This is a genomic window from Candidatus Enterococcus ikei (assembly GCF_017316105.1).
Taxonomy (GTDB): domain Bacteria; phylum Bacillota; class Bacilli; order Lactobacillales; family Enterococcaceae; genus Enterococcus_L; species Enterococcus_L ikei.
The window spans coordinates 57,672-115,342 of the sequence record NZ_JAFLWD010000009.1 but is presented as its reverse complement, the minus strand read 5'-3'; the positions used below and the strand labels follow the sequence as shown (position 1 = coordinate 115,342).

The following is a 57,671-nucleotide window of genomic DNA, read 5'->3' as shown; positions in this document are numbered from 1 at the left end:
TTCCTGTGCTCTTTTATACGATTTCACCATTCGATGAAATAACATTCTTATACCAATCAAAAGAAGCTTTTTTGTATCTCTTTAAGGAACCTTTCCCATCATCATCTAAGTCTACGTAAATGAATCCATACCTTTTAGACATCTCGTTTCCACTAGCACTGACTAGATCGATACAGCCCCACGGCGTATAACCAATAATATCGACGCCGTCCGAAATTGCTTCAGCGATTTGTTCAATATGTGCTCGTAAATAATTGATTCGATACTCATCATTCACTTGATGATCAATAGTCAATGTATCTTTAGCACCTAGACCATTTTCCACAATAAATATCGGTTTTTGATAACGATCATATATCTTATTTAAGCTAATCCGCAGTCCAACTGGATCAATTTGCCAACCCCATTCGCTTTTATCCAGATACGGATTTTCTTTACTTGCTAAGATATTACCCGCTGTTTCCTCCCCTTCATTTTCTGCAATAATCCCACTCATATAATAACTGAAAGAGAAAAAATCAGCAGTATTAGCAGCAAGTAATTCTTTATCCTCTTGCGTACTATTAATTGAAACACCTTTTTCTTTAAACAAACGTTTAGAAAAGCTTGGATAATAGCCCTTCATTAATACATCTGTGAACAAAAAGTTTTCCTGATCTGATTTTAAACTGGATAAGACAGTCTCCGGATTGGTAGTTTCTGGGTAATTCTCAAATCTGACAATCATACAGCCCATTTTTGCTTCTGGATCGATTTTGTGTAAAAGTGCAGTCGCTTTGGCTGCAGCCACCATTTGATGATGTGCCGCTTGAAAATTTACTTGATTGCTATCTTGAGTTTCAGTTAGTTTATCCGCTAAAATTCCGCCAGATAAGTAGCCTGTCATACTAATAACATTCATTTCGTTGAAGGATATCCAGTATTTTACTTTGCCTTTAAAACGAGTGAATACCGTCTCTGCATATTTTTCAAAAGCAGCTATTGTTTTTCGACTACTCCAGCCATTTTGCTTAAATGATAGTACTAGCGGAAAATCATAATGACTGAGTGTCACTAATGGTTCAATATGATATTTTAGCAGCTCATCAATAACAGCCTCGTAAAACTGAAGTCCTGCTTCATTTGGTTGCTCATTGTCACCCTCGGGGAAAATTCTTGCCCATGAAATGGAAAAACGAAAGGTCTTAAAGCCCATTTCAGCTAATAGAGCAATATCTTCTTTATAGCGATGATAGAAGTCAATTCCCGTTCTTTTAGGATAAAATCCATCCGTATCTTCTAATGCTTCCTGAACTTTCTGAGTGGTCATCGGAGCCAGCATTTGCTGCATCCTTTTTTTTGGATCTTCAATATATTTTGACGTATCAGAAGTTGTCCAGCCTTTCCCATCTTCTCTTGTAGCACCTTCTATTTGATTCGCAGCTGTCGCTCCTCCCCATAGAAAACCTTGTGGGAATTTTTTTTCATCCATCTCTTATTTCCTCCTAGCTTACTACTACTGATAATTCATCACTAAAATTGATAGCATCTTCTGAATGTATTGGTAGCACCTTCAAATAATCGTTACTATTCGTAATGATTGTTAATACGACCGGATCATAACCGGATTCTTTAATAAACTTGATATCCATAGACATAATAGAATCGCCTACCGAAACGTGGTCTCCAACCTTCACCTGAGGTTCAAAACCTTTGCCTTGAAGCTCTACTGTATCGATACCTAAATGAAGCAAGATCTCCAACCCGTCTACACTTTTTAAACCAATCGCATGTTTTGTTTCAGCTATCATGATCACTTCACCTTCAACGGGAGACTTAATCTTGTTACTATTTGGGTTTATTGCTACTGTGTATCCCATGATTTGTTCTGAAAATGTAGCATCAGAAACGGTTTCAATTGGTACAAGTTCGCCAGATACAGGAGAACTGATATTCAGCTGTTTGCCTGACGCCACACTTCCTTCCGTTTTTGATTGAGAAGTGTCTTCAGTTTCTTCAGTGAAACCTAATACCCAAGTCAAGCCAGCAGCGATAAGAAAAGCCGCCAGAGACCCAACGATAGTAATAATGATATTTTGACCATTACTCGCATCAACATACCCTGGAATTGCAATCAAGCCCGGCATTGCCATACCAAATGTTTTTACATTAAATAAATTGAAAAATATCCCTACGATCCCACCACTAACGATCGCTGCATACAAAGGACGTTTTAGCTTTAGCACAACTCCGTACAATGCCGGTTCAGTGATTCCTAAAATTGCTGACATTCCAGCAGATAAAGAAAGTTGTTTCATATCCTTATTTTTAGTTTTAAGAAATACACCAAAAGTTGCCCCAGCCATAGCAAAGGTTGCTGCTAACATCGCTGGCATTAGTGTATTATCAAAGCCAAATTTTGCAAATGTATCAATCATAATCGGTGAAATTGCCCAGTGCATTCCCGTCATAACTAATAATGGATAAAAGGCACCTATAATTGCACCACCAATGAATCCTGCTGAATTGAATAACCAAGTGATAACACTTGCCAACGCGCCGCCAATGTATGTCCCTATTGGTCCTAAAACGATTAATGTTACAGGAATAACAATTAGTAACGTCAACATAGGGGTAAACATTGTAGTCAATGTAGCTGGCATCCATTTTTTCACAAAGTCATAAACATATTTTAAAAGATAGGTAGCTAAAATGATTGGAATTACAGATGAGCTATAAGTCAAGTAAGGAATTGGCAGAATACCAAACAAACTTAACTGATTAACTGTTTCCCCCGCCATTAATGCAGCAGCTCCCGCTGTCATTGAGGGGTAAAGTAACGATCCTGCAATACAAAGCGCTAAATACTCATTCGTTTTAAACTTTTTAGCACTGGAAACGGCTAGTATAAACGGCAAGAAATAAAAAGCACAATCCGCAATAATATTTAATACTTGGTAACCTGTACTTTCGAGCTGCAGCCAATTAAAAGCAGTGCATAATGCAAGAACACCTTTTAATAACCCTGTCCCAACTAATGCAGGCAAAGCAGGGGTAAATATCCCGGAAATCGTATCCATTAACTGATTTACAATATTTCCATTTTTACCTTTGCCATCTCCTGCTTCACCTGATAATGTTCCTAATTGTTCCTCAACCTCATCAAAGACGTTGGAAACATCATTACCAATGATTATTTGAAATTGATCTCCAGAAAATTGAGCGCCCATAACCCCTTTAGTGTTCTTAATCGCATCAATTCTAATTTTACTATCATCTTTCACATTAAAACGTAAGCGTGTTACACAATGCCACGCAGCTGTAACATTCTTTTTTCCACCGATCAATTCAACCAATGTCGATGCTAATTCTGTATATTTTGCCATTTTCAACACTCCTTATAAATAATAAAAGACCAAACATTACAAAAGAATTATTCCTTTTGCAATATCTGGTCATGCCTGATCGAATCAGTAACAGTCCATTTTTCTATTTTTGTCTTTCAGTGACTCTTTCAATGTGTAACGTAAGATAAAACAACTCATCCGCATTGACTTCACACTTTTGATTGTTTTCAATCATTTTTCCAACCTTCTCAGCGGCTTGAAAGGATTTTCGATAATTCTTCTTTACGATATCAATTAATTGAGTATCAATTTTATCTGAGCTTTCATGATTGATCTGTCTCAAAATAAAATATCTTAAATGTGTAACAAAACGGATATAATTCACAGAGTTTTGATCTAAGATTATTTGGTAATGATATTGAATAATTTCGATGGCTCTATTGATTAATTCCGCTAGTTGCATTGATTGAAGATTCACCCGAGAATCATATTGAGCATTCACAAAATGATAGGTTAAAAAGGTCTGCTCACTTTTAGGTAATCGAATTCCTGTTTTCTTTTCAATATAATATAAACTATCAACCGCTATTTCATGCTCCTTAGGATATAAATTTTTCACTTCCCAGCGCAGATTCTCTGGATAATCAAATGTATCGCTAGCACTTCTTTTCAGTGCATGACTTAGATGATCAGCCAATGCTAGATAATGACTATCATCAAATTTAGGAATTCCAAGTGCAACAGCAGCTTGCTCACTAATCTCTTCTGTTAAAAGCAAAGTATCTGCGGTGATATTTTCAATTGCTTTGTAAAGAACATTTTGTTCCTTTTTGTCCTCATCATTCGAATGAAAGACACGCTCTATTTCCTCATGCTTCACTTCCTGCCCCGCTTGCTTTCCAAACGAGATTCCTTTTCCCATAGCAATAACTTTATCTCCATTATCATCTATCACCCAAGCAACACTATTATTGATTTTCTTGTGAAACTGCACAACAATAACCTCCTCTCCAAAAAAAATACGCCAAAACACGCATTAATTACTTAATGTGTTTCAAACGTAGGTTATGCCTGATCGAATCAGTAACAGTCCGTATTCTTATATACGTATAATAGCAGTTGTTGTAAACGTTGTCAACACACTTTTTTTAGTAACATATCGCTTATACAAAAAATGGAAAATGCTTTGGTGCTTAGTAAGAGGTGCCGTATATAGAAAATTTATTCGTAAAGGTGTTCTTTATTTTTTCTAACAATATATTGCTTCATCTCTTCTACATCATCCTTTTTAGGTTTCCAGCCTTCAATTATATTTGTACTCAAAGTTTACCAGGCGCTTTTAAAGTCTTTTTAAGAATCAAGTTATACACCCATGATTGTTAATTTTGATTTATCTATATTTAATGTCCTAGCACGCACATCCTTTGATTCGTAGTTAACTACTATTATACTAGATTTTGAGTGAACTTTTAGTAAATGAATCTTGTTATTTCATGCTAACGTAGTTTTTTAATCTTCAGGACTATTTAAAAATTAATGGCAGCGTAAAATAAATCCGAATTTTTGTTCGTTTTTTCTCTGTTCGCCTTGATTCTCGTTATCAAGTTATTTATACTTAGTGTATAGAATGGAAATAAAAAAGCTGAGTAAGTCCTGATTCAGAACATCACTCAACTTTATGACAATTTAATCTTTGGCACCTTTTTGTTTGGCTGGAACCGAGCAGAAATGGTCTTGAAAACATCAGAAATGTCTACGCAAGTTTGTCAATAATAAACGGATCATTAGCTTTTGTATTGTGTCTTTCTGTCAATTTTAATCAGTTGTTGCCTTATGAGAAACATATAATTTACACAAATAAAAGGTACAAGAAAACAAGCAATAAGATCTCAAAAAAGAAATCTTATCGATTGTATGAGCAAATTACTTTTATTCAGCCTATGTTCCAAAAAATGAAACAATTCCACTTCAACAGAATAACTATAAAAAAAGAAAGGTAACAAGCACTATGAAAATTTATTCAGATAGTATTATAGTTAATAGTCCACTTTTAATTATTTCTGGTCAAACTCCTCAAGAAGAAGATACTACTCCAACTTTAATCGAAGATCAACTAGACATTGTAATTAAAAAAATTGAAAAAATTATTCAAGAAAATAATACCACTAAAGAAAAGATTGCTAAAATGAATGTATATATTACTGATTCTTCCTTTCTTGGTGCAGTCCGAAAAAAATTAAGCAATTATTATGGAAAAAACAAACCTGCTATGACACTGGTTGTAGTCTCTGAATTGGTTAACCCAAAATTCAAAGTGGAAATTGATGCATTGGTATCTCTTTAAATATTGTATTATTAGTTTGAGAACTAAACATACAGTGAATACAATCGAGAATAGAGCCCATATTAAAAAAAGAAAATTTATTATTTTTTATGTTTAATTTACTAAAATATAGATGTGGCTTAAATTCAAAAAAATATATCTTATTCCTTTCAGATTTTGGCAACTAAACTATTAAAGTTATTTAATTGAATTTTTTTCACAATAAATGTTTTTAGCTACTCACTCTTCAGAGAACGATATGTTTTTTTATCTAAAAATGAACATGGGACTGAGAAAAGTATTCCTACTTTCATCAGTCCCATTTATCATAGAGCCTTAATTATGCTGTTGATTGCGCTCGTTGATATATCTGGTATCTAATGATTATATGCATACATAGAGAACTAATATTCTGAAATAAAAGAATGAACATTTGACGCAATAGCCAATTTTTCGATATATGAATAGACATCAGTTTCTGAATATCCATCCCTGACGAGAGAAGCTGCTAACATCGAATACTCATTGACAAGATTCGTTAAAAAGATTGAACTATCGTCTGTATTGATAGACATTGGAATTTCAAGACTATTCAATTTACCCAAAATTGGTCCACTAATATTTAAAGCTGGTAGTTCAGAATACTTTTGAACATAAGAAATTTTTTTATTAGACGATGGATTCGCTTCAATAAAAATATTCATTCGTAAAACCTTTTCCTGTAAAAGTCGCTGAACTCTTGCTACACACTGAACATATAATTCACTGGTTTCTATGTGAAAAACTTGTTCCGCTTGATTTCGATAAGAATCATCAAACGAGTAACGTAGATAGAGGGCTCTTGCATCGTAATTTAAAAAAGCTGCTTTATGCCTATTTGAATGAACATTTAATTTATATGCATATTTTTTACACAAAAACTCATAATCTATTTCTGTCGATGCTTGGTCACTTAACTCCAAATGAAGATCAGGACAGTCTCCTCTTAAATAGTAGGCTGCTAAATATACGTTAAAATCTGGAATCTCTTTCAAAGGCATGATTGATTCAAAAAGTTCTAATTTATATTTTTCAAACTCATCTCTTAAAAAAAGTTTCAATGAGGCATCTTGATTTGACTCCAGCAACACAGAATACATCCAAACTAAATCATCTAGATAATCACCAATTGAACACAAAATATTACTTCTTTTCTTCCCGTAATAATCATCAGGTTCTATGCCTAAAGCCAGTGCATGTCCTAAGCGATCATTAGATCGATAATCTAAAAAATTAAGCACTTCATCTATTGCACGTAATCCATTTGCTAATGTAGGAAACTCCTCTCCAACATGATAAGTTGCTTTCAAAACAAATCCTGACGTTCCACCTTGTCGTATTCTTCTATAGATAGGACCAAATAGTTCAGGACGATTATCTTTTTCATAATTTGCGGTATCTATCCCCACTATTGTATGAGTCAATTGTCCCTTAAACCAGCCTATATTTTTAGGATTTTCTGCATATTTTTTGATTGCATCCAAGGTTTCCAAAAGAGCAGTCGTTTGTTTAAAAAGCTTCTTCCTTTTTTCTATCCAGTCTTCTGTTATAGATAAACTTTTTGATTTTAAAGGCTTAATAAAGTGGATGATCAAACCAAAGTTGATTTTTTTTAAGTTCAAGATACTATTTTTCTTTTTTAATTCCCGTTTCGCCTTTCGATATTCTAGATCGTTAAAAGTATGCATATCCTCAATAGTTTTAATATACTCTTTTATTGAACCTTCGGGCGTAATTCGTATCTCTACATTATTTATATAGCATTCACGATAATACTTATGGAAAACACTTCGCTTTACGGCATTATTTTCAGCAAAGGAAGCTCCTTTCAAAAAATAGGTTTTCATCTCTTCCTTATCTTTAAATTTAGAAAACCCCATTCCTAAGTTATCTTGAATAAATTGAAATTTCAGATGTGTTGTTCCAGAAATATAAAGATTAAACAAAAGTGTAACAAAAATGGAAGCATTCTTTTCTTCGTAAATATACTTCATGATCTTTTGATAAAAAAGTAATTCATGTGAAGCATACTTTGTTAGATCATATTCATCTTTTAGCTCTTTTTCCCAATACTTCGTTTGCATCTCCTCACAATAAATCATATCAAATAAGATATTAAGGCTATCTAAACAATTTAAAACATCATCTGATTGAAAGATTAAATTGAAATTATTAGATAACGTCTTTAATAACTTCTCTTTTTTAGTGGTCTCAAATAATATATTTTCTTGAATAATGTACAGATTTAAAACGATTCGTATGACTTTAATTTTTAGTATTGATTGAACTAAATAGTTCGCATTCTCTTGTCCTTTATCCATTTCTTTAAATACTTCTTGCTGATTAATAAAATCAGTAAAGCGATTCATTTCTTGTAATCCTAACTGTAAAAAATGATACCAATTAATATCATCTGTATAGCCAGAAGCTTTTAAATGCATATGATTTTCTGATATTCCTTGACGTTTGATAATTTCGTAAAGCCTTTTATTATTGTGCTTAACGATACTATTTTCATAATAATTCGTTACTTCTGGTAAACGTTCAACTTTATATGCGGCAACAAAAAGTTTTGCATCTATTTTATTTCTAAACCCATCCCATTCGATTAACTTGTCAAATTCTACATACAATTTATCTCGATCTAGTTTAAAAAGATGCTTTGCTGTATAGAAAATTAAAAAAATAGCATCCGTTTGACCATATTCTTCTTCTAATAATTTCGTTATTGAATGTAGTAGAAACTTTAATTCATCATAATTATAATTATTAGGATACACTTGCAAGTATTTTCCAAAAATTCGTTGCTGAAAATTTTCATTCCTTAGATCAAATAAGTTTTTATAGTAATAAATATCACGCTCTATATTATATGTCTGATAGTATTCATGCGTTAACTCTCTATAAATAAGCCGAATCATTCGATCTAAATCATTATAGAGTTGATTATAATGTGCCATGTCAAACCTCTTCTTGCTGCTTTTGAATATAAGCCGAACGGTAGCCATTTATTGTTGCATTCATTAATTTTAAATTTTCATCTAGTTCTGTAAAATTTTGCGAGCGTTCTTTTTTTATAAAATTATTCATGCGTTTTGTTTGATCTAGCGACATATTTTTAGGCCACTTACCAAATGCTGAATAGTAATCTCTAGCAAAATCTCTTTTCTCTCTTACATGTGACGAATTAATAGCTGAAATAGCTGTAGCTGCCAGTTCATCATAATCATCTAGCTCTAAACTTACTTTTTTACTCGTCTCTTCATCTATATTTTCACGTGCTTCGAACTCTTCAAATACTTCTTTTAAAATTTCAATTTCATTGTTCTCAAACAAAGGTAAAAATAACTCTTCTTTTTCACTAGCATTACTTTCTACAGGTCTGAGTAATGGTAAAACCATGTTGCGACGAAGCTTTCTTTCATCTATATTAGTTAGATGTTCCTTATTAAAACAATCATTAACTCTTTTTAATGAATATTCTAATCTTTCACTTTTTTTAGAAAGAGAACGTCTCGTATAATTTTTATTGATGAAAAAATCAAGATCAAATAAAGAATAAAAAAGGTAATACACTTTTTTCTCTTTTACAATTCCTAATAATTTTGCTTTAATTATTTCAATATCTGTCAATTGCGCAAACAGATCAATGTAATAGCTTGTTCTTTTGATAAAATCACCTTTTTTATATTGATTTCGAGAGCGATAAATTTGTGCTTGCCAATAATCCTCAAAAAAATTATCTTTTTTCGGTAATGTACGAATATCACCATATGCTGCTACTGAGCTATAGAGAATTTTATTTAAAACTACTTTCTTATTTTCCTTTTCCTCTACACCATAAGGATAAGATACATTAGTTGCTCCTGAAATAAACGACTCATTATATGGAAACCAATCTGGCATTACTTTTCCACGAGCTAAACATAAATATTGTTGTAAAAAGATCTGATTAATTTCATTCCCTCGATTCTCTGATAAAGTGATACTTTTAAGCAATAATTCTAACATTTCCAAAGAATATAACATTTTAATCGCATATAGAAGGTATTGAGTTTCATTAGAGTCATGATGTTGTTCCCGCAAAAAACTAAGAACCGTATAGACGTCACCCAAAGCAACGTTAGTAGGTATCTTTTTTATTATTGTATCAAAAATACTAACTTCATTTTCTTTAGCAAGGGTATAAACTAATTTATTACATAGATAACTATTTCGAACTTCAACTTCATGTCCATACCAATCAGAAATAATGCTATATAATTCCATAGATAAATTGTCCTTAAACGTTCCTAGAAGATATTGACGATAACGTGTCACATTTTTTTCCAATAAATCAAGACACTCTAATATATCTTTCCCTCTATCAATATCTTGTTGATAATTTTCAAATTGATATATAAATTCTAAAAATCGTAGGGCACTTCTTAGATTGGTCGGATAATTATAACGAGTAACTTCTATTTTTTCTACTGGTTCCATTTGAATTCTCGTTTGCTCCATGATCATTTTTTGAATAAACGATTGGAAGGTTAATTCTTTTTCCTCACTTTCTCTATAGCGATCAAAAAGCTGCAAACATTTTTCTTTTTCCTCACTCTCAATAAATGGAAGAAGCAAATCTTGTATTCTATTTTGTAAATTAAAATCCAGATTAACCTGTTGAGGTAATGGCAAAATCTTATCAATTAAATTTAGTGCTTGATTTCTTAATTCTTCAATACTAATTTCTGGATGAGATAATAATTTTTTATTTAATACGTTCTCATTTTCAGAAATCAACTCACTAAAAACTGAGTTCACTAATTGTTCTCTTCGTAAAGCTACTAAAATATATAAATTAGGTTGATAATTCAAAAATTTTTCAAGTAGCTGTAATGTTTCATAAGCAAACTCGTTAGGAACTAAATCTAAGTCATCTATTGATAAGCAAATGAAACTATATTTCGTCTCATTTGTACTTTTTAATTCTAAAAAAAGTTTAAGTAATCTAGTTATGGTTTTAGAGAAATATTGTTGTTTTTGAATATTTTCAAGTACTTCAATACTCGAATTTTTTTCAGCAAATGAAGAATCTTTTATTCTCATATTTTTTAAAGTTTCAACACTTTCTTTCACAGTCTTATTAAATTTAGTTAATAAGTTAAAGTGCTCATTGTCTTGATTGTTAACAGGATTGCAATCAATATCTTTTTTTAACATAGCAATAAATAATTCTAATATATTAAGCTTCCCATTAAAAATTGTTGGATCGATGATTGGCAATGTATAAATCGAACAATTAGTTTTTTGCTTATTGTTTTTAAATAAATCCACTGCTGATTTCACAAATGAGCTTTTACCAGTCCCTCTCTCACCAACAATACTAAAAATATTGTTCACTTTTGAATTTGTACATTGAAGATTGTTATAATAATCTACCCATGAAACTAACTGCTTTAATTGATCTTTGTATAAATAGCCACTATTATCTAGCTCAGTTAAATCATCAAACTCTACAAATAAAAATTCTTTAGCGGCCTTACTCCAATCGATTTTTAAATCTTGAAAATATACAGTTTCCATATTCCACCTCATAATAGTTATTTTCTCCTACATAAATTATATAACAAACGTTTTCAAAAAGAAATGTATTTTGTATAAATAGTTTAAAATTAAATAAAAGAAAATCTATCCGTTGCTTTTTTTATAAAATAATACTTATCTCTTCCCTCATAAACTCAAATGGATGTTAAGAACTATCGCAACATTTAAGGAACAAAAATAAATCACTGGAAAGTGAAAAAGACCTAGATAAGATTGCTAGGTTTCTTTAAAGTACTATTGACTTATTCAGGTATTGGACATTGCGCCAATGCCTTTTTAATAGAGAGTATAGAAAACAAGGCGTTTTTCTTTACTCTCTATATATTATCTATCTCTTAAAATTTGGAATTTTTTGTTAAATAGATGACATCAAAGTTAGCTTCCAATCCAAGATAGGTGTACATGATTTTAAACAAATTCCCCAATTTTTCTCGTTCAAATCCAATGTGTTGGTCCATTGCAAACTCAAACTCTTTTAGTGCATCTAATACTTCTTTTGATTCAGAAAAAATCAAAGGAATTGAATTTAACGCTTTTTGAAACTCTACTAATCGAGGAAAATCTCGATGTTCAACCAATCTTTCTAATAGTTGATTCTGTTTTTTTTTCTTTTCAGCACACTTCTTACTATAGTTGCTCCATACGTATAGGGCAATAGGACAAACAACAACACTTATATTTACTAACTGTTCCATAATTTTTCCTCCTTTATCGTTTACCTTCCAAAATTTTATAATAATTTTTAATTTGTTGTTCAATACGAATAATTTCACTATCTACTTTAGAAATTTCATCTTCTAATTTTTTCAGATTCAATTCCTTGGATTCCTCAAAACGATCAACATATCTAGACAAACTCAAATCATAGTCTTTAGAAGCAATTTCCTCAAGTGTTGCTAAATAACTAAATTTATTTTCTGACTTCCTATCACGATATGTTTCAATTATATGTTCTACGTGTTGTTTATTTAAAAGGTTTCTACTTCTGCCTTTTTCGAACTCATTAGAAGCATCAATAAATAAGACATTCTCTTCCCTCTTACGATTTTTTCTCGCAATTAATATACATGTCGAAATAGCTGTACTAAAAAATAGATTTTCTGGTAATTGGATGACTGCATCTAAATAATTTAATTCATCAACTAATTCTTTTCTAATTCGTTGTTCGTTTCCACTTCTAAACAAAGCACCTAGAGGTAACATAATTGCCATTGTTCCACTTTCTTTTAAATGATAGAGCATTTGTTGAACAAAAGCGTAATCAGCTTTACTTTTTGGTGATAATGTGTGAAATGGTTCAAATTGTTTCATCCATTCTCCAGACCAACTTGTACTATACGGTGGATTTGCGATACTAATATCAAACTGTTCTTGAGAAAAAATGTCTTCCTCAAGTGCATCTCCTAATCTCAGATCAAAATTAGTTACATCATTAATTATCAAATTCATCATAGATAAACGGTATTGAGTAAGATTTTTTTCTTGACCATATACCTTTATTTCTGGATATTTTTGAGCAACTGAAACCAAAAAATTGCCAGAACCGCATGAAGGATCATAAACATTCTCCGGCTGTTGTTTATCTTTTATAACTATTTGAGTAAGCAATGCTGTGATTTCACTTGGGGCATAAGTATCTGTCTTAACAACATCATTCTCTATATAAAAATTTAGTAATTGATTAAAAACTTGCTGAATTTCTTCTAACCCACCATTACTATAGATATCCTCTATTAGTAATGCTGCATGTACAACTATATTTTCTCGATCTATATATTTTAAATTCGTTTTAAATAACGATAAATACTGTTCGTTTAACTTATTTGAACTAAAATTTGTAAAAGCTTCATCAAATTGTTCTGACAAGTTAGTCCTCTTTGTTTCCCAACCATTAACTAATGTGTTAAAAAGATATTCTTGTTCTATATAATAATCAATTTGTTCAGTAAATTTTTGATCTACATTATCGAAATTATTCTTATTCAAAATCTGTACCTTATCTGACATTACACAATAACAAAATAGCTCCAAAATAAATTCAGTATATGCACGTTTATCATTACTATCATTTATTAATTCAACAAATCTTTCATAGGTATGTTTCATATCAAAGCTCCTCTCTTTCAAATCTTTTTATTTTTTCTTTTGTTAAAAGTTCAGTAAGACGGATCTTTTTTTTGTGTAAGTTACTTGCTGTCTTTTGAGAATGGTACAACTGACCAATAATCTCTTGCTTTTCTCTACTTGGCAATGAAATATCCATTTTTTTTAATTTTGCAATACTTATTTTTTTCATAACAGAACCTTGAACGGATTGTAATAATTGCTTTTTACTTTCTTCACTTTCGTTAAACCAATAAAGAAAAAAATCTGGGTTTAATTGTTCGTTGTTTTTAGGACTAACTTTAACAAAATTGGCATTGATTACATAACCACTAAATTCATCTCTAACTTTTGTACAATCACCTTTAAACAAATTAATAATGATATCATTAGTTTCTATTTGTTGAATTTTTTTCATCGTTTGAATATATTTTATCTTAATTTCATCAAGTGTAACTGAATCATCCATATAAAATTGCTCATTTTCATAAATTGAATATAGGTTTCCCTGTGGTTCATTCTCAATACGAGTTAATAATGTACCTGATTCAAACTTCATAATTTCTTCTAGTAGCATTCAACAACCTCCTGTAATATTTCTATATTACAAATACTACTATAAGACAAAAGAGCTGTCAACAGATTTTTGTAATATTTAAATATTACAAAAAAAAGAACGAACTTCTGTCAAAAGACAATCGTTCGTTCTTTAATAAAATTAACATACATCTATCTCTTTTCAACAAATAAATATTCAATAGAATTGTTATTTCAATTCAGCCATTCAACCTGGAAAATTTTCCCTATTATTATGAGATGTTTTAATTTATTCTCTACAGTTTACTTTTCGTATTTATTTAAATTACCAAAATTTTTGATAGATTAGATTTTGAATGAATTTTTAATAGTTACACTAAAAAACTTAAACACTTCCAACATACCCTCTACCTGACACAGCTCTATTCAAGATAAATTGGAAGATGGTTTCTGTCTTATTTTGAAAAACTTCTTTATCGTATGAATCTGGTAATGCTTTATCAAGCACTGTTTCTATTTTATTTTTCACTCGTTGTTTTGGTTGTTCATCTTTAAACCAGTCAACACTCAAAAATTTTCCGTTTTCTTTCATCAACGAATGATACAATTGAGTGGCTGCTGATTTCACTTGCTTTTCTTCTTCTTTTGTTAGTTTTTCTTTCAAGAGTAAATCATATAGAACCAATTCTTCTTCGGAAAGATGTTCTGTTGATGCACGAGCATCTTCCTTTTTTAAATCTTTTACAAATTTCTTTAACTCTTCAAAATAATTCTCATTTGCGGTGGCACCAGCGTTATATCCTTGAACTAATTTTTCGTATCTTTGAGCAAAAGAAACTCTTGTTTCATTTTTATTTAGCATTGCTTCTAATTTTTGTTCGATAAAATTTCTCAACTCAACCAATTCAATATTTACATATTCTGACTTTTGAATTTTTGCAATCATGGATTCCACATCTATTTCTGAAAGTGAGATTGTCTTATTATAGTCAGCATCTAAATCTTCTTTGATATAAAATAAATTCTCCGAATCCACGCTCACATCCAATAACTCTTCAACTTTCACTTGTGCATCTTCAATTCGTTCATTTTGAATCAAGTTTCCCATCATTTTTGACATGTATTGAACCAACTTATAGATACGATTATCCCAATCATATTGGAAAATTTCAGGACAAGAAGCATCATAAATATTCTTTAATAAATTCGTATAAATAATAAATTGCGCTTTTTGCTCATCGGTTGCTACAACAGTATTAACTGCTGCTTTCGCCTTACAAGTTTTTGAAAATGTCTCTTTAGCATTTACTATTTCCATTAAATCAATGTTTAAGGATGCACAAAAATGAATCATTTCTTCCTGAGTTAAGATAAGCATCTCGATCAACTCATCTACTTGTTTTACTGGCAAGTCTAATTCAGCCTCATGATGAGAACCGCCGTAGTCTTTCAGGGCTTTTTTCATATAATGGAAAATATTCACATGATCTACAATCAAGCCATTGATCTTAATCCCACGTTTATCATCTGAATAAACACGATTCGCACGGGCAATGGCTTGCATTAATGTATGACTCTTCATTGGTTTATCTAGATAAAGAGTTGAAACCGAAGGCGCATCAAAGCCTGTTAGCCACATAGCGGTTACAAATACTAACTGTAACGGATGCTCCGGATCTTTAAATTGTTCTTCAATATCACGCCCTTCGTCATCAACTTGATGGTATCTTTTTCTATGTTGCGTAATATCTAAGCCAAACCGCTCGAACTTTTCTTCTTCTCCGCTTTCTTCACTTACCACAACAGCCATTTCAACACTATTCATGAATGTTTTCTCTTTTAATAAAGCTTCTTTCTCTTCCTGAGAATGTGTTTGTTGCAACTCAGAATTAATGGCTCGTATTCTTTTTTTCCAATGCTCTTGCACTTTGTTATACATCATAACTGTCGCATATTTATCGACAGAAATAACCATGCCTTTTCCTAAAAAACCTCTTTTTGGAAAGTGTTTAACAATGTATTGGGCAACTTCGTCTAATCGATCGTCTCGCTTCATTACATTTAAAGAACTACGGTATTTATTCTCTAATTTCTTTCGTTCTTCGTCTGTCAATTCTTCCTTATCAATAATATCCAAAAATTCATCATTTAATAGATCATTATTCAAGTTAACTGTAGGCACTTTTTTTGTATAGAATAAAGGAACTGTTGCACCGTCATTAATGGAATCATTAAATGTATACTCACTCACTGGATTCCCAAAATAATCATACGTTAACTGTTTACTACCTAACAATGGCGTTCCTGTAAAAGCAATATATTGTGCATTTGGTATGCCCTTACGCATGTTTTCAGCTAAATTTTTATATTGGGTTCGATGGGCTTCATCTACAATCACAATAATATCTTTTCGTTCAGAAAGCAGAGGAAAATCTTTGTATTTATCGTATCTAAATTTTTGTATCGTAGTGAAAATCATTGAGATATTACTTTTTAGTAATGCTCTAAGTTGCAACCCACTTTTTGGTTTAACCATGTTGGTATCTTCAACCACACCTGTTCGGACAAAATTTTTGATTAACTGCGAATCTAAATCATTTCGGTCTGTCACAAGTAAAAAAGTATAGTTCCCTGCAAATTTTCGTCTGATCTTCCGAACATACATCACCATAGAAAAGCTTTTGCCACTGCCTTGTGTATGCCAAAATACCCCTAATTTTCCATTTCTAGCTTCTCGATTCTCAAAAGCTTCAATCGCATGATTGACACCTAAAAACTGATGATTTTTCGCAACGATTTTCGTATCTTTATTTAGATACAAAATAAAGTTTTCAATATAATCTAAAACTTTCGCTTTTGGCATAAGTCCTTTCAGTAAATATTGGATGGAGAGCTCTTCATCATGAATTTTCGTTCGATCAATTACTTCTTTTTCATCTTCTATTTTAAGCCATTCAAAATAATGAGAGAAAGTCGAATTATAGCTACCTGCTTTGGTGATATGTCCATTTGAAATAATACATAATTGATTGAAGAAAAATAATTGTGGGATATCCTTTTTCTGATCCATCAGATTTTTTGAATACCCTAATTGGACATTTTCACTTGGTTTCTTTAACTCAATCCAAACTAAAGGAAGTCCATTGATATACACGATAATATCCGGTCGACGGTACCCAATCTCACCAGCAATCCAAACTTGTCGAGCGGCAATAAAAGAATTATTTTCAGGATGCTCAAAATCAATTAGCTTTAATGTTTCAATCTGTTCATCATCATTGAGAGAGAATTTTATATTGATCCCATTAATTAAAGACTGATAATACTCATAATTTTTATCTTTTAATAACCTAGAGTTTAAAGAATCATCCTTGATAATTGCTTGTATTTCCTCAACAATGAGTGCATCTGGAATTGATGGATTCAGTTTACGAGCGTATTCTAAAAGAACATCAGGTAAAACGACTTGTTTTTTTGTCTGTCGATGTGTTCCGTCCTTAAGAGAAGAATTTGTTTTTGTGTAAGCATTCAAAAGTGAATAACCTAAATCTTCAAATTCTTCCATAATACGCAATTCCAAATCATCTTCCGTGATAAAATCAACCATTTTTAGACCTCCTTTAGTTCAAGTTTCGTTTTTCTTACTCTAGTTCAATTTCTCCAGAAAGAAGTTTTGGGAGTAGAGTGTCTCTAAGTTCTTTTAAAGTTTCGTTTTCTTTCTTCAAACTATTTATATTCTTTAATAAAGAGTCATTGATAGCATTAAACTCTAGCATTATTTTTTCTGCTGGAAAAATCACTTTATTTTGATAGGCTACATTTCTATTTAACCCTGGTACAGCTGAATCTGAAATGAGATTGCTAAAATCCTGATTTTTTAAAATTAGTAATGTAAAACCCATTGATAAATTTTCAAGCTTAGGTTTAATCCAAAAAGTTGTATCAATTGGAAAGCTATTTTCTTCGGAATAGTAAATAGAACCAACTGTTCCTTTTCGTCCAACAATAATAGATGGACCTTTTATTAAATATTCATTGTGATAACCAACTACTCCACCAGAACCATATACAGGATACTTTCCATTTAAACGATTTTCTTTCTTTAAAGCTTTCCCATATTCGAAGGTGACTAAATCTCCAAGATTTTTTACTTCCCATCCTCCTGGAATTTCACCTAGTTCACTCTCTATCATTTTTCCACCATTTGATTTGTAAGGATTTCCCTTTTTATCTGGAAATTCAAAATTAATGAACCAATGGTTGAAAAGAGTTTCTACTATTTCTTCTAGAGTAATAATTATTTTTTGATTAATATCTATTCTTTTGGATAACGGATTCAATATATTTACAATTTTTTTTTGATTTTCTACTGAGGGCAAAAATAAAGGTAACTCTCCATAAATCTTAGCATTTATATTTTTCCGAGTACTACCAGAGCTAAATCCCCCAACCCATCCCCAGTATTCACTTGACATACAATAATATTTAACATATTCAGGGAATACTTTTTCAGGGTTTAACGAGAACTTAATAAGGAAACCCGCATATACTAATTCACCATCTGCAGGATTATAAAAGTAATTTTTTCCAGTACTATTCCCTGTTCTAGCAAAAACAATATCATTTTCTTTCAGAATATATTTTTGATAATTCTTATCATCTACACTTTTTAATTCTAAAAAATTGATACTGCCATCGTCATTAATATCTGTAATTCTAAGGTATTTTGGGAGTTTTTCATTAAAATCAACTGCTGATGCTCCAATCCCATACGCCCCTCTATTTTTAATAGAAATATCTTTAAGAAAAACTTTTTTAAATTTCATACCCTATTCCTCCTAGGGCCTTTTTCACTTCTTCTTCTAATTTGTGTGATTCACTCAATTGGTTTGAAAGCATAGTTGTTAAACGTTTCATTCTTACCTCAAAGGGTTCCTCGTCTTCTTCTATTTGCTCAAAACCTACATACACACCTGGAGATAAGCTCCAGTCTTTTGATTCAATGCTGTTTTCTCCATGAACTGGAACAACGCTACATAATCCTGCTATATCCTGATACATTCCTTCTGGGAATTGTTCATTGACCCAATTTAGTTGTTTTTGCCAATATTCCTTTTGGTCATCATTTAAGTCAATATTTTCTTGATACCAGTTTTTGAGTTCTTCATATTCTTGGGCATTTTCTTCATACAACCTTGTAATCAAAGAAAGATTTTTGATATGTGCTTCATCAAATTTACGGTGTGCACGATCTACCTGTGTATATAATTCTTTTTTATCTGCATTAATAAACAAAATTTCTTCATGTTTCTTTGATTTATCAAAAAACCATAGAGTTGCTGGTAAAGTTACTGTATTAAACATATTCGAAGGTAACACAACAATTTGTGAAACATGGCCACTTTCTAACAATCTTCTTCGTATTTCTTTTTGTTCCCCATCTCCAACTGTAGATGCACCATTTGGCATAACTAATGCTGCTTTTCCATCTTTTTTTAAAGCAGTGGCAAATTGATTAATCCATAAATAATTGGCATTAGGTACTTTCTCTATATCATCTTTTTTACTAGAATTTCTTGGAATGCCATATTCATTGAATCTTTTTTGATTACATACCCGTTCATACTCAACACCTCTTACATTAAATGGGGGATTGGCAAAAACATAATCAAACCTTTCATAGCTATTATAGGGATCTTCATAAAATGAATTGGCTTGAGTAATATCTCCATTCATGTTATGAAGTAATAAATTCAATTGAGCTAATTTTACAGTCGCCGGTTCTTTTTCAACACCATAAGCTCTTAAAGCATTGGGACCATAGCCATGCTTTTTCGCGTAAAGAGCTGATTGAACAAACATTCCTCCTGAGCCACATGCAGGATCTAATATTCTACCTTTTTTTGGTTGAACAACTTCTACCATATACTGAACTACTGATGCTGGAGTATAAAAGACACCGCCACCTTGTCCTTCAGCCATAGCAAATTTCCCAAGAAAATACTCATAGATTTCTCCAAAAATATCGACTGAGCCCTCTGTTGGAATATCTTTGAAATTCTTAAGTAGATTTTTCAAATTACTTGCAGGTATTTCTTTGTATTTTTCTTTAGGTAATGTTCCTTCTTCTACGGAAGATGCGTATCTTTCCATTTCATTCATTGCATTTACAATTGCTGGTGCGATAACATCTTCTTTTTCTGGAAGATTTAATAAATAATCATACCTTGCGTCATCTGGCACATAAATTCCTGCTAATTCAAGAGCAATTTCACTTTTATTTGCTGAAATACGTGTACTTTTTTGTCTTTTTTCAAATTCTTCTTCAATAGCTTTTTCAAATTTTTTATATTTAGCGTCAGCAAAACGCAAAAAAATTAGCCCTAAAATGGGTTCAGCATAATCATGGGCACTTAAATTAGAGTTGGCACGCATATCAATCGCTGTCGTCCAAAGATCGTCTTTCAGTTTTTTTAATTCTTTATCATTCAATTTCTGTTGCTCCTTCATCTATAAAACATGTTTAATTATTTATATACGTAGTCAAGTAAATTATATATGAAAGCAATGTAAAAGTATACTTTTCAGTGTATTTATAGTTAATCATTACCTGTCTTGATGGAATCTATTGTATATACATCATTATCCCAATCTGAACTCAGTAAATAAGCCATTCTTAATATCTTAAAGAATGACTTTTTTCAATATTTTTTATCTGTTATTTCAACACCTAGCTTTATTCCTAAAAAGATTTCAACATTAACAAAATATGTTCTAGTTGTTCACTTTCATACCCCATCAATCTTTTATTAATTTCTTTTAAATAATACTCTTTTGAACGAGTTTCTCGAAGAAATTCTTCAACGGTGACATCTAAATAGTCGCAAATAACATATAACATTTGAATGGAAGGTGTAACACGCTCATTTTCAATAGAATTGATATAATTATCACTTTGTCCAATTGCCAAACTCATTTCTCTAGCACTAACGTTTTTCCTAGAGCGAAAGTAGCTTAGCTTTTTAGATATAAAACGTTTAAGTTCTGATTCATGCATTTTATCACTCCTCTTTCACACACAATTTTACAACATAAAAACCAAAATTTACGAGTTATAAAAACCAATTTCTATTGAAATTCATTTTTATAAAGTGTATAATGTTCATAAGGCATATTTAAAAAGGGTAATCGCCTTTTATCTCAATCATACTAAAAAATAGGAGGATACAAAACATTGGAAAAAGAAAAGATTACAGTAATAACCCAAAACAAGCAACCCATCAAACAAATTTCTTACCAAGACATGTATGCTATGAAAGATACTCTGGAACAACTTGAATCATGGACGGATATTTTAATGGTCGTAGATAAACACTTTGCCAACAGAAAACTACCCCTAGACAAGAAAAAAATTGCCAGAGATTACTACTCTTTATCTCAAATTTTTGGTTCATTTATGGATGATTTTTCAACCTGTATTGACCGATTAGAAACACAACTGGATCAATTAATGAAAAAAGAAAAAGTGAAAATCTCTCAATAATTCAATTATTATTTTATGAGTTCTTCGAACATTGAAAGATCTAGCTAATAAACGAAGCCAACAGCTATGTTAAAACTACATAATAGCTGTTGACTTCTTTTATTGCATTAATACATGTAAAATATCATTTTATTCGTTTCACACAATTAGGTAAGATAATCCTTTGTTTTATCCATATCGCTTCATGTCGAACCTTCCAACACTGCTTTAACCCAACGATTCAAGAGTCAGCTTACAAATTTCAACTTTAATCAATAGCTCTTTTCAACTCGTCAATCTCTAATGGTGAAAGAACCGTTGAAAGATTTGCATGACCTGCAAGTCTTTTCTTTGATTCCAAAGGTAATTGTTGCATGACACTTAATAAAGTACGACTGCCAAAATAACTTTTTTCAATTTTTGCATTTTCTAGCAATAAAAAGAACAGTTTAATCAATAAATCTTTTTTCTCGCTGTTTTTTTGTTCTTTAAGACTATCAGGAAGGGAATGAATGTTCACTTTCCCTGTATAATCAGAAATATTTTCTTCAAATACCTGTAAAACCTTTTCTCCTTTAGATAATACAGTGCTGTCTTCCTCTAAATAATAAAGAATGTCTCTTCCAAAGTCACCTTCCTTATCATGCAGCATTATTTCTCGAAGCCACTCCTCTTCATACTCAAACTCAAATTTGCTTTGAAGAATAAAAGAGAGCATCCAAGAAAAATTGATGTTATTCCAATTTATCTCTATTTCTTCATCACTAGGATTTATCTTAGATAGAGCAAGCAAGAACAGATTATTTTGATTCGCATTATTCACATAGCCTTTTTTCAGTAATTCTTGACCTATAAGCTTAAATTTATCTAAATCCCCTTGCTTGAATCCGCTTATTGAAAAAGAATAGCCTTGGAAAGTATTGATCGTAACATTTTCTAAATCTACTGAATTGTCAGTTGTTGTCAAAGCTCCCAGCGTAAATTCTCTAAATTGATTAAAATTAACATTAGCTACAATCTCATTAATTACACCACGTTTAGACTTGTCCTTTTTGTTTAGTAATATCAGTATATCCAAATACCTTCCTAACTCAGTATTCATAAAATCATCACGTTCAATCAATTCAGGTCTTTCTTTATTTGTATACACATAGTTATAACTAAGCTTATTAACCTCAACTTGAAATAGCTTTTCAAACGCTTTATGTTCAAATTCTTTTTTAGAAATCAACTCTTGAAAGAAGAATTTTTCTTCCCAACTAAAGCTATCTAAATTGAATTTTTCTAAAAATATATTTAAAGCCTTATCTTTTAGATCAGAATTATAATCATCCGTTAAAATTTTGAGAAAAAGTCTGTCAAATTTTGGATATAGAAGTGACCCCTTATCAATAATTAGCTTTTCTATTTTTTGCGAAACTACATCATCTTTTTTCAATACATTTAACAAATAATTAGAAGTTTCTTTATTGGTTTTTTCAGAATAAAAGTCTTCTCTCTGTGAAAATGACTCATCTTGACTACCTAATAAAATCTCCAAGATTGATTCTTCATTTTCCTTAAGAATCTGACTACTGTCTATAAATGAACGAGGATGAACAATGCTAGCAGGTCCTGATTCAATCGCATTTTCATAAACTTCAAGAACGTCCTCTCCTATTTCTGTTCTATGATTTCTTGCAAATTCATTTAGCTCAGTTCCAAAAGCAGTGTCATTAAAATCAATTGTAGCTATTAACTTGTTAACAATAGGGCTAGGCAATTGCTTTTCATTATCAAAATTAACTAGCATTCGTTGAAATAGGCGAGTTTCCAATAAGAGTTCGGGGAAATTCTCTAAAATAAACGTTTCTTCGAACAATAATTTTTCGTCTAGAAGGGAATTATATATAATTTTTATTAACCCATCCATTGAAACAATTTCATTAAATGACCAATAGAGATATATTCCTTCTTCTTTTAGTGACTCGATAATTGGCATAATCAATTCACTTCTAAGATTAATTTTAAGACTTTGTTCACCGTAAAAAATATTTCTATGATGTGAGTTTTCTTGCTGAAATTGCTCACTTAACCAATATCCCATCAAATCTGAATCTTCAGAAAAAGATGTATTAACTAACGATTGGTTTTGTGCCAGATGTCTTCTTACTTCATTCATATCTTCTTTTGAGATATTATCTGAGGTCGGAAGTTGTTTATATACTTCAAAAAGATCTTGGCAGTAAATGTTTAGTTTTTCATCCTTAAAAATTCCAATAATTATTTTGAGTTGTTCAGTGTCCATCTCATTAAAATTTTTACTAACCATATTCCAAAAACTACTGATATTACTAATTTTCTTCAATATAATCTGACTACGTAATGTAATTTTTAAAATCTTTTTTTGTAAATCAATATCATCAGTTTTAAAAATATCGGATAAATATCGTTCATCTTCTGAATATTTTTCAAGTGTTTTCTGATAAATTTCATTATCGGTTGATATACTATGAAGTATCGACCAATCCTCACTAGACTTAGACACTTCTAATTTTTTCTGAACGGCACTTACCATTTTCTCTACTTCTTTTGGTAAATCATCATAATTATCACCATACCAAAAAATGGTTGTATGATTATTTTTTTGATAAGTTTGATTATAAAGATTTCTAAACTCTGGAGATTCATTCGGCTCTGCTTTCATCATAGCAAAATTTTTAGATGTTGCTGGTAGTAAGGATAAAATCTCTTCTTCTTCCATACTACTTCCAAGAAATAAGACAATAGGTTGTTTTGTTTCAAACCATGTTCTGAAATTCTGAAATTCCTGTGTCTCTTTTAAATATTGCCGAGAATAATCCAAGGATGAATTAACAAAATAATTTCCTTCTGTAGTTCCATGTAAATGCAACACATCACCAGATATTAGCCTGCTACTCCAACCAGTAAATTCATGTAGATTATTTATAGTTTTAAATGCATCTTTCTGCTTGATACGTTTCAAATGTTTCTCAATTTCGAAATCATAATTTGACGTTATAAAGATTGGATCTAATTTTATCAATTCAACCAACACACTATTTTCTAAATAATTTGGTACAACCTCTTTAAAAAAATATTTTTCAAAATTAAGCTTTACATCATCAAAGTCTTCTCCTAAAATACCATGCAACAAAGTATGTAATAAATCAATCTTTCTTTTGGGGCCATTATTCGATTTCAAGATTTCATCAAATTGCGAGAGTAATTTACTTGAAACTTTTACCTTTTCCCCCATAACATGTTGTATATTGAATTGCCAAAAATGAATTAATTTTTCAATGTACCCATTCCAATTAGGGTAGCCTTGCGAAAGTGAAATACCTGCTCCTATAAAAACAACTAGATTAAAGTTTTTTACTGCTCCTGCTAATGAATCAACTAACTCATTAAATTCGTTTTCTGTATAATAGTTGCTCATAATAATCTCCTGTCTTACTGCAATCATTTAGTTATCAACATCTTTGGATGTGATTGCTAAATATTATTTATCAATTTTCTTCAATAACTCTAACACTTTTTTGCAGTACATATAATTATCTCTATTATACCAAACTTTTTATTTATCAACATATATTCACCCAAGGACAATTTACAAGTTCATTAGGATAGAAAAATATTTATTCTAAAAAATGCCCATTGGTGCTAGTTTTCGAATATTAAAAAAACTAGGAATACCTAAGTAACAGCATTCCTAATTTCTATTTTATTGTTATCTTACACTGCCTTCCATTTATTAATTAACTTGATTTGATTAGGAATGACAAAACTTACAACAATAATTTACAACTACTTTAATTTCTTTAGCTTATTATTTGATACTTTAGATGTCGACTATTTTGATTTATATCTATTACATCGAGAACTAAATCCTTTAGAATCAACTTTTTCAGCTAAATCCTTTAATTCGTTAAATTTTGTATCGGAGAGATCATTTAAATATATAGAGCTATAACTAATTTTTAGCAACGACATATTATCAATAAATTGTTGACAAATCTTACATGGGGAGTATCTAATAAATAATCTGATAGGTTTATTTTGGTTGATGGCAAATGATAACAATTTTGTTTCACAACAACTAAACATTCTTTTTTTTCGAGTTAGCTCAATTTTATATTCTCTTTTTCCAGTTGTTATAACTGAATTTTTTTTGCAAAATTTAAAACACTCATCTCGTCTGAATCTGTCAAAACCTCTAGGATCTCTCTCAAGAAAATTAGTTAAAAACATTTCTTCTCGAATAAATTTTATATGATTTACATATTTTTTGCCTTCAATATAAAATCTAGTAGAGTCTTCAATTTCTATTCTCTCGTATCCTCCGAAATATTGTCTCATTATATATTCGAATTCTTTCATAAAATCATTATCAAAATAACCACTAATTGAATATCTTTTTGTCTTATCAATTAACATTGTTGCAAAGCACTTATTATAATCTTTTAAACTATACTCAGAATTACTTTTATCATAAATAATCTTTTCAATAAACTTAGGAATATCAAATTCTGTTTTCTCTGCAGCTGTTGTAAAAGTCCCCAGTGATAAAGCAGATACATTTTTAAGAAGCATTACAGATTGTATATCACTTTGCCTATCCCTGTATATATCATCAATTAATGTTAACGTTTCATTTGAATTAAATTTTTCTATTTGATTAAATCTATCAGTTTCAATTGCAGTTTCAATTTGTAGAAGCTTAACTACGTTTTTATATTTTTCTGAATCTATAGCAAAAAATAATCTGTACACTAGATGTTGAATCCATAGTTCTTTTAATATTTCTAAAGGTAATTCATTTAATATTTCATTTGTGTAAATAGTTGCAGTTTTATATCTGGATTTTATTTCTGCCTGTCTATATTTATTAAACTCTAAAAGTTTATTGATAAGTTCCATTTTTTTATATTCATATTTGAAATTATCGTCTATTTCTAAAGTACTATTTATTTCCTCAAAAGCAAATCTCTTAAACAATACTAAATTTCTATGATTATTATCCAATTTTTCCATTTTAGATAATACTTCTTTTTCAATTTTTTTATTATATTCATTATTATAGAATTCCAGTAATGATATTGGATAAAATAATTCTTGTAAAATAATATCTTGATTATATTGATTTTTATATTCTTCCGTATTCAATCTCTTTTTTAAAATATAAAAATTGATAGGATACATTATAACACTCCTTTTTTTACAAGTTCAATTCAATTATATTAAAAAAACATAGCCTATTAAGAGTATGTTTGAAATATACTTGCACAAACTAACTAAATCCACCACGCCATTATTTTTATAAAAGTATTTGCACTTTAATTCTTTTATCATTATAAATAATCAACATATCTAGATTTTCATCATATTCTATAACGTTGTAATCAGTTGAAAAAACACTATATAGATCATATTCTGACTTAAAAAATCCCTGTCTTTTTTATCTTCACCAGCGCCAAAATCGATAAAAACATTATACCAATTAGTTTCCATTTCAACTCTTAACCATAATTGCCTCTAAATAATGAATTAAATCCCTATTTATTTTGAACAATAACAGTCTTTACTTGTATTTGCTTCGATAATTTTCCTTCATCTACTAACTTATTTAATACAACAATATTTCCAGACATTTTTTCACTCCTTTTTTATTAGCTAACTTATAGCAAAAAGAAATAGCATATAACAATATGTTATAAATAAATTTTATTAGAATAATTGACCATCACTATCAGTTTATTTTTACAGTTATATTTCGAAATATTCTGGATAGAGTTTTAAAAACGTTTCTCTAACTTTCTTACCTAACTCACAGTATTTAGTATATAATTCAGCCTCTTCTTCTTGAGATAAACTTTCCTCGACAATATAGATAAGATAAGTTGCTTGCAGAATATCGGGCTCATAAGTAACTAATTTCTGTACCTTTAAATCAGAATCTGATTTTCTTAATTTTTCCATAAAATTTGTCACATTAGTTTTTGCATGCATAAAAGAGTCATCCAATATAGTCACATAACCTTTTTCAATAAGTAAATTATAACGTTCTTCATCAGTTAATCCTTTTATATCCATAATTAATCCAGCTCCTTTTACTTCTAGTATACCAAAAAAATACTAATTAAAGTGAGCTTTTAAGAGAGGACACTATACAAATATGATATATCCTCAAAATACATATATAATAAGACTTCTGAGTGATTTAAGCAGTATTAAAAGATCTGTATCTGTTAGATTTTGGCGATGTTTAAGATTTAGTATTTCATTCTTTTTAGAGACTCCAAAACCTCTAATTACTTCTCTTCTTGGAAGCTATTTAGATTCTAAAAAGTATGATATAGTAAAGTCAAAAAGAATTGAAATTATAGCTTTACGCTATACGAGTGACATTACCTAGAACAATTGGAATTTAATTGTTCGGAGTTGAACAATTAAAAAAGCAAACGAACCGCGAACCTTAGACTTGTATGATTGCTTCTCTGCTGTCCTATTCATTGCAGTCTTTTGTTTAAATCTGGTGCCACCATTGACCAAGTGCAAGAAGGTTGGTCCATAAAGATATTAAAACTACTATGAACATTTATACTCATGTCACAGAAAAAGTCAAAGTAGAAACTGAGCAAAAATCCAACCAATATGTTAACTTTTAGACAAGGGGATATGAATGAATAAATCAATAATACTTAATGATATTGAACAAATGATAAAAACAAAATATATTGATCCACTAGCAAAGATTAAGTTTTCCAAACTAAATGATCACTTTAATAACAAGAAAGTTCTCGGAGTTTACTTTGTTTTTAATGAAAAAAATGAATTAATATACGTGGGACAATCTGGAGCAAATAAAAACTCTGACTCATCATGGGGATTAAAGAACAGAATAAATCAGCACTAATCTCAAAGTGATCGTGGGGCTAAAAATTTTGGAGTTAATCCCGATTATGTGAGAGATAATTATTTTTTCTCATATATTTCTTTAACTGAAAAAAAATGATAAAAGAACTAGAAATTTTTTTCATTGGCATCTTTTCAAGAGTTTTAAGGTTTAATAAGAACCATATAATCAAAATTTTTAGTTAATGGCTACAAACTCACATTTTAAGCAAAATAAAAAGCTAGAATCCTTATATATCAAGGATTCTAGCTAATATAACAGGTTTAACCTACACTGCCTTCCATCTCATAACTAATCAATCGATTCAACTCAACCGCATACTCCATCGGCAATTCCTTCGTAAACGGCTCCACAAATCCCATAACGATCATCTCAGTCGCTTCAACCTCAGTCAATCCACGACTCATCAAGTAATAAAGCTGTTCTTCCGAAATTTTCGAAACTTTCGCTTCATGCTCCAACGCTACTTGACTGTTATGAATCTCATTAAACGGAATCGTATCCGACTTCGATTTATCATCCATAATGATCGTGTCACACTCAATATGTGAAATCGAACCAGCACTATCTTTCCCAAACGTTACTTGACCACGGTAATTCACTTCTCCGCCGTCTTTAGCAATTGATTTAGAAACAATCGAACTTGAAGTGTTTGGCGCATTATGAATCATTTTCGCCCCTGTATCTTGGATTTGGTTTTCCCCAGCAAATGCAATCGAAAGCATTGTGCCGCGAGCACCTTTTCCGTCTAGATAAACACTTGGGTATTTCATCGTTGTTTTGGCACCTAAGTTACCATCGATCCACTCAACGGTTGCACCTTCGTATGCTTTGGCACGTTTTGTTACCAAGTTATAGACGTTATCTGACCAGTTTTGGATCGTTGTATAACGTGTATAGGCATCTTTATGTGTAAAGATCTCAACGATTGCTGCGTGTAAGCTATTGCTTGTATACGTAGGTGCTGTACAGCCTTCTACGTAGTGAACACTTGCACCTTCATCCACAATAATCAGTGTACGCTCAAATTGTCCTGTGTTTTCCGCATTGATTCGGAAGTATGTTTGTAATGGTACATCCACACGAACCCCTTTTGGCACATAGATAAACGTTCCACCAGACCAAACCGCTGAGTTTAGTGCAGCCAATTTGTTATCTGTTGGTGGGACTAATTTTGCAAAGTATTTTTTGAATATATCTGGGTATTCTTTCAACGCTGAATCAGTATCTGTAAAGATGATTCCTAATTTTTGGAATTCTTCTTTCATATTGTGGTAAACCACTTCTGATTCATATTGCGCTGAAGCTCCAGCTAGATACGCACGTTCTGCTTCTGGAATTCCGATTCTTTCAAAGGTTTCTTTGATTTTATCTGGTACATCGTCCCAATCACGAGCGGGTTTGTCACTGGCTCTTTGGAAATATTTAATTTTTTCAAAATCGATATCAGATAAATCAGGTCCCCATTCTTGCATAGCCATTTTATTGAATTGTTCCAATGACTTTAAACGGAACTCTAACATCCATTCTGGTTCTTCTTTCTTACGTGAAATTTCTCTAACGACTTCCTCTGTTAGTCCATTTCCCGTACTGAAAATTGGTTTCACATCATCATGAAAACCAAATTGATATTCTTCTAACTCAGGTACAGTACTCAAATTATCTCACGCTCACTTTCTTAGGTTGAGAATCAAACGATTAGTTTCGAGTTATTTGATTTCTCACTAATTTTCTATTCTTCGCAGTGTAATTGTCCTGCGGTTCCTTGTCCGTCATTTTCAACTGCTTGTTCTAATGCTTTCCAAGCCAATGTTGCGCATTTGATCCGAGCGGGGAATTTTGCCACGCCACTAAGCATCGCTGCATCGCCTAATTTTTCTTCTTCTGGTACGTCATTTCCTTGCACCAATTGAGAAAAATCTTCTGCCAACTGTTCTGCTTCGGCTAATGTCTTCCCAATCACCGCATCGGTCATCATACTGGCACTCGCTGTACTAATTGAACAACCACTTCCGCTAAAGGCAATATCTTTAATAACATTGTCTTGAATAGCCACTTGCAATTCGATCACATCGCCACAAGTTGGGTTATTCATTTCGATTTTCTTGCTTGATTCGGCCAACGTTCCATGATGATGAGGATGGCTGGAATGATCTAAAATCACTTGACGGTATAAATTATCTAATCTAGATAGAGCCATGTTGGAAAAACTCCTTTGTCGCTAAAATTGCTTCGATCAATCGATCCGCATCTGCTTTGGTGTTATAGAGATAGAAACTCGCACGAGCTGTCGCTGGAACATCTAAATACTTCAGTAATGGCTGCGCACAATGATGTCCTGCACGAACTGCCACGCCTTCCATATCTAACGCTGTTGCGGTGTCATGTGGGTGTAAGCCATCTAAATTAAATGCCAACACACCTGTATGATGGGCTGGATCTTGCGGTCCGTAAACCGTCAAACCTTCAATCGCCAATAGTTTTGGCAACACGTAAGCAACTAACTCTGCTTCATGTTGATGAATTTCTTCTAAACCAATCTCTGTTAGAAAATCGATTGCCGCACCTAAAGCGATCGCTCCTGCAATATTTGGCGTTCCTGCCTCGAATTTCCAAGGCAGTTCTTTCCACGTACTATCATACAAATTCACGAAATCGATCATTTCCCCACCGTATTCCACGGGTTCCATTTGATCTAGTAATTTACGTTTTCCATATAATACACCAATTCCAGTTGGACCACACATTTTATGCCCACTGAATGCGTAAAAATCAGCATCGATTGCTTGAACATCTACTGGCATATGAGGGACAGCTTGAGCGCCATCGACAACTAAGACAGCACCATGACTATGAGCAAGTTCTGCCAACTCTGTTACTGGATTGATTACACCTAAAACATTCGATACATGGGCGATAGAAACAATCTTGGTTTTATCCGTGATTTGTTTTTTTGCACTTTCCATATCTAAAAAGCCATCTGCTGTGATCTCGATATATTTTAAGGTTGCGCCTTTACGTCCTGCTAGTTGTTGCCAAGGAATGATATTAGAGTGATGCTCCATATAAGAAATCACGATTTCATCCCCTGCTTCGACCGCTAAATCACCGTAGCTTTTGGCAACCCAGTTTAAACTCGTCGTTGTGCCTCGAGTAAAGAGCGTTTCCGCTGTTTCTTTGGCATTAATAAAGGCTCTAACTTTTTCACGAGCTTCTTCATAATCTTTCGTCGCACGTTCTGCCAACGTATGCACACCACGGTGGACATTGGCGTTATCGTGTTCGTAATAATAAGTCAGTCTATCTAAAACTGCTTTAGGCTTTTGAGTTGTTGCTGCATTATCCAGATAAACAAGCGGCTCGTCATTTACTTCTTGAAACAAGATGGGAAACTGCTGCCGAATCTTATCTGCGTTTATCATGCATTCAACTTCCCTTCAATTACATCTACAAATTCTTTTTGAACATCCTTAACAGGAATCGCTGTGATCACTGAACCTAAGAAGCCACGGATAACCAAACGTTCCGCATCATCTTTACGTAAACCACGGCTCATTAAATAGTACATTTCCTCTGGATCAACACGACCAACGCTGGCTGCATGTCCTGCGGTTACTTCATTTTCATCGATCAATAGAATCGGGTTAGCATCACCACGAGCTTTGTCCGAAAGTATTAAGACACGACTTTCTTGTTGGGCATCTGCCCCTTTAGCTCCTTTTAAGATGTGACCAATTCCGTTAAATGTTAAAGTACCTCGTTCACGAATAACTCCGTGTTGTAAAATGTGTCCCACAGAATGAGAGGCTTTATTGGTTACACGAGTGTCAATTCCTTGTGTTTGTTTGCCAGCACTGATTGCCACAACTTTCACTTCTGAATGAGCGCCTTCGCCTACTAAATCAGAATCAAAATCAGCAACCACGTCACCGTCATTCATCACGCCTAACGCCCAATCAACAGAGGCATCACGCATGATATGTCCACGACGGTTCATATAGGTTGAAACATTTTCACCCAATTGATCTACAGCTGAATATTTCACTTTTGAACCAGCTTTAGCAATCACTTCAACCACGATATTCGCAGACACTTTGACTTTTTGATCGCCAATTGTTTGGAATCGTTCTAAATAGCTGAACTCACTATGTTCGTCCGCTACAATCAAGACATGTTTGAAGAACGATTCTTCACTCGCTGAATCTTGAATAAAGATCGCTTCGATTGGTTCTTCGATGACAACATTTTTCGGTACATATAAAAATACACCGCTATTCATAAAGGCTGTATGGAAAGCCGTTAATTTATCTTCATTCATTTCAACCGCTTTGTTCATATAATATTCTTTGACTAAATCACCATGTTCTTGTAATGCAGTGAACATATCCGTGAAAATTACGCCTTGATCGGCTAATTTTGCTGAAAGTTGTTCAAACGCTGTAATCGATCCTTGTTGCACGATTACTGGATTGTCTTTCATTGCATCAAAGCTTGGGATGTTCATTGTCTCAGGTGCATACTCTTCAGTATTCACATTAAACAAAGGCCAACGGTGAAATTTCACACGTTCGATCTTTGGTAATTCTAAGTTTTCAGCTTTTTCTAAAGCCGCTACACGTAAGTCCGTCATCCAAGTAGGTTCTTCGTTACGTGCTGAAAAAGCTTTAACGTCGTCAAGATAATTCGCTGTTGTTATTTCCTTCATTTATCTTGTCCTCCTTATGCTTCTTCTTTGTATTCGATACCTAATTCTTGGCTGATGCCAGCATAGCCTTCTGCTTCTAAACGTTTCGCAAGTTCCGCACCGCCAGTTTTAACCACACGGCCTTCCATCATGATATGCACCACATCTGGTGTGATGTAGTTCAATAGACGTTGGTAGTGAGTGATGATCAACGCACCAAAGTTTTCGCCACGCATTTCGTTTACGCCTTTTGATACAACTTTCAAGGCATCGATATCTAGACCAGAATCAATTTCATCTAGAATCGCAAATGTTGGTTCCAACATCAATAATTGTAAGATTTCGTTCCGTTTCTTTTCTCCACCAGAGAAGCCTTCGTTTAGGTAACGTTCAGCCATTTCTTCTGGCATATTTAGTAAATCCATTTTTTTATCTAATTTTTTGATGAATTCCATGACTGAGATTTTATCATCTTCATCACGTTTGGCATTGATCGCCGCACGCATGAATTCAGCATTCGTAATTCCTGGAATTTCACTTGGGTATTGCATGGCAAGGAATAGACCTAAACGGGCACGTTCGTCCACTTCAAGTTCTAATACATTTTCTCCGTCAAACAAGATTTCGCCTTCTGTGACTTCGTAATTAGGATTTCCCATGATCGCAGCAGATAAGGTAGATTTACCTGTTCCGTTAGGCCCCATGATTGCGTGGATTTCACCTGTTTTCATCGTCAGGTTAACCCCTTTTAAAATCTTTTTATCTTCGATTGATACGTGTAAATTTTTAATTTCTAAAACGGACATGTACAATTCCCTCCAACTTAAAATAATTATTTTATCGTTCTCATTCATTTTATCCTAATTGAGAATGATAAGCAATCTCTTTACTAGAATAATTCTTATTTAATCTAGGTTTTGTTTGTGAAAAAACGGACTTAATTAGAATCTTTCTAAAATGGCTATTATTATTGATATCACTATACACGGAGTTTTTTGAAGAAAATAAATTACCAACCACCAGAAAAGCCACCGCCTCCTGATGAACCGCCACCACCAGAAGAATCACCACTAGAACTTGAACTATTATGATAAGAATCTGAGCCACCACTGAATGATATATTACTGAAATCAATGTATGAAATGATACTTAAGTGCTTAATGTATTTATAGTTTGATAAATCAATACCTGGAAGAGTTGTGATAAAAAGCATATCGTGAATATCTTTGTTTGCTTCTCTATAGTATGAAGCGTCAATATTTTTAATTTTCTTTTTTGCTTTCTTGTAAGCTTTAGGAATTCTATCTGACAATTTTTCCGTTAATCTATCTGAAAAATCTAGTGCTAATGTGTTCTCATTTAATAGTAAAAAATAAGTCGTCAGCATGATTAATAGCGATTCCTGTTTAGGTTTTTTAAGTGTCTGTGTCTTAAAAAATGTTTGAACAAGAGTTTTAGTTTTAAAAAAATTCTTACGCGCCAACAAAAAGCTATCCAATACTTGTTGCATCTGTTCATAATTTTCCATCAATCGACTTTTAAGATGCTCATTTGCCTGTTCTAAATGCGTTTGGTCAACTAAAATATCCTTAGTTTTCAGATAATAGTCTGGCCAAAATGGAGTCGCAAGTTCTATACACATTTCACAATAGGTTTGTCTATTTTTTTGTGGCATTTGCTCTAGTTTTCTTTTGCCAATACTTCTTGCCAAATCGATTATAACGTCTTCAAACAAGCATTCGGATATTTTCTTTTGCACGCGTTCATATTTATTAAAATGAGCAAAAAGCATTGGGACTAAATAACTCCCGTCTATCTTCTCAAATATTGACACTTTTTTTGTTTTGCTCACAATAAAAATCTTTTTATTGCGCATTGGAGCCATTAGTGAGCTATCTTTAGCATCACTTTTTATCAAATAAACTGATCCTACATAAATCACAACGACTAGTATGATTAAAATAATTAGGTAAAATCCCCATTTTACGACTAAAGTAACATAATCAAACAGGCTTTTCTTTGGTTCTTGATAAGTATTGATGTATTCATTTGCTTTTGTTACTTCTTGTCTGGAAATATCATAACTTCCATATCTTTGTTTCACTGTAATAATTACATTTTGACTAATTTTTCGGATTCCTTCATCATACTTTTCTGCTCTGAAAAGTTCTTCTATCTCGAAAGGAATTATTTCTCTTTTCATACTATCGGTTATAATTTCCTCTACGCCATATCCTACTTCCAATCGATATTTTCGATCATCAAGTGCAATGACAAATAAAAAACCGTTATCCAGTTCCTTAGTACCTATACCTAACGCTTCAAACGTATCGACTGCGTATAACTCAATCGACTGATTTTTCGGTAGATGTTTAATTGTTTTTACAACAAATTGCGGACTACCGGTCAGTTGTTGAAAATCTTGCTCATTGGCACGGATAATCAACTCTTTTGTTTGTTCAGATAAAAGCTGTGCCTCATCATCGACATAAAAACTTTCCGCCACAGCATCTTCCCCAAAATATAATGCAACAATCCCTAATGAAATCAGTAAAAATATAAATCTTTTGATCATTTTTATTTGTTTATACTTATAGTTATTTTTCATCCCTTAAACCCCAATATCTTTTTTAGACTCCCTATCATTCAATTATTCCATACGCTTTTATAAACTTCAATATGAATCGACAGTCTTAAAATAATTCGTCTTTTGATTTTCCTCAATCTTTGTGAGATAATTTACAACGATTTCAGAAAATTTTTGACTAGAACAAAAATCATTTTGTCCCAGCCATCCGAAAAGAGGTTTTTTAATGTCTAAAAAAGGAATCATCATTGTTAATTTAGGTACTCCGGATAAACCGGAAACGAAAGAAGTTCGTGCTTACTTAAAGCGTTTTTTAGGTGATAAACGGGTAATTGATACTAACCGTTTGATCTGGTTACCTGTTTTACATGGAATTATTTTACGAACTAGACCGAAAAAATCAGCTGCTTTGTACCAAAAAGTTTGGCAAGAAGCTGGTTCACCGTTACTTATTTATACTCAATCACAAACTGAACAGTTGCAAGAACGTTTTCCAGATCACATCGTTCGCTACGCTATGTCTTACAGTAAACCTTTGATTCCAGAAGTTTTAAAGGAAATGCATGATCTAGGTGTTACCGATTTAACGATTATTCCATTGTATCCGCAATACTCAACAACGACCACTGCGCCGATATTTGATGAAGTAGCCAAATTTTATTTGAAAGCTGAAGCGATTCCTAGTTTACATTTTATTCAATCATTTTACGATGAGCCATTATATATTGAAGCTTTAGCCAATCAAATCAAACAAGCATTAGCTGAAAAAGAGTTCGATAAGATTGTTTTCTCTTATCACGGTATCCCGGTTTCTTACGTGGAAAAAGGCGATCATTATTTAGAGCACTGCGAGCAAACAACGAAAGCTGTAATGAAACAAGTGGGTGATGTTCCTTTCATTAGTACGTTTCAATCAAAATTTGGCCCAGCTGAATGGCTCACTCCAGCAACTGATCAAACGTTAAAAGAGCTACCTAAACAAGGGGATAAAAATATTTTGATCATCACTCCTGGGTTCGTTTCTGATTGTTTAGAAACAGTTGAAGAAATTGAAAAAGAAAATTACGGCTATTTTATGGAAAACGGTGGCGAACATTTCCACTATATTCATCCGTTTAATGCTGACCCGATCTTTGTTGATATTTTAGAGAAAATCATACAAAAATAGTAAAAAAGACAGAAAAATCAATTAAGATTTTTTCTGTCTTTTTTTATTATTTATCTACAGGTTTTACAGATCCATCCCATTTTTCAAGGATCCAATCTTGGATTTCTTTACTGTGTAATGCATCAACCAATTTTTTGATTTTATCGCTATCTTTGTCTTCTGAACGAACAGCCACAATATTTACGTATGGTGAGTTATCTTTCTCAAGTAAAATTGAATCTTTCAACGGATTCAAGCCAGCACTGTAAGCAAAGTTAGCATTGATTGCGACAAGATCTGCTTCATCATTGTTGTAAGTTGTTGTTAAAACTTCTGGATTGATGTTATGGATAAATTTCAAGTTTTTAGGATTTTTATCGATATCTTCAAATGTTGCAGTTTCTAAATCTACCCCTTTTTTAACGGTAACTAAATCAGCATCTTGTAAAATCGTAATAATGCGACCCCAGTCAGATTCAGAGTTTGATGTAATGATCGTTGCGCCATCTTTTAACTCTTTGATATCTTTGATTCGTTTTGAGTAAAGACCCATTGGCTCGATATGAATCCCGCCAGCATTTGCGAAATCATAATTGTTTTCTTTGACTTGTAAATTGAAGTATGGAATATGTTGGAAGTAATTCGCATCGATATCGCCTTCTGCCAAGTTTTTATTTGGTAAAATGTAATCATCAAATTGAACGATTTCTAGATCAATGCCTTCTTTTTTAAGAATTGGTTTTACTTGTTCTAAGATCTCCGCATGAGGTGAAGCGGATGCGCCAACTTTTAAAACGGAAGAATTTTTATCTGATCCTGCCGATTTACTATCATCTGTTTTATCCTTTGCTCCACCACAAGCAACTAATCCAAAAGTAACAACTGCTAATGCTGCTAAACCGAATAATTTCTTTTTCATATTTATTTCCTCCAATTATTTTCTATTTTGATTGTTTATCGTTTGTCAGACCGTTTCACTAATTGATCGCCGACAAACTGAATAATAAACACAATAACCAAGATCAATACTGTTGCGACTAATGTAACGGTATTATTGTTGCGGCTAAATCCTTCTTGATAAGCTAGGCCTCCAAGACCGCCACCACCAATGATCCCTGCCATTGCAGTGAAACCAATCATCGTGATTGTCGTAAGCGTCACACCCGATAGTAACGCTGGGGTACTTTCAGGAATCAATACTTTAAAGATTTTTTGGATTCTAGAAGCGCCCATTGCATCTGCCGCTTCCAACACACCACTGTCAACTTCACGAAACGCAATTTCAACTAAGCGAGCATAAAATGGAGCTGCTGATACGATCAACGACGGAATTGCTGCTTTTGCACCGATTCCTGTACCCACTAATTTTCTTGAGAAATCCATCAACAAGATAATCAAGACAATATATGGGATAGAACGAAAAATATTGCTGACAACGGATAAAATGCTGTAACAAACTTTTGCATAAGGTGATTTGTTACGGCTCAAGCTATAAAGTAATAGACCTAATAAAAATCCAATGATAATAACAAAAACCATCGCAACAACCGTCATGAATATAGTATCGATCGCCGCCTGCTGCATTGATTCTGGATTCACCCGACTAAAATTTAAATATTTTTCTACAAATGTCTCATTCGCCACGGTGAATCACCTCCAAACCAACTTTTTTTTCTTTAAAGAATGTCAATGTTTTTTCTACTTCACTTGCTGTTCCAATAATCATAACGGTTAGGGAGCCAAACGCGCCTTCTTTAGCTTGTTGAACTTGTCCTTGAACCACATTGATATCTACAGCAAACTTACGGATTGCTTGAGAAATGACTGGTTCATTCGCATTGTCACCACTAAATTGAAGAGTAGCTACTAATCCAGCTGGATTTTCTTTGATCAATTCTTGTAATAATTCTTCTGTATCTTCTTTTGGTTCTAATTCTTGTTGCACAAAACGTTTTGTAACAGCTTGTTTCGGATGTCTAAAGACTTCTAACACATCGCCTTCTTCGACGATTTGGCCTAATTCCATGACCGCAACTTTATTACAAATTTTACGAATAACATGCATTTCGTGTGTAATCAATACAATCGTTAAGTTCAATGTTTTATTGATTTCTAATAATAAATCCAATACTTCATCAGTCGTTTGTGGATCCAGTGCGCTAGTTGCTTCGTCACAAAGTAAGATTTCAGGATTATTAGCTAAAGCTCTAGCGATCCCTACACGTTGTTTTTGTCCACCCGATAATTGACTTGGATAAGCATCTCCACGCCCTTCTAAGCCAACTAAATTTAAAAGTTCCTGTGCACGTTCTTTTCTCACATTCTTTGGAACATTTGCTAATTCTAACGGTAACATGATGTTTTCTAAAATCGTTCTTGACCATAATAAATTGAAATGTTGAAAAATCATCCCGATTTTTTTACGAAATTGACGTAGTTCTCGGTTTGCCATTTTCGCGACATTTTGCCCTTGGATGATAACTTCACCTTGTGTTGGTAATTCCAAGCCGTTTAATAAACGAACTAAAGTACTTTTACCAGCACCAGAGTAGCCAACGATTCCGTAAATATCCCCTTGATCGACGGTTAGTGAAACATCGTTAACCGCTGTTACTTGTCCGCTTTTTCCAGAAAATTGTTTTTGTACGTGTTCTAATTCGATTAGAGGCATTTTTTTCCCTCCGCTTTCTTTGGTTTTGCTTCTGTTTTATTATACTACAGGATACGTGTCATTGTGAGTAACATCTTGTAGATTAGTGCTTTTTGCATGTTCAACATCAAGTTACTTTATAACATGATGTTGAACATACAAAAAGCTTCCGCCCAAATGTCTGAATCTGACATAAGGACGAAAGCTTGTCTTTCGTGTTACCACCTTGATTTACCATTATTTCACAATAATAGCCTTATACAGTACTTGAATTCGCATACTGTCGTGCTATAACGGGCACTCCCGTAATAAGTTCACCTCTGCTCACTTATTCCGCTCAAAGACCATCTTCCATCTCAATCATGTTGCCCATTTCCAGCAAACAAGGCTCTCTTCAAACACTTTCGACATGTACTCTTCTTTTCAAAGCTTTTACTTTTATTGATGAAATTATAGCAATATCCAAATGGCTTGTCAATAATTTTTACGCTTGGTTTAATTCTGCTTCATCAACATCGGTTAAAATAGCAATCCAGGCATTTGTTTGATCTGCATCATCTAATACACTTGGATCTTGTTCAGCCGCTTCATTGATCGCCACGATTGTTCCGCTGATTGGAGTACTAAATTCACTTACAGCTTTTTCAGCTTCCAATTCAATCAGTGAATCTCCTTTTTGCAGTGATTGACCAACCTTAGGCATTGTTGCAAAAGTGATATTTCCTAAATCTTCTTGTGCTTCATTTGTTAAACCAATTTTATAGCCTTCGTTTGTTTTTAAAACCCATAGATTATCGATTATTTTCAATTCTTCAGCCATTATTTAATAGCTCCTTCATAATCAGATTCTTTAAATCCATTTGCTAAAAATTGATCACCTTTAACAAAAATCGGACGTTTAATCAGCATACCATCAGTCGCTAATAATTCACTTGCTTCTTTGATCGAAAAGTCATTGACTTTGTCTTTCAATCCTTGTTCTCTATAACGAATACCGCTTGTATTAAAGAAACGGCGAACGGGTAAATCACTTTGCTCCATCCAGCTTGCTAATTGTTTTGCAGTTGGAGGATTTTCGATCATATCAATCGTTTCGTATTTTACCTGTTTAGCATCTAACCAAGCCTTCGCTTTTTTACAAGTTGAACATTTTGGATACCAGAAAAATGTGTACATTTTAACGCCTTCTTTCATTTAATAGTTTTCGATCGTAGCTTCTTTTTGATATTTCATCGACATGATCAATCCTACACCTAGCATATTTCCCAAAATAGAGGAACCACCTTGGCTAATAAACGGTAACGGAATCCCTGTTAATGGGAGTAATCCGATATTCGCTCCAATATTTTCAAATACGTGGAATAAGATCATCATAATGATCCCAGTTGCAATGTAAGCATAGAATTCATTATTCGTATCGAAACAAACACGAATCATGCGGTAAATCAAGATAAAGTATAACAAGATAATAAAGCAACCACCAATGAACCCAAAGTTTTCACCCACAACAGTAAAAATCATATCCGATTCTCTGACTGGTACATACACATCGCTGACATTAAACCCTTTTCCAAGCAAACCGCCAGAACCAATCGCAGTAATCGCCAAAGCCGGTTGGAAAGAACGATCAGGGTCATGATGGAAAGGATTCATCCATAAATCGATTCGATCAAACTGATACGGTTTAAAACCAACTGAATACAGAAATTCACGTCCCGTAGTCGTAGTTACTAAATAAATTGTTCCAGCTCCTAATAATAAAGCCGCCAAAAATGTTGGTAAAATAATTTTCCACGTAATTCCTGACATTAAAAATACACCACCAAAAATGGCTAAGAAAACTAACATCGTACCAAAGTCATCCTGTAGTAAAATTAGGATAATGACCGGCATTGTGACCAACAACATTTTTCCAATCAACCAAAAATCAGATTTGATCGTTCGGTTGATATTCTTCACATTGTGCATCGTTACAACATAGGCCAGCATCAAAATAAAAGCCACTTTCATTAATTCTGAAGGCTGAAAAGTTGTTCCACCAATACTGATCCAGTTTTTAGAACCCGTTTGCGCTTCTAAATATGGGTCATAAAACTTTAAAAGCAATCCCATCATGATCAAACCAATTACATAAAACACAGGGGTTAACCGCCAGAGAAGTTTAGAGCTAAAATTCATAACAATCACAATACTGACACCACCGACTAAATACCATAGGCCTTGTTTCATTAGCATATTGCCGATTTCTGGTCGGTTTGGATCATTACTTAAAGCTACATAAAGTGACAGTATACCGATGATCGAAAGAAGGAACACAGGTAAGATTACACCATAATCAATTCTATTATCTAAGTTGCGCATTAATTTATTTTTATTCATTCGTCATCCCTTTTCCTTAAATCATACGCCTTTTATTATAACTTTCTATAGGGAGAAAAGAAAGTATAGACTTGATGATTTTGGAAAAACTTTAAAGTACAAATTTAGTAGCTATATTTACATTGTTTTTTTATTTTGACAAATGTGTCCTTTCAATATTGATGAAGATAAATTAGTAGAAGAAATTAATAATGAAATGCCTACACTTTTAGAAGAGGTTGTTACTTCATCTGAAAATACGATTATCAAAATTGATAGAAAATATAATAGTTATCGAAGTTTACTAGTAACCGTACCTTTAGATATAAAGTATGAACGTAATAGTGCGAAGAAAAAATATATGGATACTATCGGTTTTCTAATTCAAGAAAAAACAGCCAGTACGTTATATCCAGATAAAAAACAGATTCCTTACATCACATTTCGATATGAAAACACTAATGAATTTTTAGGCGCTACTGATTTAATTAATCGAAGAAAATTTATTCTTTATGATGAAACTAATTATTGAGAATGATCAGCTAATGAACACTATTTTTTATTGAACCTTATAACAAAAAATAGGCCAGACAAAACTAAAATCGTTTTGCCTAGCCTATTGGTATTAAAATTGGTTTTGTAAACTACATCATTATAAAAATAGAGTTATTTTACAATATCCAAAACTTTTTCATAAGCTTCAATTTGTGCATATAAACGTTGGACCTGCAATTCATTTTCAATATAATTGATAGAATTTCCAAGATTTTCTTGACGTTTGTCTTCTAAGCGCTCGACTTCTTTCTTTGCTTCATTGGCTAATTTATTGATTTTATCAATTTTTTCTGACATGATGCATTCCTCCTATATAATTAGTTATAAATTTAGTGTAGGCTCTTTTTTGTAAATATACAAAGATTATGAATAGATTCTCTTATATAGATGGAAAATAGTTAAAAAAACTCAAAACCTTCAATAAGTACGGTTTTGAGTTTACATTTTATTTAGATAAAATATCTCTGAAATAACTTATCCATGATTGTTCCTGTTTTTCCTCTTCACTAATCCTATCCAAAATATAAGCACGCACATAGTTAGCACACTTCCGAGTATCATTAGTACGTTTGAATATTGATTGTTTTCACCCAATGGCGGAAATAGCGTGGTTTTTTGTGCAGGTTTAGCGTTTGATTGATTATTGATCATTGCTTCTATCTTTCTTTCATAAACATATGTTACAACCTGAACGTTATCTGTAAAAAATCCTTTTGCTATTCCTCGAACTTCTTTAAATGTATAGCCATCAAATTCTCTTTGTTCAGTAGCGTATGAATCGCCAATTACTCCAATTTTCACCACTTCGGCACTTAAATTATTTCCATCGGTATCTTGATATTTTACTATTACATTCGATATCTTAGATGGATTTTTTTCATAGATATAAATTACTGTTTGAGCTTCATCCATGAATATCCCTGTAGTATTTCCCTGAACCTCTTTAAATGTATAACCATCAAACTCTTTTTGTTCTGTAGAATACAAATCGCCAATGTTTCCTGTCTTAACAATCGCATCCGCAAGGCTTTTTCCATTTGTATCTTGATATTTTACTGTTACATCTGCTGCAGCAACGGGATCTTTACTATATACATATTTTACGCTTTGTTTTTCGGCGGTAAAAAGACCTACGGCATTGGCTGGAAGTTTATTTTGATTTAAAGTATAGCCTGGAATGACCAATTTATATTGATCTGTAGTAGCATCATACATATCACCAATATTACCCTTCATTAATTGAGGCTCATGAATTACGGTGCCATCTTCCTCTTCATAAACGACTTGAACATCTTCCCCAGGTATTGGAATATTAGTAAAATGTACCCCTCTTCCAAATCTCCAATCAATATAGGTACCATAACCACCCGAATCATATCCACCGCTAAAAGGAACAATATCTTTATTCAAGGCATTATTTTCAAGAATAAAGTCTCTTTTTGGCGTCATTGTAAATGAAATAAGTAAATCCGGCTCTCGGTTATTTGCATCATCTGGATGGACGATCGCTTGCGTAAGCTCCATCTTATAACCAACTAGATCATTTAAATCAGGTAGTATATCACTATAATTTATTCCATCTGTGGTATACGTTAACTTAGCATTCCCTTTAGTGACTGTCGGATACGAGGCAAATTGAAACCAAGAATCTCCTGTGCTGTCTTGGTTTGTAAATTTTGCTAAATACTTCGTCATAGTTCCGTTATTGACTGTTAATTCTTGTTGAAAATAAACTAACTTATTTGTGTTTAAGTCTATTTCTGTCGGTTCAGAGAAAATATCATGAAAAGCCTTTCCCACAAGAACATAATCTGTCCCATCATCTGAAGTTTTCATTCCTGAACTAGAAACATTGCCTTGCGCAAAAGCTGATGAAGAATAAAACATCAAAGCTCCTATTACTAGGAATCCTATACAGTGCAAAATTTTTTTCATCTGTAACCTCTCGCTTTTTTTTATTTTTGTCAAAACGATCGTAACACAGTATTCACTTCAAACCTGTTTTTTTATTTTAATAAAACGAAATAATAGAACACTTTGTTTTAGTTAACATAAAAATAAAACAGGCATACCGAAAGTTCAAAAACTTTGATATGCCTGTTTCTCCTTTAATTAATGCCAGCTGTAGGAATCGAACCTACGACCTACGCGTTACGAGAGATTTTAATACGAAATTTAATAATATAGTTTAATTATGATTTTTACTGTTATATCAGTCCTGGAACTGATTATAACATATTTTAACAATGATTATTTATTTAAATTTTTGGGTGGATTTGGGTGTAAAAATAAAAATTTGGGTACATTTTTAGGTGTAAAAATTTTGTTAGCCAAAACATAATAAATTCAAGGCTCTTCTGTTAATTCAGGAGGGCGATTTTTTACTTAATTAAAGAATCCTCTCCCCCAAGTTGTATCAATCTGGCCACCATCTGGACCAACTGCAACATAACGACGAGTACCGCCATAATCAATATAACTAATCCAAACGTAGTTAGCAGATTGTATATAACTATTGTATATAATTGATTCGTTTGGATCATACCAAGCGAGTGCAGCACTCTCAACTGTAGTATCTTTAGACACCGGCAAACTTTAATTTGTTGTAAATACTCCAGACATTGCAGACCGCTTTCCTGTTTGAGGTTCAACTGGTTTATTTGGTTCTGTCGGCTTATCCAAATTATGCTCTCCATTGTCTGGTAACCCATTAAATAGATCATGTTGCAATTGTGCTTTACTTATACCCTGACTAGCTAAATAGCTATAAGGATCAGTATGATCACCCCACCAATTTTGAGTAACCCATAAGTGCGTTTTAATACCATATGGCGTGGCATCATCCAAATCAAATGTAAATCCAGCTTGTTTAGCTAAATCACGAGTAAGATTTACGTATGTAGCATAGTCTTTTTTTAAAATTTCCGCATTATTTGTACGAGCTAACTCAATTTGTGCATATGCCTTACTATTTCCAGTAGCTCCAGCCCCGTATTGATAATAACCATTAGGTGCTAACTGCTTAACACGTCCACCACTTCCAACAAAATAAGACACATAAGCATTTTGCCAATTGCGCTTCATAAAAATTACTTCACGATCTAAACTATCAGCCCCTACATTACTAGGATTTCCCGCTTCATGTAACACAATAATCTCGTTACTAGCATACCCAGGATGATAGCTGAACTGAATTGGTCTTGTTCAACTGTGTATGCTTCCTCTCTGATCGGCACCCAGAATATAATTGGATTCTGCCTTCAAAGAATAATGAGTTTCTTCAATGCTTTTTTATTCATTTGCATTGTTCAACTCCTTTTCAGCTTCTAAGAGCATTTCTTCCCACGTATTCGCTTCTTTATTTCCTTTATTAGCTCCTTTTAGCTTTTCTACTTTAGCACGCAACTTGGCTTCCTGAGCGTCAAACACTTCTATTCGTTTTGAATTAATTTCTAATTCGCTCAACTGTTTAATGGCTCTTGTAAGCTGATTACTGATTCGAGTTAGTGCTTCTTCTATGGCCAAGATATCGTCAATCTTACGGAAAGTCTTTTCTTTCATCTCGGTCATTTGAAGTTCAGGTAAAGAAACTTCGATCGACTTTCCTTTTCTTTCCATTACATTTTTGCGACCTCGTAACTCGTAAAGGATTTGTTGTTCACTTTGATCTAGCCCGTTCTCCGCTTCCTGAATCCGCCTCAACATTCTTAGTTGTCAAAATTTCAACAAACGGACCTCTTCGGACATAATAAAAGAAGGATCATCACTCATAGTTGAATAAATCTTCCTCTCATCATCGGATAAGTATTCTGCAAATATCGTTTCATATTCCCCACTCTTAACCGCATTCTTATTACCTTTTGGCGGTGACGCCCTGCTGTTACCCTTGTTCCCTTTAGCGTTCTGATTACCCAAAGAAGCGCCTCCTTGATTAGTAACGTTACCTTTATCATTAGTAACATTACCTTTCAATTCAGCGCTCCATTTATCAATTGATTTCCATTTTCTTATTTGAGAATCTGACACTCCTATTTCTTCGGCAATATCCTTTAAAATCTTTTCTCCATTTGATTTTAGCCAGATTTCCTTTGCTTGATACCTTCTAGGATCTCTCTGTCTAGCAATCCATATCACACCACCTCACGATCATTGTTTGTTGATTTTCGTTTTACCTTTATTTTAATAAAATGCCTAAAATAAATGTGAATACAGCTAAACCTATAGTAAACTGTTCTTGGTTATCAAGAAGCATAAATTTTTTTATTAAACTACTTATTGTAAGTAGAATGAAACTACATATTGAACAAATTAAAAGACACCAAATCATTATACAGGTAATCCAACCAGCTGTTGTTTGCGGGCTATTCATCAACAGAAATGAAGCAAAAAATAAGACAATAAAACTTAAAAAAGCAACAGTCAATGTAATCATAGCATCATTATTACTTTTACCTGCATAAATAGCACAAGCATACAAAATTGCCCATAGTCCTATCATGAATAGAACAGTGGCAAGGTAAATTTCAAACGGAAGATCAATTTTTTCTTTACTCGCTTTAAAAAATCCAGTTTTGTCTAGTTGGTACATAACGCTAACATAATAGATACTAGAAAAGCCAGCGACACCAGATGAGAATAAAAGTCTAGGCATATTATCATTAAAATACTGTTTAACTTCACTTTTCTTTTTATTTTCTTTTTCAAAAACTACTTTCAACTTTATATCCATGTTTATACTCCTTTTTACCAAAAAAATAGCTTACTTTTAAATATTTTTCAACATCAAATCAGCTTCAATCAGCGTTATAAAATCAGATACTGAGTTGAGTTTGATCTCGCCCTCTTTCAAATTCTGCAACCATTGACCAAGCGCTAGTTGAATGTTTTTTTATACCCTTCGACCGATTCAGCTTTCTCCAGAGCCTTTTCGATCTCATACTCTAAATTAAAATCACTATGTTCTATATTTGTTCCCATTTATCCATAAATTTAACACTTCATTCTATTAAAAAAAGCTCATTAAAGAGAGCCTTGATTATTCTAACTTTTATTAATAAGATAAAACTCGGCCTTCGCGCTTAAGATTACTTTCTAAAGTACTGTAAGTTTCAGCATGCAATTCGTTAACATCCAAAATTATAACTTCATCAACAAAAGGATATAATTTTTCAGCTCGTTCATAGTAATCATTTGTAGTAATAATAATTTTAATTGGAACAGGTGAATTTTTCAACTGAGAAATAAATGATTCAGTATCTTTCTCTTTAAAAAACAATGATTCAACAGGATAAAACACTATAAAATCTTCATTATAACCAAATTTGTCAGATGCGTTTGTCTTCCTTATAAATCTATTCTTAGAATTCGCAAAATTATACGTTTGATTTTATTTTACTTTAGGAAATTTCTTTTTAAATGATTTTTCAAACAATCATTGATTCGATTGCAGCCAAAACACCTGATAACTTTTCTTAATGAAAATACCCGCGAATGAGTACAGTAAGAGTAACATTATCTTCAATCATATTTGATAATTCGTGCACAAAATCATTTCGACTAAGTCTCTTCATAATTCTCACCTCTTTTCTAATTTAATTATACTATATTTATCATGCACTATGTAAATTGTATTTATTCTTGGTTAACTTTACACTACAATAATAATGCATTGACTCGGCAACCTCACAAGGAGGTACTGCCATATTAGATTTACTGTTTAAAACTTTACCCATGGTTAAAATACTGCATGATATCTATCACCGTCACAGGGATAAGCAGTATAAACCAAAGCACAAGAAAAGGAGATACGTTGAGCTGTCTCCTTTCTTTGTTTATTATAAATCAAAGTCTATATCACTGTAGTCTACACATCCATTTGATTTAAAATGAATTCCTGTTGCATACCCAATTGTAAATTTCAGTGGTACCAACGAGTAGTTAGTTATCGTAATCCTTTGATTTGCTCCATATTTTTCTACGTCTTTATATGATTCATCCGTAAAGGGTGACCACTTATGCTCAATAATTGAATTACCGTTAAATACAAAGTCATTCAGCACTAAGCCATTGATGTAAGTGTGCTGGGTTACCCCGAAGAAATCTTTATTAGGATTTTCAGGTTTAATTTTCACAAGCAACTTTGACGCAAACTTTTCTTTATTAACAATCCCATCTACAGATACCGTCATTCTATCTCCACTTGCAATTGTTAACTCTCTCCTTAATACACTCACTCTTGGATTTATATGAGTCTTTGGTAACGACTCCATTCCATCAGTCGCCTCTGCTGTTTTAGCTCCTGAAAACAATCCAACCCCTACCAAACAACTTGCAATTAATAAACTTTTTCTAAACATACAAAAACTCCTTTCTTTTTGATAATTAATTTTAACATAAAGGACATTAAAATGAAAGGTTCAATATAAAAAGCCACCGCATAAGCGATGACTTATTTTTTATTTCTTTCGCACTTTATTTATCATTTTTCTTAGCATAAGTGTTGAAATTACAAAGTATACTATGCCTACTAAAGAAAATGCTTCTTGTATAAATAAGAGATACTTCAATAAAAGTGTTACGTGAAAGAATAAAATCAAAATTTCCAACAAAATAGCCGTAATAAGATAGAACAACCCAAAGTACACTGGGCTATAATACTTATCGACATAACCTGCAGTATCTTTTTCTTGAATTTCTTTTCTTGAATTAAATTCAACCATGTTACCAAGCATTGAATATAAAAATCCAGAAAAAATTGTATTAACAGTTAGTAGATTGTATAAACTATCAGACTCGACCTCTTTAGATAATGCTTCTCTTTGACAGATCATGGTAAAAACAATTATTAACGTTGAAACCCCAAACACAATAGCAGTAACGGTATTGTCTTTAACGTATTCTTTCATAATAACGTCACCCTCTTTCAAAAAAATATTATTCTAAAGCGTCATTTTCAATTCCAATATATCTTAATATTGCTTGTTCAATTTGTTGAGACTTATACCACAATTGGTCTTCTATTGACGTTTGAATAGACTTCACGTCTGTCAGACTACTTACATTATATTCAAAATTGACATTTTTTGTAAAGGGATTATCCACTAGTTTAAAGTCTTGCATCATCTCATCATTGTCATCTTTAGCTTTTATTTTAAGATTCGATCCTTTTTTACGTAATGATCTAAAAAATGTTTCGGCATTTTCGTTATTTTCAAAAACTGATGTCTTTCTTTTTTCAGCTTTCAAGGTCACTCCGACTTTTATGCCTTTTTGATTTTGTAAAAGATCATACTCTTTTTCAGTAAGCCCTAAAAGCTGTTTGGTATATTCTGGCGGTAACGTTAAATCGTAATACATAGTGCCGATCATGTCTTTTCCACTCAACGCCTTTATAGCATTTTCATCAACTAAACATTCAATCCAGCCCCATATTTTATCAGTGCTTTTAAACTCATTCGTAATTAATGCTGAAAGATAAGAAATACTAGGTGCTGTACTTTCTTTTAAGTATGAGACAGCAAAAGTTGATTTATTAATTAAAAAATAAGAAAATGATTCGAATAACTCATCAGTAGCTTTACTAATATTTCGTGGTTCCAAAGTATCGCTTTTCCTAATTTGGAATTGATTAATATCGTGTTCTCTTCCTAGTTTTCCAAATATATAGAAATCATTTTTCGTAATCACTTCTAAAATAGCTGATTGTCCGTTAGGCATATTTAAATCTTTAAGTATTTTTATTGAATTATTTAAATTCAATTTATTATTGATAATTTCGTCAAGAAATACTAATTTGGATTTTGTATCCAAAAACTCTTGAACTGAATTCCCTTTCGAATCAAAACCCAGTCTAAACATATCGAATTTAAAAAATGAATCTTTTTAATCTTTTTACACACTCCTTGTAATTAATATCTGCTAATTTGATTAAAACAGAAAGAAGCTCAAGGATTATGATTTCATTATACGCGAACAAAAGTTCTGTTTCTATCAATAATTTAAAACACCCACAGGCTGTAAACTAGGTATTTACCTGTGAGTGGCTATAATAAGTTGATCATCCGCTGGTATGTTAAAAGGAAGTTTCATGCATCAGAAATTTGTCATTAGTTTTTAGAGCTTTTTCTAAAGTATTTCTTTTGTTTGTGACTATTTTCATTCTGGTCTTAAGGCTTATTTCGGTTGCTCCTTTCCAATTCATATTATTAGAAATCATTTACCTTGGTATACTTTATCTATCAGCAGGTGGTCTGCTGAAATAATTAAGCGAGGTGAAACAGATGCCAAATTATATTTGTAATAAGCATGCTGATGATAAGGGCAGACATGAAATTCATGATTTAAATTGTTCTTATTTACCATTACCTGAAAACAGAGTCTCGGTTGGTACGTTTAGCAACTGCCGTGAAGCTATTAGACATATGGAGCAAGCTAACCAAGGTAAGGGTTTTAATTTTGATGGTTGTTATTGGTGTTGCAGAGAATGTCATACCGGTTAATTATCTAGAGGAGTAGTTCCAGCTGCTCCTCTATTTCTTTTAACTGTTTCTCGATACTTTTCAACTGAACTAAACTCAATCACTTGTTCTAAATGTTTCTTGTATTTCTTGATGACTGCCTCTTGCCTTATCAACTTAGAATTTTGAGATTTGATAATGTTGACTAGCTGTCCGTTAGTCATACCTTCATATTTTAGTGGTAATTCATTCATTGGTCTCCTTCTCCTGATTTCTGTATTCTAGCTACTACCCAACAGATATACATCACCACTAAAACTCACTGCCTTGCGTTGTCTCGCCTGTGGCAAAACAGATGATCGATACTGTTAGTAGGATTAGGTTGGCTGTGGTGATCAATTAATCACGCTCCTTAAAAATTATCGTGAACAAACTCTAAAAATTCAGGATGCTTATGGTTCCACTGCCCACCTTGTTTTTTGATAAGCTTCTTCTTGATGTATATTTGTTCTTTCGTAAATTTCTTAGTAACCCATTCTTTCGTGTAACCTAGAACTTCGGCTACATCTGCTTTAAATATCCACGGTCTGTGGTCTATCGTTTGGATTGGCTGTTGCAGTTCTTCAAACTTCTTTTCAACAATTTTTTCTATTTCTTTTTCTAAGCTCATTTCATATCGACCTCATAATGTTTTGGCTAACATTTTTTAATTATTAATTGCTTCGAGCGATTCAATTGCTGATTTTATTTCCGGAATCTTACTTTCAGGGCTTCTACGATCTTTCATAATATCCGACATATAAGGTTTTGAAATTCCGATCTGTCGCGCTAACCAAGCCTGAGACTTGCCATGCTTAGCGAGTTGAACTCTGACACTTGTGATAAACTCCTGTGACCCACGATCACTTCCTTCTGATTTTTTTAGTAAGCTAACTTAATTAGCTAATTTCATAAAAAATTTTGACACTTTCTAAACAATAGTTTAATATCTAGTTATAGCTAAATAAGACTATAAAAGCCTACAAAATAACATTTCACACGTTCCCCAACGAATTAATGTATTTGATTTAAGGTTTTGTTTGTCAAATAGTTAGCTAACTAAATTTGCTTACGAACATAGCTTATTGCACTTAGGTTTAAAACGAAAACTTTTTTTAAACAATAGTTTTACTTGTTCTGTAATTGCTTGGAAAGGATATTGCTATGACAGCTTTTGACAGGTTAAAAAAACTGTGTGATCAACAAGGAATTTCAGTTAATACATTGGAAGAAAGAATTGGACTTGGCAAAAACACATTATACGCTTGGAAGAAAAAAGTCCCTGGTGGTGTCAACTTACAAAAGGTTGCTGATTATTTTAACGTTACAACTGACTACCTTCTTGGAAGAACCGACAATCCAACCACTTCTGATGAACTTGGTGATGAAGATTTAATTACTTTCTTTAGATTAAACACTCAGGATCTGTCTGATGAGGATAAAGAAAAGTTGAAAGAAGAGCTAAAAGATTATCTTGAATTTATGAAGAAAAAACTAGAGAAGTGATTGGATGATGCTTAATGAACCTAGACTACGACACTTATTTTGAATACCATGATCAAAGTTATCAAGTAATTGAAAAAATTGCTGGTTACTATGGGCTTGAACTAAAAGATTTAAGGTGGGATCATTATAGAGATTACGCAATAGATGTGGAAAATATCAAGATTGTTCCATATGGGTTTGGTCACGTTTCATCCAATCTACTCTCTGCAAATATACTGAAAATGGGCGATGGTAGACAATGTTTTTCTATTTTACATGAAATTGCCATTCCTTTTTGATCTAAACCAGAAGGAATATAGGTAAGGCTTTTTGGAATTGTTAAATGGTAGTGGTTATTCGGAAAAGGATATGCCTAGAGAACAAAGAGCCAACGTATTCGCATCGTTAGCAACGGCCAACAATGAAGCAATAAAAGATTGTCTAAAAAATGAGATGAGCTTCTCGAAAATGTGCGACGAATTCCAACTAAGCAACTCAGCTCTCCATGTTCGGCTATTTGATTTTTAACAAAGTTATTTATGCTTAACCCTAATATTGCAAGACAAGTATTAAATACTTTTAGATATTCTGGTGACAATTCAAAAATTATTGAAACTATAAAAATGAGTTTCTAACAGTTGAAAGCAAGGATTTGAAATGAAAAAAATTATTATTTTTAGTTTGTTTAGTGGATTATTTTTAGCTGGATGCGGATTTAACAACGATAAAAAAGAATCATCTGACAGTAAAGTTGATCAATTAGAATCTAGAGTTAAAGAGTTGGAAAGTTCCTCCAGCTCAGAAAAAGATTCAACACAAAATGAAGAACAGATTTTATCTAATATGAAATCAGATACAAATAAAAAAATTGTAAAAGCTTTTCTTGATGCTCATTTATCACTTGAAAAATCGGACGGCTCAAATTCTTTTGAATACTTCCCAAATGAGTCTGATATTGAGAATAGTCCAACACAATTTATCAGTCAGATGAACTTTACCACTCATATTATAGAAGGAGTGAGTGGTATTGGCATAGAACCCTACAAGTCAGAAGAAGAATTAACAAATGGAGAAAAATACTTACAAGAAGAGTCTTATAGTCCTCTTTACATGGCGACAAATAAAAATATATTGTCTCTGATGTATACTTATCAGCCGAAAGATTCTAAAGGTCAAAAAAAATTGGATGAAGAATTCAACAAATACAAAGAAGTATTTGAAAGTATAGAATAAATTAATTGGAGGAGTATAAATGTGGTTCTTTAAATCAAAAGAAGAAAGAGCAACAGAAAAGGCTATAGAAGATGCTAGAATTTTTACAGAAGAAGTTGAGCAAGAAAAACTAATCAACAATTTATCCAACGAAAATTTATCAAAACGAGCTGCAAAAATTGATGGAATAAACTTAAAAAGTAATGAGTTTTGTTACTTTTCTGCAACTGAATACTTTAGGTGGCAAGAACAAAAAACAAGAACAGTGAAAACCAATTATTCTGGTTTAAAATATTCTTTCAGAATTGCCAAAGGCGTTCATTATAAAATTGGATCTACAAAACATAATTCTAGTAGAGTCACTGAATGGAACGTAGTTTTTTCCGGAGTTCCTTTTTTAACTAACAAAAGAATAATCTTTGTTAACGATAATGGAATGAAAACAATTAGTTTATCAAGTATCGTTGGTATGAAACCTTTTACTGATGGAACTCACTTGTATCGAGAATCGGGCAAAGTCATTTTACTAGAAGCTACTGATACAATTGAATTTAATGTAATTTTAAGCAGAATATTAAATAATGACTTTGACATGCATTGAAATTTGAAAGGAGTGATGCGAAATAAGCCCATATATCTACCCTCATAATGTTTTGGCTAACACCGGAAGGAAAAAGATATTATGGCAAAGCCGAAGAAATTAAAAAATGGTATGTATTCATATAGATTTAAAGTTAAAACCCCAAAAAGGGAATTGGATTGACAAGTACACTACTCAGACAACTTCTAAAGAATGTTATGAATATGAAACGAGAATAAAAGCTAATTCTCTAAATGGTATATCTCCAGAAAAATGTTATTAATTCCATTTTATGTTTTGTGGGTAGATACATTTAAAAAAGGTGCTGTTAGCCCTGATCATTACAACAAAATCAAGACGACAAGGAAATCACTTGTTGAATTTTTTGGAATCGATGTTTCATTAAAAAGTATTGATATAATTAAATATCAACGATGGATTAATTATATGGGAATTGATCAAAATAGAGCTAAACGAACCGTAACTGACAAACACAACATTACTAAAGCTGTTTTTGATGAAGCTTTAGATAGTGGCTATATTTACAGAAATCCTGCAAGGAATGCTAAAATTGTTGGAAGAGATACTACCGGTGAAAAAAAAGCTAGTTTAACTTTAGATGAATGGAAAATTCTCAGAAATACAATTAGCAAATCAGAAGATTGTACCCCCAAATATATTGCTTTGACTATGATGTATTTAGGTACTAGATTCCAAGAGACAATAGGCCTGTATAAAAGTGATTTCGATTTTGTAAATCATAAGGTTTCTATCAACAAGGCTTATGATTACAAAAGAAGCATGAAAAATACTCGTACAAAGACAACGGGATCAGTTCGAATGGTAGACTTAACAAAAGAACTAGAAACGATTATACGTGATTATATGACGAAATTAGGCAAAGATAAAAAAGTTGTTTCTATTAATAAAAATAGTCTTGAATATATTTTTATTTAGGTACATTTTGGGTGTAAAATAAAAAAGCCCGATTCGTCAACGTCTAAAAACATTGATGTATCAAGCTTTATCACTATGCCAGCTGTAGGAATCGAACCTACGACCTACGCGTTACGAGTGCGTTGCTCTACCGACTGAGCTAAGCTGGCGATACACTCAAAATTATAAAACTAAACCTACCTTTTGTAAAGGTAGAAACTGTTCCTTTTTTAAAATAAAATTAGTTTTCTGAAATTTTTCTTCATTTATGGTATAATAGAGATAGTTAAGAAAGGAAGTTTTTTTGAATGTCTAATTTCGGTAACTTTAATCGTCCTGTTGAGCCTTCTGCGGAGGGGGATTTATTCACTGTTGATACTCAGGTCACTTTCTTGATGCATGGTCAGCCACAAACTGGAATTATCACGAAACAATTAAATAATTCTGCTGTTGTGGAAATTGATGAAAACTCTGATAACACAGATTTAATGGTTAAAAGTAATGGTGTGATCGTCATCAATTACAAAAAACTAAAAAAAGTATAGCTTCTTCCATCCATTATTATTGGATGGATTTTTTGTTTATAAAAAAATAGCTGATCAGAAATATGAAACTATTTCTGATCAGCTATTAAATCGTTTAATTATTTTGTTCCAAACAAACGGTCACCAGCATCCCCTAAACCAGGAACGATGTAGCCATCTTTATCTAAATATTCATCTAATGCTGCAGTATAAATATCGATATCTGGATGAGCTTCTTGTAAAGCTTTCACACCTTCTGGCGCTGCAACTAAACAAACAAATTTAATGTTGCTGCCGCCACGTGCTTTTAATGCATCGATCGCCATAATTGCAGATCCGCCTGTTGCTAACATTGGATCAACAACGAATAATTGACGTGCATCGATATCTTCAGGCATTTTCACAAAATATTCAACTGGTTCTAATGTATCATGATCACGGTATAAACCGATATGTCCAACTTTTGCTGCTGGAATCAACTCCAAAATACCATCTACCATTCCAATACCTGCGCGTAAAATAGGCACGATTGCTACCTTTTTACCAGATAATGTTTTTTGTGTTGATTTGCAGATTGGTGTCTCAATAACAACGTCTTCTAAAGGCATATCTCTTGAAACTTCATATGCCATAAGCATTGCAATCTCATTCACGACTTCACGAAAAACCTTTGTACCACAATCCTTATCTCTAATGATTGTTAATTTGTGTTGGATCAGTGGATGATCAATAACTTGGAATTTTCCCATGCTCATTCTCCTTCAATAATTTATTCCTTCCTATTGTAAAACAAAATCGAGCGATTGACTAGTCAATCACTCGAAACTTTTACTTATAAAGTGGATATTTTTTTGTCAGCTCACTAACAGAGGCACGAACCTCAGAAAGAGTCGCTTCATTTTCATGATCATTTAAGGCTTTCACGATTAATTTAGCCACTTCCACACAATCGTCTTCTTTAAATCCTCGAGTCGTGATTGCAGGTGTACCAATACGAATACCACTTGTTTTAAAAGGACTAAGCTGTTCAAATGGAATTGAGTTTTTATTAGCCGTGATATTCACGCTATCTAAAATCGCTTCTGCTTCTTTTCCGTTTAAACCAAAACCACTAACATCGATCAATAATAAATGATTGTCTGTTGAACCGCTCACTAAACGAGCTTCTGGTGTTTGATTGAAAACTTTTGTCATCGCTTTAGCATTTTCAATGACTTGTTCGCTGTATTCTTTAAAGGTAATGTCTAGTGCTTCTTTAAAAGCAACTGCTTTACCAGCAATGACATGCTCTAATGGTCCGCCCTGAATGCCAGGGAAAATATTGCTATTGATTTTTTTCGCTAAATCTTCGTCATTTGTTAAAATAAGTCCACCGCGAGGGCCGCGTAAAGTTTTATGTGTTGTTGATGTTGTGATATCAGCATATGGTACTGGATTAGGATGTAAGCCAGCTGCTACAAGCCCTGCAATATGAGCCATATCTACCATTAATTTTGCGCCGACTTCATCTGCGATTTCACGGAATTTTTCAAAGTCGATCGTACGAGAATACGCACTGGCTCCTGCAACGATCAATTTAGGTTGATGTTCACGCGCTAAAATACGCACAACATTATAATCGATCACTTCTGTTGTCGGATCAACGCCGTAGCTCACAAAGTTATAAGTTTTCCCACTAAAATTGACTGGTGAACCGTGAGTTAAATGTCCTCCCGCAGACAAATCCATCCCTAAAACGGTATCCCCTGGTTCAATCAATGAAAGATATGCAGCTGTATTCGCTTGAGAGCCTGAGTGAGGCTGAACATTCGCAAATTTTGCACCAAACAATTCTTTGGCACGGTCAATTGCTAAATCTTCAACGATATCAATAAATTCGCAACCTCCATAATAACGTTTGCCAGGATAGCCTTCTGCATACTTATTTGTAAGAATACTTCCCTGCGCTGCCATAACAACTTTAGAAACAACGTTTTCTGATGCAATCAGCTCCAGATTGTTTTCTTGACGATCATTTTCTTTTGCGATTGCATCCCATAAATCAGGATCAAATGTTTTATAATCCATTAAACAAGCCTCCATTTCATTTGTTTGTACCGATTG

50 protein-coding genes, 1 tRNA gene, 5 pseudogenes and 1 other annotated feature are annotated in these 57,671 nt (G+C 32.7%); of the genes and pseudogenes, 13 read left to right on the top strand and 43 right to left on the bottom strand.

The features are described from left to right. Positions 1 to 13: 13 nt before the first annotated feature. The 3 genes from JZO69_RS04595 to JZO69_RS16810 all read right to left on the bottom strand — a co-directional run bounded on the left by JZO69_RS04595 (position 14) and on the right by JZO69_RS16810 (position 4,320). Positions 14 to 1,471: a glycoside hydrolase family 1 protein gene (locus tag JZO69_RS04595; protein ID WP_207111712.1), complete on the bottom strand. Its 1,458-nt coding sequence runs from the start codon at positions 1,469 to 1,471 to the stop codon at positions 14 to 16. A 13-nt stretch (positions 1,472 to 1,484) separates the two neighbouring features. Continuing rightward, positions 1,485 to 3,365: a beta-glucoside-specific PTS transporter subunit IIABC gene (locus JZO69_RS04590; RefSeq protein ID WP_207111711.1), complete on the bottom strand. Its 1,881-nt coding sequence runs from the start codon at positions 3,363 to 3,365 to the stop codon at positions 1,485 to 1,487. A 103-nt stretch (positions 3,366 to 3,468) separates the two neighbouring features. Further along, positions 3,469 to 4,320: a PRD domain-containing protein gene (locus tag JZO69_RS16810; protein WP_207111710.1), complete on the bottom strand. Its 852-nt coding sequence runs from the start codon at positions 4,318 to 4,320 to the stop codon at positions 3,469 to 3,471. A gap of 1,014 nt (positions 4,321 to 5,334) precedes the next feature. On the opposite strand from JZO69_RS16810, the gene JZO69_RS04580 reads away from it, so the two are divergent. Continuing rightward, positions 5,335 to 5,670, top strand: a complete 336-nt coding sequence (locus JZO69_RS04580) for a RidA family protein (RefSeq protein WP_207111709.1) — start codon at positions 5,335 to 5,337, stop codon at positions 5,668 to 5,670. 383 nt (positions 5,671 to 6,053) lie between these two features. On the opposite strand, the gene JZO69_RS04575 is transcribed toward JZO69_RS04580, so the two are convergent. The 9 genes from JZO69_RS04575 to JZO69_RS04535 all read right to left on the bottom strand — a co-directional run bounded on the left by JZO69_RS04575 (position 6,054) and on the right by JZO69_RS04535 (position 20,971). After that, positions 6,054 to 8,648 (bottom strand): amidohydrolase family protein, encoded by a 2,595-nt coding sequence (locus JZO69_RS04575; protein WP_207111708.1) that lies wholly within the window; start codon positions 8,646 to 8,648, stop codon positions 6,054 to 6,056. Position 8,649: 1 nt separating this feature from the next. Next, entirely contained in the window at positions 8,650 to 11,253 is a 2,604-nt protein-coding gene (locus JZO69_RS04570) for a P-loop NTPase fold protein (RefSeq protein ID WP_207111707.1), read from the bottom strand. A 356-nt stretch (positions 11,254 to 11,609) separates the two neighbouring features. Continuing rightward, on the bottom strand, positions 11,610 to 11,969 hold the full coding sequence (locus JZO69_RS04565; protein ID WP_207111706.1) for a DUF6680 family protein: 360 nt from the start codon (positions 11,967 to 11,969) through the stop codon (positions 11,610 to 11,612). Positions 11,970 to 11,982: 13 nt separating this feature from the next. Further along, positions 11,983 to 13,380 carry a type I restriction-modification system subunit M gene (locus JZO69_RS04560; protein WP_207111705.1) on the bottom strand — a complete coding sequence of 466 codons (1,398 nt, stop codon included), beginning with the start codon at positions 13,378 to 13,380 and terminating at the stop codon, positions 11,983 to 11,985. 1 nt (position 13,381) lies between these two features. Next, positions 13,382 to 13,954: a restriction endonuclease subunit S gene (locus tag JZO69_RS04555; protein ID WP_207111704.1), complete on the bottom strand. Its 573-nt coding sequence runs from the start codon at positions 13,952 to 13,954 to the stop codon at positions 13,382 to 13,384. A gap of 345 nt (positions 13,955 to 14,299) precedes the next feature. Then, positions 14,300 to 17,521: a type I restriction endonuclease subunit R gene (locus tag JZO69_RS04550; RefSeq protein WP_207111703.1), complete on the bottom strand. Its 3,222-nt coding sequence runs from the start codon at positions 17,519 to 17,521 to the stop codon at positions 14,300 to 14,302. A gap of 34 nt (positions 17,522 to 17,555) precedes the next feature. Further along, positions 17,556 to 18,740, bottom strand: a complete 1,185-nt coding sequence (locus JZO69_RS04545) for a restriction endonuclease subunit S (RefSeq protein ID WP_207111702.1) — start codon at positions 18,738 to 18,740, stop codon at positions 17,556 to 17,558. Continuing rightward, complete coding sequence (locus JZO69_RS04540) at positions 18,730 to 20,406, bottom strand: class I SAM-dependent DNA methyltransferase (protein ID WP_207111701.1); 1,677 nt, start codon at positions 20,404 to 20,406, stop codon at positions 18,730 to 18,732. Before JZO69_RS04540 ends, JZO69_RS04545 begins: the two co-directional genes overlap by 11 nt. A gap of 250 nt (positions 20,407 to 20,656) precedes the next feature. Beyond that, positions 20,657 to 20,971: a helix-turn-helix domain-containing protein gene (locus JZO69_RS04535; protein WP_207111700.1), complete on the bottom strand. Its 315-nt coding sequence runs from the start codon at positions 20,969 to 20,971 to the stop codon at positions 20,657 to 20,659. 177 nt (positions 20,972 to 21,148) lie between these two features. Here JZO69_RS04535 and JZO69_RS04530 point away from each other — a divergent pair, with 177 nt between their 5' ends. Then, positions 21,149 to 21,457: a hypothetical protein gene (locus tag JZO69_RS04530; protein ID WP_207111699.1), complete on the top strand. Its 309-nt coding sequence runs from the start codon at positions 21,149 to 21,151 to the stop codon at positions 21,455 to 21,457. A gap of 247 nt (positions 21,458 to 21,704) precedes the next feature. Here the strand turns inward: JZO69_RS04530 and JZO69_RS04525 are convergent, their stop codons facing one another. The 3 genes from JZO69_RS04525 to JZO69_RS04515 form a co-directional block, all read right to left on the bottom strand. Next, complete coding sequence (locus tag JZO69_RS04525) at positions 21,705 to 24,878, bottom strand: SIR2 family protein (protein ID WP_207111698.1); 3,174 nt, start codon at positions 24,876 to 24,878, stop codon at positions 21,705 to 21,707. Positions 24,879 to 25,291: 413 nt separating this feature from the next. Further along, the gene (locus tag JZO69_RS04520) at positions 25,292 to 26,641 is read right to left on the bottom strand and encodes a hypothetical protein (RefSeq protein WP_207111697.1); all 1,350 of its coding nucleotides are present in this window, start codon (positions 26,639 to 26,641) and stop codon (positions 25,292 to 25,294) included. 564 nt (positions 26,642 to 27,205) lie between these two features. Then, complete coding sequence (locus JZO69_RS04515; RefSeq protein WP_207111696.1) at positions 27,206 to 27,532, bottom strand: hypothetical protein; 327 nt, start codon at positions 27,530 to 27,532, stop codon at positions 27,206 to 27,208. A 417-nt stretch (positions 27,533 to 27,949) separates the two neighbouring features. On the opposite strand from JZO69_RS04515, the pseudogene JZO69_RS16905 reads away from it, so the two are divergent. Then, positions 27,950 to 28,107, top strand: a pseudogene (locus JZO69_RS16905) (site-specific integrase); the annotation flags it as partial. A 14-nt stretch (positions 28,108 to 28,121) separates the two neighbouring features. Continuing rightward, positions 28,122 to 28,355: a GIY-YIG nuclease family protein gene (locus JZO69_RS04510; protein ID WP_207111695.1), complete on the top strand. Its 234-nt coding sequence runs from the start codon at positions 28,122 to 28,124 to the stop codon at positions 28,353 to 28,355. A gap of 263 nt (positions 28,356 to 28,618) precedes the next feature. Here JZO69_RS04510 and sufB read toward each other — a convergent pair whose 3' ends face one another. The 6 genes from sufB to JZO69_RS04480 form a co-directional block, all read right to left on the bottom strand. Next, positions 28,619 to 30,013: a Fe-S cluster assembly protein SufB gene (gene sufB, locus JZO69_RS04505; protein ID WP_010772886.1), complete on the bottom strand. Its 1,395-nt coding sequence runs from the start codon at positions 30,011 to 30,013 to the stop codon at positions 28,619 to 28,621. A gap of 74 nt (positions 30,014 to 30,087) precedes the next feature. Further along, positions 30,088 to 30,555: a Fe-S cluster assembly sulfur transfer protein SufU gene (gene sufU, locus JZO69_RS04500; RefSeq protein WP_069634821.1), complete on the bottom strand. Its 468-nt coding sequence runs from the start codon at positions 30,553 to 30,555 to the stop codon at positions 30,088 to 30,090. Continuing rightward, entirely contained in the window at positions 30,542 to 31,777 is a 1,236-nt protein-coding gene (locus tag JZO69_RS04495) for a cysteine desulfurase (RefSeq protein ID WP_207111694.1), read from the bottom strand. The genes sufU and JZO69_RS04495 overlap by 14 nt, the downstream gene beginning before the upstream one ends. Beyond that, the gene (gene sufD / locus JZO69_RS04490; RefSeq protein ID WP_207111693.1) at positions 31,774 to 33,060 is read right to left on the bottom strand and encodes a Fe-S cluster assembly protein SufD; all 1,287 of its coding nucleotides are present in this window, start codon (positions 33,058 to 33,060) and stop codon (positions 31,774 to 31,776) included. The genes JZO69_RS04495 and sufD overlap by 4 nt, the downstream gene beginning before the upstream one ends. Positions 33,061 to 33,074: 14 nt before the next feature. Next, the gene (gene sufC, locus JZO69_RS04485; RefSeq protein WP_010763366.1) at positions 33,075 to 33,845 is read right to left on the bottom strand and encodes a Fe-S cluster assembly ATPase SufC; all 771 of its coding nucleotides are present in this window, start codon (positions 33,843 to 33,845) and stop codon (positions 33,075 to 33,077) included. A 203-nt stretch (positions 33,846 to 34,048) separates the two neighbouring features. Beyond that, on the bottom strand, positions 34,049 to 35,647 hold the full coding sequence (locus JZO69_RS04480) for a TPM domain-containing protein (RefSeq protein ID WP_207111692.1): 1,599 nt from the start codon (positions 35,645 to 35,647) through the stop codon (positions 34,049 to 34,051). A gap of 205 nt (positions 35,648 to 35,852) precedes the next feature. Here JZO69_RS04480 and hemH point away from each other — a divergent pair, with 205 nt between their 5' ends. After that, the gene (hemH, locus tag JZO69_RS04475; protein WP_207111691.1) at positions 35,853 to 36,794 is read left to right on the top strand and encodes a ferrochelatase; all 942 of its coding nucleotides are present in this window, start codon (positions 35,853 to 35,855) and stop codon (positions 36,792 to 36,794) included. 46 nt (positions 36,795 to 36,840) lie between these two features. Here hemH and JZO69_RS04470 read toward each other — a convergent pair whose 3' ends face one another. The 6 genes from JZO69_RS04470 to JZO69_RS04445 all read right to left on the bottom strand — a co-directional run bounded on the left by JZO69_RS04470 (position 36,841) and on the right by JZO69_RS04445 (position 41,802). After that, positions 36,841 to 37,692 (bottom strand): MetQ/NlpA family ABC transporter substrate-binding protein, encoded by an 852-nt coding sequence (locus tag JZO69_RS04470; RefSeq protein ID WP_207111690.1) that lies wholly within the window; start codon positions 37,690 to 37,692, stop codon positions 36,841 to 36,843. A 35-nt stretch (positions 37,693 to 37,727) separates the two neighbouring features. Continuing rightward, positions 37,728 to 38,357, bottom strand: a complete 630-nt coding sequence (locus JZO69_RS04465) for a methionine ABC transporter permease (protein WP_207111854.1) — start codon at positions 38,355 to 38,357, stop codon at positions 37,728 to 37,730. A 49-nt stretch (positions 38,358 to 38,406) separates the two neighbouring features. Beyond that, positions 38,407 to 39,444 (bottom strand): methionine ABC transporter ATP-binding protein, encoded by a 1,038-nt coding sequence (locus JZO69_RS04460; protein WP_207111689.1) that lies wholly within the window; start codon positions 39,442 to 39,444, stop codon positions 38,407 to 38,409. Between the two features lie 170 nt (positions 39,445 to 39,614). Then, positions 39,615 to 39,859: a binding site (T-box leader), on the bottom strand. 48 nt (positions 39,860 to 39,907) lie between these two features. Continuing rightward, positions 39,908 to 40,243, bottom strand: coding sequence for a glycine cleavage system H family protein (locus JZO69_RS04455; protein ID WP_207111688.1), 336 nt, complete (start codon positions 40,241 to 40,243; stop codon positions 39,908 to 39,910). Then, on the bottom strand, positions 40,243 to 40,599 hold the full coding sequence (locus tag JZO69_RS04450) for an arsenate reductase family protein (protein ID WP_069645553.1): 357 nt from the start codon (positions 40,597 to 40,599) through the stop codon (positions 40,243 to 40,245). Before JZO69_RS04450 ends, JZO69_RS04455 begins: the two co-directional genes overlap by 1 nt. Before the next feature lie 18 nt (positions 40,600 to 40,617). Beyond that, a complete protein-coding gene (locus JZO69_RS04445) occupies positions 40,618 to 41,802 on the bottom strand; it encodes an FtsW/RodA/SpoVE family cell cycle protein (RefSeq protein WP_207111687.1) in 1,185 nt (394 codons plus the stop codon). 142 nt (positions 41,803 to 41,944) lie between these two features. Here JZO69_RS04445 and JZO69_RS04440 point away from each other — a divergent pair, with 142 nt between their 5' ends. Then, positions 41,945 to 42,313: a hypothetical protein gene (locus JZO69_RS04440; RefSeq protein ID WP_242586543.1), complete on the top strand. Its 369-nt coding sequence runs from the start codon at positions 41,945 to 41,947 to the stop codon at positions 42,311 to 42,313. A gap of 134 nt (positions 42,314 to 42,447) precedes the next feature. Here the strand turns inward: JZO69_RS04440 and JZO69_RS04435 are convergent, their stop codons facing one another. The 11 genes and pseudogenes from JZO69_RS04435 to JZO69_RS04390 all read right to left on the bottom strand — a co-directional run bounded on the left by JZO69_RS04435 (position 42,448) and on the right by JZO69_RS04390 (position 50,145). Next, positions 42,448 to 42,633: a hypothetical protein gene (locus tag JZO69_RS04435; RefSeq protein ID WP_207111686.1), complete on the bottom strand. Its 186-nt coding sequence runs from the start codon at positions 42,631 to 42,633 to the stop codon at positions 42,448 to 42,450. Positions 42,634 to 42,810: 177 nt separating this feature from the next. Then, entirely contained in the window at positions 42,811 to 44,271 is a 1,461-nt protein-coding gene (locus JZO69_RS04430; RefSeq protein ID WP_207111685.1) for a MucBP domain-containing protein, read from the bottom strand. Positions 44,272 to 44,721: 450 nt separating this feature from the next. Then, positions 44,722 to 44,922, bottom strand: a complete 201-nt coding sequence (locus JZO69_RS04425; RefSeq protein WP_347401569.1) for an SH3 domain-containing protein — start codon at positions 44,920 to 44,922, stop codon at positions 44,722 to 44,724. 66 nt (positions 44,923 to 44,988) lie between these two features. Continuing rightward, positions 44,989 to 45,584, bottom strand: a pseudogene (locus tag JZO69_RS04420) (peptidoglycan recognition protein family protein); the annotation flags it as partial. A 43-nt stretch (positions 45,585 to 45,627) separates the two neighbouring features. Beyond that, positions 45,628 to 46,461: pseudogene (terS, locus tag JZO69_RS04415) on the bottom strand (phage terminase small subunit). A 49-nt stretch (positions 46,462 to 46,510) separates the two neighbouring features. Then, a complete protein-coding gene (locus JZO69_RS04410) occupies positions 46,511 to 47,065 on the bottom strand; it encodes a hypothetical protein (RefSeq protein ID WP_207111683.1) in 555 nt (184 codons plus the stop codon). A gap of 36 nt (positions 47,066 to 47,101) precedes the next feature. Continuing rightward, positions 47,102 to 47,313: pseudogene (locus JZO69_RS16595) on the bottom strand (hypothetical protein). Between the two features lie 73 nt (positions 47,314 to 47,386). Continuing rightward, positions 47,387 to 47,632 (bottom strand): hypothetical protein, encoded by a 246-nt coding sequence (locus tag JZO69_RS04405; RefSeq protein ID WP_207111682.1) that lies wholly within the window; start codon positions 47,630 to 47,632, stop codon positions 47,387 to 47,389. Positions 47,633 to 48,170: 538 nt separating this feature from the next. Further along, positions 48,171 to 48,692: a hypothetical protein gene (locus JZO69_RS04400; protein ID WP_207111681.1), complete on the bottom strand. Its 522-nt coding sequence runs from the start codon at positions 48,690 to 48,692 to the stop codon at positions 48,171 to 48,173. A gap of 99 nt (positions 48,693 to 48,791) precedes the next feature. Continuing rightward, complete coding sequence (locus JZO69_RS04395; RefSeq protein WP_207111680.1) at positions 48,792 to 49,241, bottom strand: hypothetical protein; 450 nt, start codon at positions 49,239 to 49,241, stop codon at positions 48,792 to 48,794. 28 nt (positions 49,242 to 49,269) lie between these two features. After that, complete coding sequence (locus tag JZO69_RS04390) at positions 49,270 to 50,145, bottom strand: hypothetical protein (protein WP_207111679.1); 876 nt, start codon at positions 50,143 to 50,145, stop codon at positions 49,270 to 49,272. A gap of 470 nt (positions 50,146 to 50,615) precedes the next feature. Here JZO69_RS04390 and JZO69_RS04385 point away from each other — a divergent pair, with 470 nt between their 5' ends. After that, positions 50,616 to 50,834, top strand: coding sequence for a hypothetical protein (locus JZO69_RS04385; RefSeq protein ID WP_207111678.1), 219 nt, complete (start codon positions 50,616 to 50,618; stop codon positions 50,832 to 50,834). On the opposite strand, the gene JZO69_RS04380 is transcribed toward JZO69_RS04385, so the two are convergent. Together JZO69_RS04380 and JZO69_RS04375 are read right to left on the bottom strand one after the other, a co-directional pair. Continuing rightward, positions 50,831 to 51,046, bottom strand: coding sequence for a hypothetical protein (locus tag JZO69_RS04380; RefSeq protein WP_207111677.1), 216 nt, complete (start codon positions 51,044 to 51,046; stop codon positions 50,831 to 50,833). The genes JZO69_RS04385 and JZO69_RS04380 overlap by 4 nt on opposite strands. Positions 51,047 to 51,204: 158 nt before the next feature. Beyond that, positions 51,205 to 51,462 carry a hypothetical protein gene (locus tag JZO69_RS04375; RefSeq protein WP_207111676.1) on the bottom strand — a complete coding sequence of 86 codons (258 nt, stop codon included), beginning with the start codon at positions 51,460 to 51,462 and terminating at the stop codon, positions 51,205 to 51,207. 533 nt (positions 51,463 to 51,995) lie between these two features. On the opposite strand from JZO69_RS04375, the gene JZO69_RS04370 reads away from it, so the two are divergent. The 5 genes and pseudogenes from JZO69_RS04370 to JZO69_RS04350 all read left to right on the top strand — a co-directional run bounded on the left by JZO69_RS04370 (position 51,996) and on the right by JZO69_RS04350 (position 55,065). Further along, the gene (locus JZO69_RS04370; RefSeq protein WP_086329229.1) at positions 51,996 to 52,337 is read left to right on the top strand and encodes a helix-turn-helix domain-containing protein; all 342 of its coding nucleotides are present in this window, start codon (positions 51,996 to 51,998) and stop codon (positions 52,335 to 52,337) included. Positions 52,338 to 52,351: 14 nt separating this feature from the next. Beyond that, positions 52,352 to 52,951 (top strand): annotated as a pseudogene (locus JZO69_RS04365) (ImmA/IrrE family metallo-endopeptidase). Between the two features lie 22 nt (positions 52,952 to 52,973). Further along, positions 52,974 to 53,549: a hypothetical protein gene (locus tag JZO69_RS04360; RefSeq protein ID WP_207111675.1), complete on the top strand. Its 576-nt coding sequence runs from the start codon at positions 52,974 to 52,976 to the stop codon at positions 53,547 to 53,549. Between the two features lie 19 nt (positions 53,550 to 53,568). Then, a complete protein-coding gene (locus JZO69_RS04355) occupies positions 53,569 to 54,129 on the top strand; it encodes a hypothetical protein (protein WP_207111674.1) in 561 nt (186 codons plus the stop codon). Between the two features lie 252 nt (positions 54,130 to 54,381). Continuing rightward, positions 54,382 to 55,065, top strand: a complete 684-nt coding sequence (locus tag JZO69_RS04350) for a phage integrase SAM-like domain-containing protein (protein ID WP_207111673.1) — start codon at positions 54,382 to 54,384, stop codon at positions 55,063 to 55,065. Between the two features lie 76 nt (positions 55,066 to 55,141). Here JZO69_RS04350 and JZO69_RS04345 read toward each other — a convergent pair. Next, positions 55,142 to 55,214 (bottom strand) — tRNA-Thr (locus tag JZO69_RS04345). A 138-nt stretch (positions 55,215 to 55,352) separates the two neighbouring features. Here JZO69_RS04345 and JZO69_RS04340 point away from each other — a divergent pair. Then, positions 55,353 to 55,589, top strand: coding sequence for a hypothetical protein (locus tag JZO69_RS04340; protein WP_010763354.1), 237 nt, complete (start codon positions 55,353 to 55,355; stop codon positions 55,587 to 55,589). 98 nt (positions 55,590 to 55,687) lie between these two features. Here the strand turns inward: JZO69_RS04340 and upp are convergent, their stop codons facing one another. Together upp and glyA are read right to left on the bottom strand one after the other, a co-directional pair. After that, the gene (upp, locus tag JZO69_RS04335) at positions 55,688 to 56,317 is read right to left on the bottom strand and encodes a uracil phosphoribosyltransferase (RefSeq protein ID WP_207111672.1); all 630 of its coding nucleotides are present in this window, start codon (positions 56,315 to 56,317) and stop codon (positions 55,688 to 55,690) included. A 79-nt stretch (positions 56,318 to 56,396) separates the two neighbouring features. Further along, on the bottom strand, positions 56,397 to 57,635 hold the full coding sequence (gene glyA / locus JZO69_RS04330) for a serine hydroxymethyltransferase (protein WP_207111671.1): 1,239 nt from the start codon (positions 57,633 to 57,635) through the stop codon (positions 56,397 to 56,399). Between the last annotated feature and the right edge of the window lie 36 nt (positions 57,636 to 57,671).

Coding starts and splice junctions, on each gene's coding strand:
- sufU (WP_069634821.1), bottom strand. CDS start 30,555: ATGGCTCTATCTAGATTAGATAATTTATACCGTCAAGTGATTTTAGAT.
- JZO69_RS04395 (WP_207111680.1), bottom strand. CDS start 49,241: ATGAAAGAATACGTTAAAGACAATACCGTTACTGCTATTGTGTTTGGG.
- JZO69_RS04465 (WP_207111854.1), bottom strand. CDS start 38,357: ATGCAGCAGGCGGCGATCGATACTATATTCATGACGGTTGTTGCGATG.
- JZO69_RS04360 (WP_207111675.1), top strand. CDS start 52,974: ATGAAAAAAATTATTATTTTTAGTTTGTTTAGTGGATTATTTTTAGCT.
- JZO69_RS04460 (WP_207111689.1), bottom strand. CDS start 39,444: ATGCCTCTAATCGAATTAGAACACGTACAAAAACAATTTTCTGGAAAA.
- JZO69_RS04595 (WP_207111712.1), bottom strand. CDS start 1,471: ATGGATGAAAAAAAATTCCCACAAGGTTTTCTATGGGGAGGAGCGACA.
- JZO69_RS04385 (WP_207111678.1), top strand. CDS start 50,616: ATGCCAAATTATATTTGTAATAAGCATGCTGATGATAAGGGCAGACAT.
- upp (WP_207111672.1), bottom strand. CDS start 56,317: ATGGGAAAATTCCAAGTTATTGATCATCCACTGATCCAACACAAATTA.
- JZO69_RS04445 (WP_207111687.1), bottom strand. CDS start 41,802: ATGAATAAAAATAAATTAATGCGCAACTTAGATAATAGAATTGATTAT.
- JZO69_RS04590 (WP_207111711.1), bottom strand. CDS start 3,365: ATGGCAAAATATACAGAATTAGCATCGACATTGGTTGAATTGATCGGT.
- JZO69_RS04555 (WP_207111704.1), bottom strand. CDS start 13,954: ATGCTACTAGAAGAAATTATGAAGTTTGAATCAGGTACATTATTAACT.
- JZO69_RS04510 (WP_207111695.1), top strand. CDS start 28,122: ATGAATAAATCAATAATACTTAATGATATTGAACAAATGATAAAAACA.
- JZO69_RS04430 (WP_207111685.1), bottom strand. CDS start 44,271: ATGAAAAAAATTTTGCACTGTATAGGATTCCTAGTAATAGGAGCTTTG.
- sufD (WP_207111693.1), bottom strand. CDS start 33,060: ATGAAGGAAATAACAACAGCGAATTATCTTGACGACGTTAAAGCTTTT.
- JZO69_RS04560 (WP_207111705.1), bottom strand. CDS start 13,380: ATGAAACATACCTATGAAAGATTTGTTGAATTAATAAATGATAGTAAT.
- JZO69_RS04495 (WP_207111694.1), bottom strand. CDS start 31,777: ATGATAAACGCAGATAAGATTCGGCAGCAGTTTCCCATCTTGTTTCAA.
- hemH (WP_207111691.1), top strand. CDS start 35,853: ATGTCTAAAAAAGGAATCATCATTGTTAATTTAGGTACTCCGGATAAA.
- JZO69_RS04340 (WP_010763354.1), top strand. CDS start 55,353: ATGTCTAATTTCGGTAACTTTAATCGTCCTGTTGAGCCTTCTGCGGAG.
- JZO69_RS04550 (WP_207111703.1), bottom strand. CDS start 17,521: ATGGTTGATTTTATCACGGAAGATGATTTGGAATTGCGTATTATGGAA.
- JZO69_RS04440 (WP_242586543.1), top strand. CDS start 41,945: ATGTGTCCTTTCAATATTGATGAAGATAAATTAGTAGAAGAAATTAAT.
- glyA (WP_207111671.1), bottom strand. CDS start 57,635: ATGGATTATAAAACATTTGATCCTGATTTATGGGATGCAATCGCAAAA.
- JZO69_RS04355 (WP_207111674.1), top strand. CDS start 53,569: ATGTGGTTCTTTAAATCAAAAGAAGAAAGAGCAACAGAAAAGGCTATA.
- JZO69_RS04515 (WP_207111696.1), bottom strand. CDS start 27,532: ATGGATATAAAAGGATTAACTGATGAAGAACGTTATAATTTACTTATT.
- JZO69_RS04570 (WP_207111707.1), bottom strand. CDS start 11,253: ATGGAAACTGTATATTTTCAAGATTTAAAAATCGATTGGAGTAAGGCC.
- JZO69_RS04435 (WP_207111686.1), bottom strand. CDS start 42,633: ATGTCAGAAAAAATTGATAAAATCAATAAATTAGCCAATGAAGCAAAG.
- JZO69_RS04480 (WP_207111692.1), bottom strand. CDS start 35,647: ATGAAAAATAACTATAAGTATAAACAAATAAAAATGATCAAAAGATTT.
- JZO69_RS04470 (WP_207111690.1), bottom strand. CDS start 37,692: ATGAAAAAGAAATTATTCGGTTTAGCAGCATTAGCAGTTGTTACTTTT.
- JZO69_RS04520 (WP_207111697.1), bottom strand. CDS start 26,641: ATGTATCCTATCAATTTTTATATTTTAAAAAAGAGATTGAATACGGAA.
- JZO69_RS04575 (WP_207111708.1), bottom strand. CDS start 8,648: ATGGCACATTATAATCAACTCTATAATGATTTAGATCGAATGATTCGG.
- JZO69_RS04350 (WP_207111673.1), top strand. CDS start 54,382: ATGTTATTAATTCCATTTTATGTTTTGTGGGTAGATACATTTAAAAAA.
- JZO69_RS04525 (WP_207111698.1), bottom strand. CDS start 24,878: ATGAGCAACTATTATACAGAAAACGAATTTAATGAGTTAGTTGATTCA.
- JZO69_RS04410 (WP_207111683.1), bottom strand. CDS start 47,065: ATGGATATAAAGTTGAAAGTAGTTTTTGAAAAAGAAAATAAAAAGAAA.
- JZO69_RS04450 (WP_069645553.1), bottom strand. CDS start 40,599: ATGTACACATTTTTCTGGTATCCAAAATGTTCAACTTGTAAAAAAGCG.
- JZO69_RS04370 (WP_086329229.1), top strand. CDS start 51,996: ATGACAGCTTTTGACAGGTTAAAAAAACTGTGTGATCAACAAGGAATT.
- sufC (WP_010763366.1), bottom strand. CDS start 33,845: ATGTCCGTTTTAGAAATTAAAAATTTACACGTATCAATCGAAGATAAA.
- JZO69_RS04380 (WP_207111677.1), bottom strand. CDS start 51,046: ATGAATGAATTACCACTAAAATATGAAGGTATGACTAACGGACAGCTA.
- JZO69_RS04545 (WP_207111702.1), bottom strand. CDS start 18,740: ATGAAATTTAAAAAAGTTTTTCTTAAAGATATTTCTATTAAAAATAGA.
- JZO69_RS04455 (WP_207111688.1), bottom strand. CDS start 40,243: ATGGCTGAAGAATTGAAAATAATCGATAATCTATGGGTTTTAAAAACA.
- JZO69_RS04580 (WP_207111709.1), top strand. CDS start 5,335: ATGAAAATTTATTCAGATAGTATTATAGTTAATAGTCCACTTTTAATT.
- JZO69_RS04535 (WP_207111700.1), bottom strand. CDS start 20,971: ATGCATGAATCAGAACTTAAACGTTTTATATCTAAAAAGCTAAGCTAC.
- JZO69_RS04375 (WP_207111676.1), bottom strand. CDS start 51,462: ATGAGCTTAGAAAAAGAAATAGAAAAAATTGTTGAAAAGAAGTTTGAA.
- JZO69_RS04400 (WP_207111681.1), bottom strand. CDS start 48,692: ATGTTTAGAAAAAGTTTATTAATTGCAAGTTGTTTGGTAGGGGTTGGA.
- JZO69_RS04565 (WP_207111706.1), bottom strand. CDS start 11,969: ATGGAACAGTTAGTAAATATAAGTGTTGTTGTTTGTCCTATTGCCCTA.